The following is a 54668-nucleotide window of genomic DNA, read 5'->3' as shown; positions in this document are numbered from 1 at the left end:
TTCGACGGGCGAAGCCGGGTGGTGCCGCGCAAGTCCCGGCGGGCGTGCGGTGGCGCGCCGCTCCGGTGGGGCACGGGCGTAGGCCCTGGAGGACCACGAGGGAGGGCTGACCTCACCGGCCCCGGTTCGACCGACCCGGCCCAGTGGTCGAACCCAGGGAACGGGCAAGCCCTCCTCAGCCCTCCACGTGACCCGGCGCACGGAGCCCGACGCCCTCGCCGACCAGGCCGGAACGTGCGAGGGCGCGGGCCACGGCGGAGGGGTCCGGTTCGTCGCCGTCCGGGTTGCGCGCCCGCGCCGGCAGCGCGTCCACGTCCTGGAGCCGGCCGGCCTCCGCCTGGGCGAGGAGGGCGTCGGCATCGGGCCCACCGTCCACCGGCGCAAGGCGTTCGGCCAGGAGCTCCACCGCCTGCGCGCGGTCGGCCAGCGTTCCCATCCCGCAGTCCAAACCGTCGTCGTCGAGGCTGTCGGGATAGGGCGCGCGGGCCCAGGCCCCGTTCTCGTACCAGTAGACACAGCCGAGTTCGTTGCCGGACAGCCGGTCGCGCAGCTCGTCCCACGGCAACCACGAGGGGCCGCCCGCAAGCATGTCGACCGGCGGCTCGTGCCATTTCGCCATGCTGGACTCGTCCTCGCCGTACAGCACGTAACGGCCGTCGCCCATGCGGGACATCACCCACCAGGTGCAGCCGCAGTCGTCCCAGTGGAGCCCGTCGTCGTCGATCCAGTGGCCGGTGCGGTGCCCGCTCGGCCGACGCTCGTCCGCGGTGGTCGCCCCGAGGGCGGCGACCAGCGCCCAGCGGGCCCACAGGGTCTCGGCGGGCGGAAGGTCCTCGGGCAGTCCCGGGCGGTTGATCGTCATGACGGCAACCATACGGGCGCGGGCGCCCCGTACAGGTGGAGGGGGAGTGCCACCGGCTTCTGCGGAAACCCCGGCACAAGCCTGCCGGGGAGGTACCTCGCACATACCTGGACGGGGAGGACCGGCTCCGGGTGCTCGGTCTGGTCTTCCCGGGGAAGTCGAGCACGGGAACGGTCAACATGTCGACCGCGCCGACTTCCGTACCCTGATGACGCGCTTGAGCGCGCGCCGGCGTTCTTCGAGTTCGGCAGCGGTGCGCTCACCGAGGGCGCGGAGGCCTCCGACCGGGCTACGCGAAGTGTGGACCGGAGGTTCCGGTCGGCGGAGGCCCGACATCCATGATCACCGGAACCACCAGGGAGCCCGCAGCATGACCGGCACCACGGAAGCCCTTGGCGGGCCGACCGCGGTCGACGACGCGGTACGAAGTGTCACGCGCCCGTTCTATGCGTACGCCGTGCTCACCAACTCGCTGTTCCAGCGCGGCGTATTCGTCATCTTCCTTTATCAGCGCGGCTTCTCCGCCGCCCAAGTGGCCCTCCTGCAGACACTGCTCTACCTGGTCAGCGGACTCGCGGAGTTGCCGACGGGAGTCATCGCCGACCGGATCGGCAGGCGTGCCGCCATCGTGATCGGCCAGGTGCTGACAGCCGGATGCCTGCTCGGCCAGGTGGCGTTCTCCACCTACTGGGTGTTCCTGGCCCTGTTCATCGGGCAGGGCGTAGGCATGGCATGTGTGTCCGGTTCGGACACCGCCCTGCTGTACGACCTGCTCGTGCGTCGTGGTGCAACGGCCGGCTACGTCAAGATCAAGTCCCGGTTCACCATGCTCGGGACGGTCACCTCGGGAGCCGCCATCGTCCTCGGCGGCCAACTGCAGCAGATTTCCTGGGGAGTCGTCTACGTCGGTTCGGCGGCGTGCCTCGTCCTGGCTGTGGTGGTGCTGATGTCGGGGGTGCCCGAGATCCGCGGCGCGGACGCGGTGGACGAGCAGGAGGGAGCCGAGCAGGAGGAGGCCGAGGGGAAGCACGGCGACGTCACAGCATGGCGGGCGATGCTCCGGGTCGCCACGCCGGCGCTCGTGACGCTCGTCGTGGTGTCCGGACTGATGCATGCGACTTTGACGCCGTACATCATTTTCACGCAGAAGACCCTCTCCGATCAGGGAGCGGGCACCGCGCGGGTCAGCGTGGTCATATCGGCGGGATTCGTCGTCGGCGGGCTCGCTCCGCTGCTGTCGGACCGCGCGGATCGGCACATCGGTTATCGGATCATCGTCCCGGTGTCTCTCCTGACGCTCGCCGCGGCACTCGCCCTGAGCGGCCTCGGCCTCGTCCGGGTCACCATCGCCGCGTTCCTGGTCCTGGTGGGGATTCCCGAGATCACCGCCGTGATCGTGGACAACGTGTTCAACGAGGTCGTGCCGTCGCGCCACCGGGCGAGCCTGCTGTCGATGATCGCTTTCGTGGAGTCGGCGCTCATCGGCATCGGCTATCTCGTCCTCGGCGCGCTCATGGACGGGATGGGCTCCAGTGCGGGCATGGCCACCTACGCCGCGGTCCCCCTGCTGGCATGTCTCCTGTGGCTCCCGGTGCTCTTCCGAGGGGCACGGTGACCACCGGGATCAACCCCTCCTGATGCACGGCCGAGGTGGTGGCCAGGTCAAGGTGCACCCGGTTCCTCACGGTCTTGGGTTCCGGGCGGGCGACGATGTCGACGCAGACGGCCACGGGGTCGGGGCGGGTGGGATCCAGGGGTTCGAGGTCGATGGTGCCGGGCCTCCGCTGTCGACACCCCGACCGAGTGCCTCCGCCCAGAACCGACCGAGCGCGGAGTCGTCCTGGGCCTTCATGCTGATCTGCACGAGTCCCGTCGCCATGCCGCAGACCCTGGAACCCGCCTCCGGCCCAGGCCGCCCCTCACGCCGTAACCCCCCGTCCCGCTGCCCTCCGGCCGCCGAACACGCACGCACCTGCTGTCCGCCGGGGACAAGCCGCGGCTGACCGCTCCCTCCTTCGTATCCAGGCGTCCCGGGGCTCCCTTGCCGGCTCAGTGCTTGAAGGCGTCCTTGCCCCGCTCCTTCGCTTCACGGGCCTTGCCACGGGTCTCTAGTGCGGCGCCTTTCACCGTGACGCTCCGGTTGCCCACCGCGTGCGCTGCCTTCCTTATGGCCTTGCCGGCCAGTTGTTCGGCCTTGGCCTTCATCTTCTCGCTGGCGCTCATGACGGTTCCTCTTTCCGCCATGCCCCTACCCACACAGGGACGGAAAATGGGGCAGAGCCGCGGACTGTCCAGCGATCATGTGCCCGAGACCGTACGGGACGCGTGGTGCCGTGCGCCAGTGACGACGAGCGAGACGTTCTGCCCACCGAAGCCGAAGGAGTTGCTGAGCACCGCCTCCTGGGGGAGGTCCCGCCGCTCTGCGACGACGTCGAGACCGATGTCGGGCCCGAGACCGGCCGCGGCGAGGTTGCGCGTCGGCGGGATGACGCCGTGCTCCACACTGAGTACGGCGATGAGCGCCTCGATCGCACCGGCCGCACCGAAGAGATGGCCGAGCGCCGCCTTGGGGGCCGTCACGGTGGCGCGGCCGAAGACCTCCCTGATCGCGCGCGCCTCTGCGACGTCGCCGACCGGAGTTCCGGTGGCGTGGGCGTTGACGTGGCTGATCTGCTCGGGAGTCAAGCCGGCTTGCGCGAGGGCCTTCCGCATGGCCGAGATCTGGCCGGAGCCGTCGGCGGCGGGGGCCGTGATGTGGTGGGCGTCGGCGGCGATGCCGGCGCCCGCGAGTACCGCGTGGACGCGCGCGCCTCGGGCGTGGGCGTGCTCGGCGCTTTCGAGCACCACGACAGCGGCACCTTCGCCGAGAACGAACCCGCTGCGATCCGCGGCGAACGGCCGGGACGCCGAGGCGGGTTCGGCGGTGTACCGCGACAGTGCCTGTGCCTGAACGAAGCCGGCGACGGTGATCGGGGTGATCGCAGCCTCGGTGCCGCCCGCGATGACCACGTCCGCCTCGCCGGCACGGATGAGCCTGGCACCCAGGGCGATCGCCTCGGCACCGGAAGAGCATGCCGAGACAGGCGTGTAGACCCCGGCCCGTGCGCCGTATTCGATACTGATCAGCGCCGCCGCCGCATTGGGCATGAGCATCGGGACCGTGCGCGGCGAGACGCGCCGCATCCCGGCCGTCTCCAGTACGTCGTCCTGATCCAACAGCGTGTGCACACCCCCGATGCCCGTGCCGATCGCCGAGGCGAGCCGGTCCGGGTCCACCGCCGGGGCGCCGGCGTCGGCCCAGGCCTCGGCCGCCGCGGTGAAGGCCGCCTGCTGCGAGCGGTCGAGCCGCCTGGCCTGCGCCGGTGGCAGCGACGCCGCGGGGTCGATCGCCATCGTTCCCGCGACGACGTCGGGAAGGCCGGTCTCCTCCTGGCCTCGCAGGACGCCGCCACGGATGCCGGACTCACCGGCGAGCAGGGCTTCCCAGGTGGACTTCACGTCTCCACCCAGTGGGGTGATCGCGCCGAGTCCGGTCACGACGACCTCAGTCCCGTACGACATCTCCTTCAGCCTTTCTTGTATGCGATACAAGTCAACGAGGCCATGTTGTATCACATACAATTCGGCCGTGGAGAAGAAGCGAACCGGAGCTCGGTCGACATCGACATCGACATCGACATCGACATCGACGCCGACACCGACGCGATCGACACCGACTCGGTCACGTGACCGTGGTCGCGCGACGAGGCGCCGACTGATCGAGGCGACCGCGCGGCTCTGCAAGGAGCGGCCCGGCGCGGAGGTGAGCGTCGCGGAGATCGCGAACGCGGCAGGCGTCTTCCCCAATCAGGTCACCTACCACTTCGGCTCCAAGGACTCGCTCCTCGTGCACGCCGCCTTTCTCGGCCTGCTGCACGACGCCCGGCGGATCGAGCGCATCGGACGCCAGGCCCCCGACGCGGCGACGTTTCGGCGCAACATCGCCCGTGCCGTACTGGCCATGCCCTCGCTCCCGTCGGTCGCGCGCGCGCTCGCCGCCGCGATCTCCAAGCCCGAGCTCGCCCCCGTGGTCGACCGGCACCTCCAGTTGCTGTTCCGGCAGTCCGAGCGCTTCGCCGGCCGGATCGTCGACGGCCGCGGCTGGAAGGCCCGTCGACCGCTCGACGTGGAGACCCGGACGTTCTGGAGCACCGCGCTCGGCGCGGTCCTGCTCGTCCGTGCCGGCGCACACGGCACTGTCGCCGATCTCGACCTCGCCGGAGCGTTGACCATCCACGACGAAGCCGAGCCCGGCTAGACCAGGTCGCTTCGACGGGCCTTGTGGGCGCCCCTCCTGACGACGGTGGGGTGCCCGGTGTCCCGCGCGTCGGGCCGGGGCATGGGGAGCGCGAGCGCTGCAAGCTCCTTTCGCAGGCAACTCCTCTGGCCGTCAACGAGGTTGACGTGACTCGTCCATCCGTAGTGGTATGCGCGGGTCCCAGTTGCCGCACGCACCTCGCTCACGGAGAACGACCAAGGGGGAACCGACCATGAGGACACCACGCGCCAGGGGCGTGGGAAGCGCACGAGCATCCGGCGTGCTGCTCGCCGCCGTGGCCTTCGTCGCCGCTCTGCTCGTACCCGCGCAGAGCGCGGGCGCCGCCACCGTGACCACGGGACCGGTGTTCAACCGGCCCACCGGCACCACCGCCGACCAGCAGGCGATCCGCGCCCAGGTCCGCTCGGTCATCGCCGGTGCGGACAGCGGCTCCGTACTCCGCCTCGCGATGTACCACCTGTGGGACGACACGATCGCCTCCGACCTCGTCGCCGCGAAGAACCGCGGCGTCGTCGTCCGGATCGTCCTCGACCACACCACGCTGGAGTACCCGTCCTCCTACGACACCCTCAAGGCGGCGCTCGGCACGAGCACGGCGGCTTCGTCCTGGGTGACGCTCTGCGCCTCCGGGTCGTCCTGCCTCGGGCCGGCCGGCACCGGCATCAACCACAACAAGTTCCTCCTCGCGAGCAGCGTCGACGGGGGCACCCTCAAGAACGTGGTCGTCCAGCTCACGTCGAATCTGACGCCGTCCAACTACAGCCGCTACTGGAACAGTTCGCTCACCGTGGCCGGCAACAGCGATCTGTACGACGGTTACACCGCGTACTTCTCGCGCCTCGCCGCCCAGAACCGTTCGGACTGGACGTACACCTACGGCAACGCGGGCGACTACAAGTACTACTTCTTCCCGCGGGCGGGCGACGACGCGAGCACCGACACGGTCGTCAACGCCCTGGACAACGTCACCTGCCGCTGGAGCGACGCCGCCGGCAGCCACCGCACCACCGTCCACGCCGCCATGCTGAAGATCACCCGGCAGGCCGTCGCCGACAAGCTGCGCGAACTGGCCGGAGCGGGATGCCTGGTCGATCTCGTCTACAGCGAGACGGACGCCGGCACGTGGAGCGCCCTGCACGGCGTCTCCGGCCTCACCAACCGCTGCTACCAGCACGACGACGACGCGGACTCCACCACCCCGAGGCGGATCGTGCACTCCAAGAACTGGCTGATCAACGGCATGTACGCGGGCTCGGTGCAGAAGGTGATGTGGACCGGCAGCCACAACTGGAGCGGCCCGGCCCTGCGCAACAACGACGAGGCGATGCTCCGCGTCACCACCGCCTCGGTGTACGACGCCTTCGAGGCCGACTTCCAGGCCGTCCGCGCCGCCGCGGTGCCCGGTCTCCATGACGACGTCGCCGTCTGCAAGAGCGACGACGTCGACTGACAGCCCAGCCGGGACCGGCCGGTCGGCTCGAATCCGCCGACCGGCCGCAGGGCCGGTTCGCTACGCCGCCGACCGGCCGCGGGACCGGTTCGCTACGCCGCCGCCAGTGCCAGGGTCGGTGACTGGCGGGCGGCGCGGACCGCCGGGTACAGGCCCGCCACCGTGCCGATCGCGAGGGTCGCGACGAAACCGGCCCCGGCCGCCCAGGGCGGGACCACCCAGGGCAGTCCGCCCGCGGAGGCGTACACGGCCGTCGCCGCCGCCCCCAAGGTCACGCCGGCGATGCCGCCGAGGCCCGACAGCATCAGGGACTCCGTCACGAACTGGATCCGGATCTGGCCTCGCGTCGCGCCGAGCGAGCGGCGCAGCCCGATCTCGTGACGTCGCTCCAGGACCGAGATGATCATGGTGTTGGCGACGCCTACACCACCCACGAGCAGGGCGATCCCGCCGAGCCCGAGGAGCAGCGTGGAGAACGCGCCCTCCGTCGCGGCCTTCGCCTTGAGCACCTCGGAAGGATCGCTCACGGACACGTTCTGCGGATTCCGCGGGTCGATCGTCGGAGCGAGGAGCCGCTGGACCTGCCGTACGGAAGCGTCCGTGGACCGCTCGTACACCCTGCTCGGATGCCCGTCGAAGCCGAGCAGCCGCTGGGCGCTCTCCCAGCCGACCAGCGCCGAGCGCTCGATCTCGGGGGCGAGCGGCAGGGGGTCGAGGATGCCGACGACGGTGAAGTAGCGGTCGTCGATCCAGACCTGCCGGCCGGGCCGGTCGATGCCCAGCCGTTCCGCGGCGACGTGCCCGAGCACCACGGAGGGGTAGCGACCGTTGGCGGCGTTCAGCCAGGTGCCGGACGCCGTCGTGCCGCGCAGCACGTCGAGCAGTCCCACGGTCGCCGCCTTCACCGTGATGCCGCCGGTCTCCGCCTCCGGGATCATCTGCGAGCGGCGTACCGTGCGCCGGAGGTCCCCGCTCGCACCGGCCTTCTCGACGCCCTCGATGCGACCGACCATGCCGACGGCGTCCTTGGGCAGCTTCACCTCCTGTCCGCTGAACATCCCCTCTCCGGGCTCGGCGACCAGCATGTTCGTGCCGAGGGCGTCGAGCCGCCGGAGCAGTTGCGCCTGGCTGGAGGCCGAGATGCCCACCACCGCGATCATCGTCGCGATGCCGATGGCGATCCCGAGCGCCGACAGCACCACCCGCACGGGCCTGCTCCGCAGCCCGGCCGAACCGACGTGCAGGACGTCACGCGGGCCGAGCCGGCGGGCTCTGAGCACGACGACTCGCCGGCCGGCCGCCCTGGACGTCCTCCGCTCGCGCCTGCCGGGCATCAGACCACGTCCTTTCCCCGGGCCGAGTCCGCGACGACCCTGCCGTCGCGGATCCGGACCGTTCTCGGCAGGCGCTGCGCGATCTCGGTGTCGTGGGTGATGACCGCGATCGTCGCGCCCTCCTGGTTCAGGGCGTGCAGCAGTTCCATGACCGCCTCGCCGGACGCCGTGTCCAAAGCGCCGGTCGGCTCGTCGGCGAGCAGCAGGTCGGGCTGTCCCACGACCGCCCGGGCGATGGCGACGCGCTGCTTCTGACCGCCGGACAGCTCGTGCGGCCGGTGCCCCGTACGGTCGGCGAGGCCGACCCGGGCCAGTGCCTCGGCGGCCAGCCTGCGGCGGCGGGCCCGGGGCAGGCCGGAGTAGAGCAGTCCCTCGGCGACGTTGTCCACGGCGGTGACGCCCGGTGCCAGGTGGAAGGCCTGGAAGACGAAGCCGATGTGGCGGGCGCGCAGGGCGGAGAGCCGTCGGTCGGTGAGCGCGGCGACGTCATGACCGGCGATCGCGACCGTGCCGGCGGTCGGCCGGTCGAGAGTGCCGACGATGTGGAGCAGGGTCGACTTGCCGGAGCCCGAGGGGCCGACGATGCCGACGAGTTCGCCCTCGCCGACGGTGAGGTCGACGCCGTCGAGCGCGCGGACACCGCCCGCGTACTCCTTGACGACGTCCCTGAGCTCGACGACCGGCACCCGGACGGGGGCGGAGCCGTGGACCGGACCCGGGATCGGGCCGGGGCCTTCGACGTGTGGCACGGTGCGGGTCATCAGGACGGCACCCCGACCCTCATGCCCTCGCGCAGCCCTGCGCCGGTTATCTCGACCCTGCCCTGCGCGAACATGCCGAGTTCGACCCGGACGTCCCTCGCCGTGCCGTTCTCGACGACCTGGACGCCGAAGCCGCCGTCGGGGAGCGCGAGCAGGGCGTTGACGGGTACGGAGAGGACGTCCCGGCGGGTCTCGCCGGTCAGCTCGACGGTGACCGGGGACTGGTCGACGCCCTTGGCCCCGGCCGGGTCGTCGAAGGAGACCGTGACGTCGATCTTCGGGGTCTTGTCCTGCGGATCGTCACCCGCCTTCGCGGTCCTGCCGACCGCCGACACCTTCCCCGGCAGCCGGGTGCCGTCCGGGAGCGTGACCCGGACCCGCGTCCCCGGCTTCGCCGATCCGGCCTCCGCGGCCGGCACCTCGAAGCTCACGACCCGCTCGGAGCCGGTCACCGTGAGGACGGGGGAGCCGGGTGCGACGCGGTCGCCGGGAGCGATTTGCTCCCCGCCGCCCGAACCCGTACCGGAGCCGGCGCCCGCTTCCCTGACCCGTACCGCGCTGCCCGCGAAGGCGATCCGGTCCGGTCCGACGGTGCCGGTCCGCTTCAGGTCGTGGGACTTCTGCCAGCGCCCGACCGCCGCGGCGGTCTTCGCCGTGTACTCCTCGTCGACGTCGAAGCCGGTGTACCCGAGGGCGGCGAGGTTCTCCTCCAGCTGCCGTACGTCCCTGCCCGTGTCGCCGGTCTTCAGGGTCCGGTACATGGGCTCGTCCCCGTACATCAGCCGGACGGCCTCGCCGTCGATCTCGTAGAGCCGCTCGTCCCGCTTCACGACGGAGCCGGGCGGGGCGATCCAGGTGAGGGTGCCGCCGGGCCCGCCCGCGTTGATCTTCCGTTCCCCGAGGTGACCGAGCGTGCCGTCCCGCCGGGAGCTGTCGGCGAGGTCGCCCCGGGTGACGGGGGCCGTGGCGGGCGGCCGCCCCTTGGCGTCGGTACGGTCGGTCGAGGGCCTCTCCGGCGTCACCAGGGCGGTGACGGCGACCCCGCCGCCCGCGAGGGCGACGACCGTGAGGAGGGCGAACCCGAGTCGCCGCCGCCCCAGCGGCCGCCGCTCGCCCGCGCGCGGGTCTGCCATGTCGCCCGTGCGCGGGTGTGCCATGTCGCCCGTGTGCGGGTCTGCCGCGTCGTCCGTGTGCGGGCCCGCCGCGCCGCCGCTCATCGGGCCGCGCCTTCGCACGCCTTGGCGGCCTTCTCGAACTTCTCCTTCTGCGCGCCCTGCGGCATCGGCAGGGCCTGCTGCGCCCCGCCGTCGAACTTCGGGTCGGGCATGTCGAAGCCGTTCTCGCGCATGCACTTCGCGTACGCGAGCGCCTTGTCCTTGTCGGCCTGCGTCGGCTCCTTGCCGAGCCCGGCGCCGCCGGCCTTGCTCGCGCAGGCCTTGAACGCCTTCTCCATCTTCTCCTTCGACATGCCGTCGCCGCTGATGGTGAGCCCCACGCCGTTCTCGCCCGGCTTGGGCTCGGGAACGTCGAGGCCCTGTTCGCGCAGACACTTGCGGTGCTCGAAGGCCTGGTCGGCCTTCTTCCCCTCCTCGTTCGCGCCCCTGTCGTCCCCGCCCGCGGCGGAGCCCGAGCAGGCGGTGGCGAAGAGGGCGAGGGCGGCGGCCAGGGAGGGGGCGGCGGCCGTCCGGATGATCCGTCGAATCGTCATGGCGGTGAGGGTGCCGCGAGGGGATGTTTCGCTTCTCTCCACGGTTTCGTTTACATCGGCGAAAGGTCTCCTTCGGATAGACAGGGGTCATGCGCGTACTGGTGGTGGAGGACGAGGCGTTCCTCGCGGAGATGATCGCCGAGGGGCTGCGCCGGGCGGCACTCGCCGTGGACGTCGCGGCCGACGGCCTGGAGGCCCTGCGGAAGCTGGGACTCGGGGAGTACGACGTGCTCGTCCTGGACCGGGACCTGCCCGGGATGCACGGCGACGACGTGTGCCGCCGGGTGGTCGAGCAGCGGCTCATGACCCGGGTCCTGATGCTGACGGCGGCCGGGACCGTACGGGACCGGGTCGAGGGACTGGGGCTCGGCGCCGACGACTATCTGACCAAGCCCTTCGCGTACGACGAACTCCTCGCCCGGGTCCTGGCCCTCGGCCGGCGCGCCAGGCCCGCACTGCCGCCCGTCCTCGAACGGGGCGGGATCGTCCTGGACACCGCCCGCCGCCAGGCCGACCGCGACGGCCGGCACCTGCACCTGTCGCCCAAGGAGTTCGGCGTACTGGAGGCACTCCTGCGAGCCGAGGGAGCGGTGGTCAGCGGCGAGGACCTGATCGAACAGGTCTGGGAGGAGCACACCAGCTACCGTACGAACGCGGTACGGGTGACGCTCAGCAAGCTGCGGGCCAAACTCGGCGAGCCACCGGTGGTCGAGACGGTTCCCGGCGCCGGCTACCGGATCGCGTCGTGAACCGCGTACGGAAGCTCCTCGCGTGGCCGCACCACCCGCGCACACGGCCGTCGGCCCTCGGCGCACGGCCCGACCACATGCTGCCGTTCCGCAGCGAACGGGCCCGGCTGACGGCCCTCTACACCGGGCTGCTCGTGCTCGCCGGGGCCCTGCTCACGGGTGTCGTGTACGTGCTCGTCCAGGAAGGCATGTACTCGTCGATCAGCATGGCCGTCACCACCGCCGTACCGGCGCAGCGGCTGGAACGACTGCCCTCGCCCCGGCCGACCGCCCTCCCCACCGGAATGCCGAGCGCCGCACCCGCGAGCCCCGCACCGAGCGCGGGCACCGGCGTCGCCCCGCGCGAGGCCCTGGCGATCACGCGGACGCTGAGCGACGCGGCCGAGTCCGCCGCCCTCGACCGGCTCCTCACCGTCTCGGTGACCGTCCTCGCCTGCTACACCGTCCTTTCGGTCGCGCTCGCCTGGTGGACGGCGGGCCGGGTGCTCCGGCCGATCGCCGTCATCACCGACACCGCCCGCCGCCTCTCCGGGGAGAACCTCCACGAGAGGATCGCCCTCGACGCGCCGCCCGGCGAACTCAAGCGGCTCGCCGACACCTTCGACGGCATGCTCGACCGCATGGAACGGCTCGTCTCCGCCCAGCAGCGGTTCGCCTCGAACGCCGCGCACGAACTGCGCACCCCGCTCGCCGTCCAGCGGGCGGCCGCGGAGATCGGACTCGCCGACGACCCGTCCCCGCAGCGGGTGGCACGCATGCGGGCGAAGCTCATCGAGGTCGCGGACACGAGCGAGCGGATCATCGAGGGGCTGCTGCTCCTCGCCACCTCCGAACAGGGCCTCAAGGAACGCCGCCGGGTCGCGGTGGACGAACTCGCCGGGCGGGTCGCGGCCGCACTGGCCGAGGAAGCGGCGGAGCGGGGCGTACGCATCACCGTCCGGGCGCTCCCCCTGACCGTCGAGGGCGACCCGGTGCTCCTGGAGCGGCTCCTGCACAATCTGGTCGCGAACGCGGTGCGGCACAACGTCCCGCGGGGACGGGTCGAGGTGCGCACCGGCCCGGACATCGGCATCGAAGTGACCAACACCGGCCCGGCCGTGCCGTCCGACACGGTCCCGCTGCTCTTCGAGCCCTTCCGCCGACTGAACGAACGCACCCACGCGCCGGGGGAGGGGACGGGCCTCGGCCTGTCCATCGTCGACGCCGTCGCCCGGGCGCACGGGGCCAGGGCAACGGCATCGGCCAACCAGGAAGGGGGCGGCCTGACGGTGCGAGTGATGTTCCAGCCGACCTCCGGCACCGGCAGACACACCGAGCCGGACGCCCCCACCCGACCCCACTGACCGGACCGCGCGGCCCCGGGCCCCACCCGCCGGGCCCGGGCAGAAAGCCCGACACGCCCTGCGACGACCACCGCCCCTGTGGCGCGAGACCGCTGCTGGCCTGAGACACGTCTCGAGCGGGATCGGCCTGGTCAACAGCGCCGTCGGACACCTCGGCGCCACCACCGCCATGGCCGCCACCGACCCGCCGCTGCGCAACGGGAACAGAGCCGCACCATGGCACCCCCAAAGGACATCCGAGCCTGGGTACGAGGCCACGGCTACGGAGTCCCCGACCGCGGCCGCATACCCGCAGACATCCTCAGCAAGGGCACCCCGGGAGGCCTTCGTGATCGCACAACCCGACTACACGGCCCGACCGGCCCCGTACCGTCGAACGTGCTCGGGTTCGCCGCTCGCGATCAGTTGCTCCGCCGATACGTGCCGGGAGCGGTCCCGTGCATGCGTTTGAACGCGTGAGCGAAGGCGAACTCGGAGGTGTAGCCCACCTGGGCGGCGATGGATCTCAACGGCGCGTCCGATGTCCGCGGCAGACGCGCCGCCGTGGTCATCCGCCACCAGGTCACATAGCCGAGGGGAGGCTGGCCGACCAGCATGGCGAAGCGTTTGGCGAAAGGTGCCCGCGAGAGCCCGGCCTCCTCAGCGAGTTTCGCCACGGTCCAGGGTGCCGCCGGGTTTCGGTGGATGGCGTGGAGGGCGGCGGTGACCGGCGGGTCATTGAGCGCGGCGGCCCATCCGGTGGCATCCCCTCGGGCGAGCCGCTCGTTGAACCAGATGCGCAGGATGTACAGCAGCAGTGTGGCCAGGAGTGCCGGGACGACCGCGTCCGTGCCCAGACGCGGGTTCTCCGACTCGGCAGCCAGAAGGCGCACGGCTGAGCGCAACTCGGGATGGCGGTCCGAGCGCGCCGGCAAGTGGACCAGATCCGGGAGTGTCAGCAGGAGCGGGTGAGCGTGGGACGGGTCGAGCCGGTAGGCCCCACAGAGCACGACGGTGACCGCACCGCCAGCTCCGGTCCGGTCGACCCTGGCCGAGACGTAGGTGTCGTACGGCTCGTGGTCGTCGGGTGCACAGGCAGGCTCCGTCACCAGGCGTTCGGGGCTGTCGGCAAGAGTGTGCCCGCTGCCGTGGGGCAAGAACACCACGTCGCCCTCGAGCAGTCGGACAGGATCCGCGTCCGGAGGCAGGAGCCGGCAGGACCCCTGAAGGACCACCTGGAAGCCCGCCGAACCGGGGACGGAGGCGAACTCCTGGCCCCACGGGGCGTGTCATCGCACATGCGCCGACCGGGGGCGGCCGGTCCGCGTCACCGCGACCACGTCGCCGAGCACATCCATGCGCTGAGAATGCGAGCCGAAGACGCACGCGTATGAACTGGGCGGTCTGACGCATGGAACGTCTCCAAGCACGACCGTGGATTCGCGGCATGACGATGATGAAGACCGCGCGCATCCACGAGTACGGCGATACCTTCGTGATCCGCTACGAAGCCGTTCCCCGCCCACGACCCGCCTTCGGCGAAGTGCTCGTCCGTGTCGCCGCGACTTCGTTCAACCCCACCGAGGCCGCTCTGCGTGCCGGAATGCTGCAGGAGTTCCTCCCTGTGGACCTGCCCTACGCGCTCGGCTGGGACGTCGCCGGCACCGTGGCGGAGATCGGTGCGGGGGCGGAGGTGATCGCCATGGCCAGTCCTCGGAGCGCCGAGGCGGTCCTGCGGCAGGGGGCGGACCAAGTGATCGACTACGCGGAGATCCGGCGTTCGACAGCGCCCACGTGCACGATGGAGGTGTAGCGTCGCGATCATGGAACCGTTGAGCGGCGACATTACCGACCAGGCGCCGGCTGATCCGGCCGCCACGGACGACACGTTGGCCAGCCAGCCCATCGGCTACTGGACCGGCCTCGTCCACGAGGCGGTGACCCGGCGTCTGCGCGACGCCATGGCCAGGATCGATGTCACCCAGCCGCAGTACTGGGTGCTCAACCGGGTGTCCGGCGGCCCCACGGCACCCGACCGTGAAGAGGTGATCACCCAACTGACCCCCCTCGCCGGCGGCCGGCACGAGATCCCCCGGGTCATCGACCAACTGCTGCACCGCGGCTGGCTACGGATCGACGCCGACCAGAGCCTGCACCTCACCGATGCCGGCGAGGCCGCCAGGATCCGGCTGCGCGGGCTGGCCACGGAGCTGCGCACGGAGGTCCACAAGGGCATCAGTGACGAGGAGTACGTGGCCGCGCTCAAGGTGCTGCGCACGATGATCGCCAATGTCGGTGGAGACGGGAGTTCCTAGCCGCTTCGTTGCGGTTTCGTCAGTCGCAGGTCCAGACGAGGGTGGCGGCCTGGAAGACAAGCCCAAGTTCGTCCGCCCGCATGGCCAGGCCACGCCGCTCGGTGACCGCGTACGGCGGCTTCGACCGGCTTCCCACCGCTCGTGCACCTTGCCTTTCCCTCCCGACCGGTTCACCGAGGAGGGGCACCCATATCCGCGCGCAGCCCGGGGTCAGCCAGTGACGTCGAGGTGGGCGAAGACGACGAGGTTCTCCGTGTAGTCCCTCACGGTGCGGTCGTACGCGCCCGCACAAGTGATGAGCCGTACGAGGGCGGCAGAGGTGTCCCCGTAAACACGCTTCTCGGGAAAGTCGTTCTTCTCGAAGCTCTCCACGGAGTCGACGACGAAGACGGCCATGGTGCCGTCCGCGCGCGCGATCTCGAAGCTGTCTCCGGCCACGAGCTCGCTGAGGCGGGCGAAGACGGCCGGGGCGGTGGCGGTGTCGAGGTGGCCGGCGATGAGAGCGGTTCCCCGTTCGCCGGGGGAGGCGCCGGCGGCGTGCCAGCCGACCAGGTTCGTGTCATCGGCCGGCGGCGGGTCGAGGGCGCCGGAAGGCCCGATCTCCAGGTCGGTGAACGGCGCGTCCACCCCGATCTTGGGAATCATCAGGCGGGTGGGAGCCGACCTCGGCAAGGCAGGTCCAGCCGTCCCGGACGCGCTCGGTGACGACTGCGCGGAGCCCGGTACTGACGGCGCGGCGGGCTGCGGCGCGGCAGCCGGAGAGTTTCCGGCAGGGGAGGAGGCCGCGGGCAGGGGCTGTACGGTCGCGTTCCACGTGAGGATGCGCGGGCCGAAGAGGACCATGAGCACCACCAGCACCAGCGTCCAGAACACGGTGGGCACGACCCACCGCATGGCACGCCGGGGTGCTCCTGTGTCGACGGCCTCTCGTCGGGTCTTCACCACAAGTGCCTTTCGAAGTCGGACGGTGCTGCCCCCCAGGGCGAGCCGAAAGAAGGAGGCCGGGTGCGGAGGCCGCCGTCGGGAAGGCGGCCTCCGCACCCGGCCGGGGGTCACGCTGCCGCGTCAGCGGCCTTCTTGCGGCGGTAGAGGGCGAAGGCGGCCACCCCACCGGCCAGTACCAGGGCACCGGTCACGTTCGAGCCACCGCTCGCCAGACCGCCGCCACCGGTGTGCACGCCGCCCTTGGGCTTCTCGTGCTCCTTGCTCCAGTCCTTGTCGTGGTCCTTCTTCTCCTCGGACTTGGACGAGGAGTCGGACTCGGGCTTGGACCAGTCGTCCCCGTTCACCACCGTGAGAGCACCCCCACCGGTGTGGACACCGCCGTGCGGCTTGTCGTAGTCCTTCTCGTGCTCCCCACCCTTCTCGTGCTCCCCGTCCTTCTCGTGCTCCTTGCCCTTGTCGTGGTCCTTCTTGCCGCTCTCGTCCTTGTCGTGCTCCTTGGACCACTCGTCTCCGCTGAGGAGGGACAAGGCGCCGGAGCCGGTGTGCATGCCGCCGTGCGGCTTGTCGTGGTCCTTCTCCCAGCTGTGGGCGGAGTCGTCCTTGGACCACTCGTCGCCCGCGGTGAGCGCGTACGCGCCCGGGGCGGTCATGGCCAGGGCGGCGGCGGTGGCGGTGGCGGCGAAGAGAATGCGGGCAGAGCGCATCGATGCTTTCCTTCCGTCCGCTGCGCAGGCTGACCCGCTGTCAGCTTCCCGTACGCAGCGACATGGCCCACCGTCAGCCGCCGCCCGGCCGCGTGCCACTGGAGCTAGTGCATCCGGGAAGACGGCACGTCCCTGTACACCCGAAAGGGCGTCAGGCCCGCCTGCCTGGGACGCTCGGGTCTCGCCGGTTCGCGGCGCACGGCGAAGCCGCGATCAGTGCCGTGGGAGGCCTTGGAGCAGGTGCCGAACCCGGCCCGGGAGTCGGCGTGCGCCCCGAGGCGCGGTCCGAGGTGCGGCGGTCGACGGTGCGGCGGCCGGAGCGTCGGCACAGCAGGGTCGCCCGGCGTCGCTTGCGCGTCTTCGTCGGGGCCGGTCAGGTCAGACGTACCAGCTCGACCTCATGGGCCTGCCCCGCCACGGCGAGCAGGCGGCCGTCGGGGCTGCATGCCGGAGCCTTGAGCTGACCCAGGTCACATGGGATCGCCGACCCCCGGCTTCCTTCGCCGACGTCCCACGTCTCCACCGTTCCGGCCCTGCCCGCACTGACGACCACGGCTCGGTCGGGTACGAACGCCACCGCGTTCAGGCGGTCATGTGGGCTGGTCAGGACTTCGCCGGGAGCCGGTGGGCCCGTCGTCCACAGCCGGACGGTGCCGTTCCAGGCACCACTGGCCAGGAGGCCCAGCACGGGGGAGGAGGACAGTGAGGAAGCGGCGTGGCGGTGCCCGAGCAGTACGGCCCCGCTCTCCCGGGACCTCGGGTCCCGGAACCGCGTGGCCCCGGGAGAGGCGAAGGGCACGGCTTGTACCGCCCCCTTCGGACCGGTCAGTACGGCGGTCTCCCGGCCGGTCGCGACGTCCCCTGTCCGAGTTGGTGCCGTCCTGCCCCGCGGCAGCGAGGGTGCGTCCGTCGGGGCTGAAGTCCGGGGCGTACACCGCCGGGCGCCGGCCTCGATCCAGTCCTGCAGGCGCAGCCGGCACGTCGCCCCACTGCGACCGACCGTCTCGGCCGGCACGTCCGCCCAGGTCACACCCGTGCGCAGGAGGGAGACGATCCCGCGTAGAGCCGCATGGTCATCCTCCGGCAGCTGTCCCGGATACCGACGATGGCGAGGCGGGCGAGGCGGGAGCAGCAGGGCGACACGTTCGGGCCGAGGGCCTTGTCCCACAGTGAGCCGGTGGGAATCATGATCGCGTGCAACGCCGAAAGCAACTCCACGAACTGCTCCTCTGCGCCGGACTCACGGTCGTCGAGGACGTACGTCCGGGCAGCCTGTTGCCGCCAGAGGCCGGCCGGCGCATCGCGCGAGGGATCGCGGCGCCGGACGGAGCGGCCCGAGAAGCGCTCGACGCCTCGTGGTGGCGCCGCCTTGCAGGCGCCGACGGCGAGTTCCTGGTGGCCGTCCTCGGGCATCGGATCGGCGGCAACGACTCGTGGTGGACCCGGGTCCGCTGCACCGGCGGTGGTGTGCCGGGGCTGACCGGCGATCCCGGGTTCGTGGCGCTCTCCCTCGACGGGCAGGTGCTTCTGGCAGCGGTGCCCGGTGCGGACGGGCCTCGTGTGACAGCCCTCGACCGACTGCCGGAGCGGTTGGAGGAGGCTGCCACAGCCGCCGGGCGGGAGACGGAGGCCGAGCGCGCTGGGGTGTGGGCAACGGTGCCCGGCCGACACGCGTGGCCTCTGCACTGGGCGGAAGGAATCGGATCCAACCCGGCCGCACCGGACGAACTGCTGATCCGGCTGCTGGACGTGACGGAGGGTTTCCTGCACGGGTGCGACCGCCCCGCCGTCCTCGACGCCGCCGTTTCGCACCCCGATCCGCAGGTGAGATCGAGACCCGCCGACACCTTCCGGCCCAAGCTCACGTCCGATCAGTGGGCCCGTCTGGTCCGCGCCGAACCGTCGCCGAGACGGCGCGTGCTGTGGGCCGAGCGCGCCGGCATGTGGGGCGCCGAACTTCCCGAGGACCTGTACGACGACCTCCTCGCCGGCCCGTCCCGCGCCTTGGCCGCCGAACTCCCCGGGCTCCCCGCCCGCCATCTCCCGGGCCTCGCGGCCGATGCCGATCCCCGGGTGCGGGCGGCCGCCTGCGCCCGGTGGGAGCACCTTGCCGCGCCGCTGCGGGAGCGCCTGCTGACCGACACGGACGAGGGGGTGCGTACGGCGGCGCTGCTCGCCCACCACATCGGCACCCTCATGCCTCGTGAGGTCTTTGCCGTACTGCCCGAGCCCCGGCGCGCACTCGAAGAGTGCCGTCTCTCACCCGAGCTGGAAGCAGAACTGCTCCGGGACGGGGACGCGGAGACACGCCGAGCACTGGCCGCCAACCCGCGGCTCGGCGCACACGGCGTCGCCGTCCTGGCAGAGGACTCCTCCGAGGACATCCGCTCGACGGTGGCACTGCGGTCCGACCTCAGCGAGGAGCAGCGTGCCGCGGTGCGCTACGAATTCGACCCGACGTCGATGTCGCACACTCTGCCCTGGGTCGAGCGCCTGCACGGGGACGCAGACGCCATGCGCCGCCTCGCCGTGTCGTCCCACCCGCTCATCCGGCGAAGCGTGGCCCGCGCCCGGCACCTTCCACCGGACGTGGTGGAGCGTCTGGCGCGGGACGAAGACCGGACGGTCCGCCTGTTCCTCGCCGAATCGTGCGACGACGCGCCGGCCGAGACGCTGCTGGAGGTCTGGCGCTGGTGGGACGGCAGCTTCACCCACCCCGACCGCCCCCGCAAGCACCCCAACTTCCCCCGTACGGGCCTGCTGCGCCACGCCGACGACCCGAGCGGCCGGATGCGCCGCCTGACTCTGGACGATCCTGAGTCCACGTCTGCCGACGTCGCACGCCTCTCCCGCGACCCGGAAGCCGAGGTGCGCCGCCGCGCGGCCGAGGACCCCCGGCTGTCACCGGCCGACGCGGTGCGGCTGCTGAACGACCCGGCGGCCCATGTCCGCGGGACCGTGATGCGCAATCCGCGGCTGCCGGCCCGCGTACTCGCCGGGTTGCTGCACGATGCCGACACGGCACGCGCGGCGGTCGCCAATCCGGCGATCCCGGTCCCCGTCCTGCACCGCATCCTGGACGCAGCCGCGGCAGCCCGGCGCTGACACCGCCAACCCGTAGCACGGCCGTGACGCGCGCCCCGACCACCTGCGCCCCCTGTGAACGAAGTGACACGTGGGAGACGGCTGTGCGGCAAGGGTGCTCGGTGCCCCGGTCTCCGGGTGGCCGGCGCAGGGCAGGCCGGCCAACTGGGCGCTGGAGCGGTCCGACCCGTCGAAGCCGGCATCCCGCAGCCCGCCGCCGAGCAAGGAGAAGAACTCCACCGTGTGGGCGGGACGGATGGCGTCGGCGTCGCCGAAGACCAGCAGGGTCGGTGCGGTGATCGCGGGGATCTCGGCGCTCCAGTCGTAGTCCTGCTGTTTCAGCTCGGCCGTCTTGCCGACCGGTACAGGCCAGTCCTGGGGCCTGGGGGGGCGAGCCGGGAGCAGAGCTCGTGGACCGGGGGCTGCTTCATCATGTCTGTGGCCTCGGCACTCATCCGGTCCATCGCCGCGACGACCTCCGGGTGCCAGCCGCTCCGTCGACAGGGCGTGGAGACGACCACGAGCCCGCGCACCGCTTGCGGGTGCCGAACCGCGACCCGCAGCGCGACGTCCGGCCCTGTGGAACTGCCCAGCAGGTCGCCCTGCCCGACACCGAGGTACTTGAGCAGAGCAGCGGTGTCGGCCGCCGTCAGCTCCGGCCGCAGCGGACGGTCGATGTCCGCCGTGCGTCCATGACCCTGCAGATCGACCAGGATCACTGCGGGGGTAGACCGTAGCGGCCCGTGAAACTCATCGGTCACCCCTCGGCAACGGCCATGGACCGAAGAGACACGGGACAGCCCCCTGCTCCCTGCTCCCGCGGGGGATGGTCCCACAGGGGACCTCCATCAAGGTCCTCGTCGAGGCACAGTGGGCGGTGTGTTCCTTCGAGGGGGTGCGAGCGGGGGATCCTCACTCTGGAGGGGACGGCGACGGCGGAGGACGGCCCGGAAGGGCCGGTTCCTCCAGGTGGTGTACGTCGCCGCTGCCGAGCAGGACGCGGGCCCGGGCCCGCATCGGCTCGTCGCCGTGTCGGGAGAGCAGGACCAGCTCGTCGACCCGGGCGGTCATGGGACCGAGGAGGGCCTCCGCCTTGCGGGCGAGGGGGTGCGGGTCCGAGGCACGGCCGAGGGACAGGTGCGGGGTGAAGCCGTGGGAATGCGACCCGCACAGCGGGAAGCGGAGCTCCAGGGACTCCCGCAGCCGTGCCCAGGGCTCGTGGCCGGCGGCGGCCGGGTCGAGCCAGACGGTGGCGTCCTCGCGGTGGCCGAACCAGTGGACGCCCGCCAGGCGGGCGGTGAACGGCGGCGTCTCGGCGAGTGCCGCGGCGACCAGGGGCAGGGCCCGGGGGAACTCGGCCTCGGGGACGAAACCGAAGAGCACGTTGACGTGCGGCGGCCAGCGACGGATCTGCCGGTCGTGTTCGCGGCGAATGTGCTGGATCGGCGGCCACAGCTCCGCCGGGGGCAGCCAGGCGACGGCGGTGCGGTTCGTCGGCGGGACGGCGAGGACGTCGCCGGGTGCCGGGGCCGGCACGGGACCGACCTGCCCGGCGAGGGTCTCGTCGAGCCGGTCGACGCCGGAGGCACGGTCCCAGACGACCTGGCCGTCCGCCTCGAAGAACATCACCCGGTGCCAGGGAATCTCCCCACCCGGCACGAAGTCGCCGAGCAGGACACGCTTCGGCTGGGCCCCGCGCTCTGTGATCCCCATCACGAACCGTTCGGGGTCGAACCGCGGGTCCCAGAGCACACGGTGGTAGATCTCGTCGCTGGTGTGCACGTCAGCACCTGCCCTCGACTATCAGGGTGCCGCGCGCCCGGCCGGCGCTGCAAGCCGGTGTTTGGCCTGCCCACATTGCCGCAGTCCTGACGGGGGGCGAAGGCGTGGACGACATCGCGGACGTGGTCCTCACCAACCTGCATCAGCGCGGTGGTGTCCCTGACCGTCTGGCCCTGGGCGGACATCAGCACCACGATCGCCCGACGGAGTTTCACCGGGTCCTTCGCGGTCCGGCTGATCCGCTGCAGCCTCCGGCCATCCTCCATCGCTCACCGGCCGGACGAACACACTCGGCCGACGCCCCGCGACCACCTCCGAGATCAGGTCTTGGAGACAGTCTGCCGACAGACGAGCAGCAGGTCGCGCGACCGCTCTGAGCACTTCGGTTGGTGACCCGGCAGGACGCGGCAGTGTGCGAACGGGCACTGAATCACACCGTCGGCGGTTCCAGGTCGACCGCGTCACGGAACCGGAACCCCAGGGCGTGAACGAGCGCGAAGACCAGGTCCTCCGCCAGCGGATCACACTCAGCCACCAGGGCGGCTCTGAGTGCCAGCGGGTCCGGCTGAAGGCCGGCCCCTCGAGCCCAGGCCGCAGCTCGCTCACCTACTTCGGCCGCATCGCCGATCCACTCACCAGGGAGGCCGTAACCCCGGGCCATCTCCGGCGACAAAGCACATTGCCATGACAGGCCATCGGGACTCGCTGCCTGAACGGTCGCGAAGTCGCTGTCGACCACGTGACAGACCAGGACAGACGCGCGCGTCTCGCCGATGATCGAAGAATCCGGATCCGCGATGGGACACACTTCCAGGATCTGCCACTCGCCATCGCACGCCGACCACAACGGCACACAGTCCGCCGCCCGTACCGCCGCCAACTCCGTCAGCGGCCGGTCGGCTCGCGCCACGATGAAAGACCCCGAGAACCCCATGACCGGGAACCGTAGCCCCGATCACTGACACCGTTGATCACCCGGCCGTTGACCACCCGGCCAAGGCTGGGTGACGAGCCACTGGATCATGCGTATAAGCGCCTTTCATCGTCCCTCCGTCTTCCAGCTACGGAGGTTCCGGTGCCGAAGAGGCGTTCGCGAAGGTGCGTGAGGGCTGTACGTGCTTCCCCGTCCGCGCTCATCGCACAGCAGATCACCCGCCTTCAGAAGACCCAGGGTCAGGCCGTCTCGGCCCCGGGCCGAATCCGACCGACCGACCGAGGCAAGCTCAGATCGAGGACTCACGTCGTCCGTGACCGCAACGGGCTGCGTTCCGGCAGTGCCTCCGACCGAACGAGTGACGGTGGCCGGCCGATGGGGCCGAGGGGCTCAAAGGCGGCGGTCGCCGAGAAACCCTTCCCGTACGGCGATCGGACCGGGTGAACTCGTACGTCTCCAAGAGGACGCCACAACACTTGTACAAGGCGTCGTTCATACGGCGCAGGCTGGTTCCGGAGAGTTGGCGCCCAGGAGGAGCGATCGAACCTGCTCGCTTGCGTCCCCTACGGCGTCGTCCTGGTGGGCAAGGTGACAGAGTCGGCTCTCTTGGTGGCGGGCGGCTCACCTTTCCGGTTCCGATGCGTTCGGGCATCACATGTATCGCGCCAGGTAGGGAAGTTGCCGAGGCGCGGAGGTTTCCGCGATCCGGAGACGCGGCGATACAGTCCGGCGGGAACGGACCGGCGATCAGGGGGAGGGGCCGACGTGTTGGAGGTCGTGGCGCTCAGCGCGCTGACCACGTTTCTGCTGGGAGTGGGGAACGGGGCCGCCGGGGAGATCGGCAAGAACCTGTCCCTGTCGGCGGGGGCACTGGTGAGACGGACCCTCGGCCGGGAGACCCCGTTGCCGACCGGTGCGGAGGACCGCCGGGCACTGGCGGAGCGGGTGCACGCGCGGCTGGGCCGTGATCCGCGGCGGGCCGGCGAATGGGCGTTGATGCTGGAGGGCTCTCCGGACACGGCGGGCGAACCGTCCCGGGGCGTCATGCCCCCGGCCCCGTGGGCGTTCACGAACCAGGAGAAGGTGCTCAAGCAACTGCTGCGGGAGGCCGACCGCCCCTGGGAGGGCCGGCCACGAGTCGTACTGCTGTCCGGTCCCGCGGGCAGCGGTTCCACCTCGGTGGCGCTCCGCCTGGGGGCGGAGACGCGCGACCGGTTCCCCGACGGGCAGTACTACGTCGATCTGCGCGACACGTCCGGGGAGACCGGCCCGGATTCGGCGGCGGTTCTGCTGCGGCTGCTACGCGAGATGGACGTGGATCCCGACCGGATGCCGGCCACCGAGGCGGGCCGCGAACGGCTGTACCGACAGCTCACCGCGGAGCGAAGGGCCCTCGTGGTCATCGACCACACGACCTCGCTGGCGCAGGTCCGCTCCCTCGTACCGTCGACGCCCGACGTCCTGCTGGTGGTGGTCGTGTCCGGACCGCCGCTGCTGCTGGAGGCCGAGCGCATCGCCGTACCGCCGCTGTCCGACCGGCACGCGAAGCAGCTCGTGCGGAAGGTGGCCGGGCCGGAGCACGCCGCGCGGGTCAGGACGCACCTGCCCGGGGTGCTCGAACGCTGCCGGGGCAACGCGTTCGCCCTCCACGCGGAGGCGCGGCTGCTCACCCGCGACGAGCCCGAGTCCACACCCGCCGATCGGACCGGGGCGTGGCCGGACCATCCCGTACGGACCGCCGCGCACGTCGCGTCGCTCCGGCTCGGCCCGGAGGCGCTGCGCCTGTGCCGGCTCACGGCGCTCGGCGGCTGGCCGTCCATCAGCGCCACGATCGCGGCGGCCGCTGCCGACCTCCACGAGGCGACGGCCGCCCGGCTGCTCGACGAGGCGGCGGACGTCGGCCTCCTGGAAGCCCTGCCCGACCTGCGGTACCGCTTCCGGCCCGAGATCAGAAGGCAGCTGGCGGAGGCCGCCACCGCCGAGTACGGGATCGGGAAGTGCGCGGATGCCGTGGACCGGGTTCTCGAAGCGCTGCTCGCGCTGGTGCTGCCCGCTTCCCGCGCGGCCCTGCCGGAGAGCTGGCGGACCGAGGTGCCGGAGGAGTACCGGGCCGCTTCCCGATCCGTCACCGATGGCATCGCGGTCCTGGCCGCCGAGGTGACCAACGTGGCCCGGGCGGTCGTCGTGGCCGAGGAGCACCGGCGAACCGACACGGCCCTGTGGCTGGCCCGTTCCCTGTGGCCGTTGCAGTTGAAGGCGGGGTACTGGGACGAGGTGCTCCCGGCCCTCCGGGACGCGGCGAGACACGCGGAGGAGAGCCGCGCGGACGAGCGGATGGCGGCGGCGCTCCACTTCCAGCTGGCCCACTGCCTGGGGGAGACGGGCCGGTGGGAGCAGGCGAACCGGGCCGCCCGGGCGGCCGTCACGTACGAGCGTGCGGCCGGCCACCTTCGGGGCGAGGCGTCGGCCGTGGAACTGCTGGGCCTGCTGAACCTGAACCGCTGGGCGTACGAGGAGGCGTACGAGAGGTTCGCCGAGGCCGAGTCCGTCTACCGGAGGATCGGCCCGGGCGAGGAAGGCGTGGCCGACCTCCCGAGGGCCCTCGCTCTGATCGAGCGCCATCAAGGACGGGCCCTGCGCGGTATGGATCGGCTGGACGAGTCCCGACGGTGCCTGAACCGCGCCGTGGACTTCTTCGCGGGACGCACCGGAGCACCACCGGAGGCGTACAACCGAGCCCGTGCCCTCACGGATCTGGCGGAGACGCTCCACGACGCCGGCGACGACACGGCGGCACTGGCCGGGATCGCCGAAGCCGAGGCCCTGTTGCCTCCCTCCGCCGCCCCACACCGTGCCTACCTCGCCGGTCTGCGACGGCGGTGCGAGGCGGGCACCGCCCGGTAGCGGCGCCTCAGCCGCTCGCCTCCGCCCGGAACGGATGCACACCGGTGGCGGTGTGCATCCGGAGCACGATCCCCTGGGCGGGGACCGCCCCGCCGTACGCCAGCCAGACGTGGAAGGCGGAGGCGTACGCGGCCGGGTCCGCGTCCGCTCCGGCGCCGGTGTCGGCGGACAGCAGGAACGTGCCGTGCCGCCCCCGACTGCGTACGACGCAGGCGTGCGGGCCCGTCACGTACACGGCCGTCGAGCAGTGGGGATGCCGGCGCAGCACCTCGTCGGTCCACGCGGCGGGACCGCCCAGCCGGGGATCGTCCGCCTGCCCGTCGCGCGTGATCACGTCGGCCACGTCGAGGTCGCCGGGGCGCCGCGTCTCCTCGTGCACGGCGAGGTGCGCGTCGCCGGCGGCCCCGGCGGGATGCCCGGCGGACCGTTCGACGACGATGTCCGTCCCCTCCAACCGGGTCCGCACGGACAGCGGGGACGTCACCTTCCCCGGACGGTACGGAGGGAGAGGGAGCGGCTCCAGGGACGCGGTCGCGGTTGGCTCGGGAAGGTCCATCAGGGCGTAGAAGTGCCGCCGCAGCAGTTCAGCCGATCGCGTCGGCTCCGAGGTGACGGACCCGGCGAGTGAGGGATCAGGGCGATGCGCACTGATTCCGCGCTCCACCTGAAGACGGAGCGGGGCGCGGGGATCGACTCGGGGCGCACGCCGGACGAACTCCGCGAGCGGTGTCCCGGGATCGAGCACGCCCGCCCCGTCGGCGGCCAGTAGGACGGGCGTGCCCAGGGCGGCGGCGTAGTAGGAAACCGCCCCGAAGTCCCCGAGGACGAGGTCGGCGGCGAGCAGGGCCTGTCGCCAGTCGTGGACAGGGTCGATCAGTGTCAGCCCGTCGCGCTGGGCCCGGTCGAGCCACGCCCGGATCTGGCCCGGACCGTGCCCGTACCAGATGTTGGGGTGGAGGACGGCGGCCAGCCGGTGGTCGTCGGCCGGCAGCTCCGCGGCGAGCCGCGGCAGCAGCGACGGCAGGACGTCCTGTCCGCCCCCGCTGCCGAAGAACCCCTCGGGGTTCCAGGTGGAGTTCAGGACGACGAGCCGCTGCCCCCGGCGCACCCCCAACGCGCGCCGGAACCTGTCCCGGTACGGACGCGCCGCGAGCATGCGGTCGAAACAGGGGTCCCCGGCGAGTACGGCCGAGGGGACCGCCTCCGCGCAGACCCGCGCCAGGCGTTCCAGTTGCTCGGGGTGGGAGAGGACGAGCCCATCGACGAACGGCTGTCCGTCGGACAGGAGCCACTCCGGCGACAGCCCGAACGTCGGCTCCCGGCTTGCCCAACCTTTTAGTGTATCCAACTCCGTGCGAAAGTACCGCCAAGTTGCCGTGAATCAGATCGAGTTCGCCACCGAAGCTCGCTGAGATCGCCAGATCCACCGGAGTGGAAAGGGCCTGCTTCCAGGGCAGTTCGGGCAGTTGCAGATCGTGGAAGAGCTCGCGGATGCCCTCCTGGAACGCGGAGGAGCCCGTCGAAGTGACCAGGAGCTGGACACGGAAGTCGTCGTGGAACAGCGGCACCAGATCCAGCAGGCGGCCGGCCGAGGTGACGTTGTGGACCACCAGCAGGACTCGCCGCTGAGTCGTTCGGCTCGTCCACTGACCGGACCCTTCCCCGACCGGTACGCGAATAGCCGGGGGTTCTGGCCCCACTCGTAACCTCCTGAACGAGCATGGTGTCGTCGCGCGAACACCCTATCCGCAGTCGGAACGGTGCTGTTTGTCAGGTGGTAGGCCCCGATCGGAGCCGTCGCACGTCCTGTACGAGGGCGTACGAGGCACCCAGGAAGATCACGGCCCCAGCCCCGATCCAGAGGGGCGACGCCCCGGAGCGGTACTCACGAACGGCAAGGAGGAGCAACAACATGCCGGCAAGAAGACCGAAGGACGAGATCAAGACGCTGATGCGGTGAGTCACACGGACATCATCGACGACAACTTCGGCCGGTGGGAGTGATCCAAATGAATCGGCCTGGTGCGCCGTGCGGGGCGGAGGGAGAGTTCCGGGTCCTGCCGTTGCTGTCCGGTCGCGCCGGGGAAGCAGGAGCGGGGTGGCCAGGATGAGCGGACCCGTCGTCGTGAGCGCGGTGCGGGGGCTGCTCGCCGCGGCGAGCAGCCCGGCGAACGCGGTGCAGGGGGCGATGGAGGCCTGCCGGCCGATCGACCAGGCCGTGAGGATGCGGGCGACGAGGTGCTTGGGGGTGCGTTCGAGGTTGAACGCGATCTCGGCGGCGGCGACCACGGTCGAAGCCACGAGCAGCGGATAGCGCAGACAAGCGGGAACGGGGCAGCTCCAGAAGGCCGCAGCCGACCAGGACACCGCCGTCCCCATCCGCCCCACGTACGTCTTGGCGTCTCGTCACGGCGCCAGACGGTGACCGCGAAGGACTGAGCCAGGACTGCCTGTGGAGCTCCACGTCATGGGCTCTGACCGCGATCGTGCGAGGGTCGAACGTACGAGTGAAGGGAGGCGTGTCAGAGTGAGGGGCATGACCCGTTCCGAGTCTCGTGACGAGCTGGACCTACTCCTTCAGGAGGCCACTTCGGCGTCCTGGTCTGTTCGAGCGGCCACGGGCCGGCGTCTGGCGGCCTTCGCGGAGGTCCCCGAGGCGGCCGAGGTCCTGCAGCGGCTGTTGCTGGATGCTCGCGACACTTTCGTCACTCAAGAGACGGCGGAGGCTCTGCTCGAACGCTGGGACGCGCTTGGTCTGCGTAGGGTGCTGACCGCGTTCGCCGACGCGGATGACGACACTGCCGATCACCTTGATGCCGCGATCCCCAATGCCTGCGGTCGGTCCGAGGAGGACGGAGAACGGCTCGCGGCGCTTTGCTCGGCGTTGACATCGGATACGGACAGCGCGGTGAGCGGGGAGGCCCGCCGGATTCCCGAACCGCTGCGGCGACCTGACCGCTCCTCACCCTGAGTGGGAGCCCGGGCCGGAGGGGCGCGAAGGATGCCTGGCCGCACATCGCTCCGGTCTTGCGGTCGAGGTGGAGACGGCGGGTGGTGGCGCTGAGGGTCCAGCCGGTGGCGATGAGTTTCCGGATGTGTGCCTGGCGGTGCCGGATCCGTTCGATGATCTGCGTCCGCGGCAGCTCGTGGAACGGGTGCAGGCGGGGCCCGGTCTCGGATGATGATCTCGGCGCCGGGATGGTCGCGCAGCCAGGCGGCCGAGGTCTCGGCGGGACGGTCGGGCAGGACGTCCACACCTGGCCGACCTCCACGTCGACCGGGACGGTTCCGTAGGTGTGCCCCCGGGGACGCGAACTCGCCGATGATGTGGTTGTTGCGGCAGCATGCTCCCGGCCGGGACCGACAGGGCCACTGCGAGACCATTGGGCTCGAATTCGCGTTCTATCTATATATCCTCGCGGCGCAGCATGCAGAGGGGATTCCCCGGGGCTGGTCGGTCGTATGGCGCCATCGCTGAATCGGTAGGTCGGGCACGTCGATCAGGAAGCCGCCGATGCCATCCACCCAGAGGCGATGAACGCGGCGGCTTCCATCTGACTCCCTGCCCTTGTGCCGGTCTTGCCCGTGACCGGCCCTGTTCGAGGAGAGGGGTGTCTCACCGCGCTGAGGGTCGTTGCTCCGGCCTCGTTCGCAAGCCGGAGTCGACCATCAGCCGCACGCCGATGACGACCGCGGCGGTTGCGAGGGATGTCCAGGAAGGCCGGCCGGCCAGGTGGATGAGGCCGGCCGCCACGAGGAAGTCTGTCAGTACCGCCACGCTGGGCTGCACTCGGCGGAGCCGCATGCCGACGCACACTGCGCTGACCAGTCCGAACGCCGTGATCAGAACGGCGGCTTGTGTCATGAGCGCGGTCACGGAGCGGTTCCCGGAGTCTTCGGATCCACCTGCGGGGAGAGTCGCTCGATCTCCTCGCGTTCCTGTTCGATCTCCCGGCCGAGAAAGTAGTTCAGGCCGGTCCGGATCGCGGCGATCGCGGCCAGCTGCCCGATCTCGGTGAAGGAGGGCGCGATCGCCGTGCGCAGGATGTCTCCGGCCAGCTGGAACTCCAGGCCGAGTGCCAGGAAGCGACCGAGGGTCAGCCGGATCCGGTTGAATCCGAACGCGGCGCCCGTAAAACCCTTCCAGTTGCGTAGCCTGGCCGTGCCGTAGCCGACGAACTGGACGAACGCCCAGGCCGCGCCAATGAAGATGATCAGGGCACCGGCGAACTCGACGAGACGCACGGCCAGGTCGACGACATCGCGCAGCGTTGATTCCGGCAGCAGTTCCTCGGACATAGAGCCATTCTCAGCATACATATGCATTGCTTCGTGTTCGCCACCCCCAGGCGGGGGGGAAGGAGCCGGACTGGACGGTCACGCCATTGGCCGATCCCGTGGAGGCCTGACCGCCAAGATCCACCTCGCCTGCGACGGCCGCGGCCGGTCCCTGGCCATCCTGATCGCACCCGTCCAACGTCACGACGGTATCTGTGCCCAATCGCCGCTGAAACGCATCCGTGTTTCGCATCTCGGGCCAGGCCGCCCGCGTTGCCGCCCCGCCCACGTGATCGCAGACAAGGCATACAGCTCTCGGGGATTCCGCGCCTACCTGCGCAAACGCGGGGTCGTACACGTCTTCCCCGAGAAGGCCGACCGGCAATGACACCGACACAACCGCGGCCGCCAGGGCGGCCGTCCACCCGGCTTCGACCGCGAGACGCACCGTCGGCGCAACACCGTGGAACGGTGCTTCAACAGACTGAAGCACTTCCGAGGCATCGCCACCCGGTACGGCAAGACCGCCACTTCCTACGAAGAGGCGGTCATCCTGGTGCCGTTCCTGCTCTGGTCGAGATCCGTTTGAAGACCGAACCCAGTAGTCGTTGGCGGCTGCGATGGTGACGGACAGCTCGCCGCCCCCCGAGCGCCTGTGGCGGTGGGTGTCCCAGGCGGCCAGGACCGTCGCCGGGGAGCCGGGGAGCCGGGGAGCCGGGCGCTCGGCGCCACCGGTCGTGGTGAGCAGCCGCGAGGCGGCCAGGACGAAGGCGCGGTTCTCAAAGTCGTCCTCAGCCTGCATACTCCTTCTCCCACAAGAACGTCTGGTCCCCGGCATTGGAGACACTGAGCCCTTTCCAACCTGGCCGTGAGAGCGAGGGGTTCCGGTGACGGAACGACGAAGCCTCAGGTAGATGGGTTGTCGACTGACAACAACCTTCTCCGCCGAGTCCCCGAGTCATTGCCCACCCATCCGGGCTGCGTCTGTCCCCTTCAGCGCTGCGACTGCTGCGGCGGGAGCCGACCGCCCGACGACGACAGATCGGCACCCGGCGGCGGCTGACCTGCAGCCGGCAGGCGCTGACGACCCTGACCCACCTGCGCTGCAACCACGCCTTCGCCGAACTCGCAGCCGGATTCCGCGTGGGCCCGCCTCCAGTCGTAGCGCCGCGCGAAGTCAAAGACCAAGCTGCGGAGGAACGTCTGATCGCACGAGGTGGACTTGCGCGGCTGGTATACGGCCGGGCAGGTAGACGAATCCGTTGCCGTTGTCGAGGAGCGATCCCTCATCGATGCCGTCAACGGACCAGAGATCAACCGGCCCGCCGGTGTTGTTGATCTGAAGGAAGAAGCCTGTTTCCTCCTCGCCTCGACAGACGAAGATTCCCTCCACCTCCGGGCGGCGGCTGCCGGCGATTCCTGGCGCGGCGCCCATGCGGGTCCAATCCAGGCCATGCCGTGCGATCGACTGCCGGTTGAGTACGGACGAGACGTGGAAGAGGTTCGATGTGTCCAACACGCCAGGATTATAGGAGGCAGTGAGGTCTCCTCCTCAGGCTGAGGCGGCCAGTTCCAGGGTGAGGACGGCTTTGGCCAGGGCGGTGATGCGGGTGGTGCTGCGGCGGAGCTTCCGCAGCAGGCGCCAGGACTTGAGGGTGGCCATGGCCTGTTCGCCGCGTGCGCGAATCTTCGCGGGGGCGCGATTGACGGCCTTCTTCTCGGCGGAGAGCTTGTTCCAGCGGCCACGGAAGGGGACCCGGACAGCAGGGTCGTAGCCCTGGTACGCCTTGTCGGCCCAGCACCGGATGTGTCGGCCCAGCACCGGATGCCGCCGGTGTCGAGGGCGGCGAGCAGGCCGTGGGAGTGAGCTGCCCTGATGTCGTGGACCGCGCCCGCCAGGGCCGGCGAAGCCCGGACGAACTTCCCGAACGGGTCGGTGAGTACTTGAACGTTCATGCCGTGACTGCGGTGCTTGCCGGAGTGGAAGTGTGACCCCACACAGGTGGGCCAAGGCCATCAACAGGGTCCGGATAGCCTGCTTTCATGATTTCGGACGAGGGGGCCGAGGGCATCGGCGTGGACCTTGGCAATCAGGGCTGGAGTGCCACGCGCTCCTGGGTGGAGAAGGGACTGGCCGAGGGGGAGCGCATCGAAAAGGTTGTGGAGCTGCGCGGCGGCTGGACGTCGGAGATGCGCCGCCTGGACCTCTGTGGTCCGGGCGGTCGGCGCTCACTTGTCCTGCGGTCCTTCGTCAAGCCTTTCTTCGTTCGGCACGCGGAGGGCCTGCTGAACCGTGAGGCGGCGATCCTGCGCCTGCTCGGTGACACGGACGTGCCCGCGGCCACGCTGACGGCGCTGGACGCGACGGCGCAGCACTGCGACCGCCCCTCCTTGCTGATGTCCCTGCTGCCGGGCACCGTGCGCCTGGGCGACCAGGGCGCTGACGACCGCGCCGAACTGCTGGCCCGGCAACTGGTGCGTATCCATCAGCTGCCGGTGACCGTGCAGCAACGGCCTCGCACCTACCAGGCCTGGGCCTCTCCCGAGCGAGTGACTCTGCCGACGGCGACCGAGCGGCCCGAGCTCTGGCGGCGGGCTGTCGACGTCATCCGCAGGGAGCCCCCGGCCTATCATGGGTGCTTCCTGCACCGGGACTTCCATCCCGGCAATGTCCTCTTCACCGGTGCCGACGGTGACCTTCGGATCAGTGGAGTCGTCGACTGGGTGGAGACTTCCTGGGGGCCGGCTGACCTGGACGTGGCCCATTGCTCGACGGCCCTTGCCCTGCTGCACGGGGTTCCCGCGGGTATGCGCTTTGCCGATCGCTACGTCGCCGCGGGAGGAACCTTGGCTGAAGACAGCACTGCCCATCTCTACTGGCGGCTGCTGGACGCGCTGGGATTCGCCCCGGACGCGGAGAAGGTCGCTGTCCCCTGGCGTGAGCTGGGTCGTGTCGATCTGACAGCCGGTGTCCTGACTCGAAGGCTGGAGGGATACATCGAATCCCTTTTCGGTCGTTATGCATGAACCGGCATCGCTGGGATGGACGCCTACGCGCAGGGGCCCCGCGCTGGCTGCACGCGGGCGAGTCGGTCATCCTCTCCAGACCGGTCGGCGTCGGTAAGTCGTACACCGTCCAAGCCCCCGGCCGCCGTCGACCGCCAGGAGAGAGCCGGTGGCCCACCGAAGCGGGGGTGGCACAGGGGCACGGCCGTGACCCGTTCGCTCCCATCCCCGGTGCTGAAAGAGCTCCTTGCGACACTCCGTCGCGGTGAAGAACGTTCGGGGGCACCTCTATCGAGGCCTTCGGTGTGTTCGTCGATCTCGATGGCGCCCCGAATCTTCGGTGGGCTTCATTCCGCCGCCGTCACCGCCCGCTCCAACCGCCCGTCCGGCCGCTCGCTGTGGGCGGTCCGGGCGGTTGGAGCGGACGTACGGCCGCTGAACCGAGGTCGCCGGCGACCGGCTGCTGCCCCGGGGCCTGGCCTCCCGGGGCGGTCCACGACGCCGGCTGCGGGATCGCCGACCGCACCGTGGCCGGCAACAGCGTTCGCATCGCCGTGCTGGGTCCTCTGCAGGGTGTGTCTGGAGGACCGGCCGCAGAGATCGTCGTCAACACGCCCTTCGTGAGCGGGCGGGTGGGTCTCTCGTTGTGGCGGTCGCGATTGACGTCGTGGGGCGAGGCTCTCGCTCGACTTGAGTCCGGGGAAGACATCGCCCGGCTGCACGTCCAGCGCGGACCGTCTGTCTCCATCCACCTGAACGGCGAGCGCGACTGTCCCGAGGTGGTCGTTGAAGACGACCTCGTCGTCGGCCCGGCCCCGCTTGCCGCGCACTGGCGGAACCGCCTCCGGCAGCGGGGTGAGCTGGGTGACGGCGTTGCGGTTGCCGCCGGTGAGCGTGACGGCGCGCGAGATCCCGGTGGCGTCCGTGATCAGGTGATGCTTACTGCCCGTCCTGCCTGATCAACAGGGCTTCGCCTCGTCTTGCCGCCCCCCTTCGGGGCTCTGACGCGGGAGGAGCCCACTGCTGCGCGGGTGAAGTCCAGGACGTCTGCCGTGCGGAGTCGAGCTGCCAAGAGGCCCTGCCCTCCTGCACGACAGCCGCAACAGTTCCCGATCGACTGACTTCTTGTGCTCGGAACACCGACGGTCGAACCGCTTCTCATAATCACTGGGTCGGGCGAGGCCGCATTGCCATACTGGTGCGATGTGCTTCCGAGGAGGGACTCCGAACCGGCATTACGTGTGCTTGCCCTGTCGTTCTTCGTTCAAGAAGCGCGGCACGCGGGCCGGCCGATGCCCGCGCTGCGGTGGAGCGCTGATCGACGCCGGCCAGGATCTCGCTGTGCCGAAGCGGAGTGACTCCGCCGGGTGGCGGACTTTGACCGTTCTGCTGAATGCGGGGGTCACGTTCCACTCCGGCTGCTGTGACGGGCCCGGCTGGCGGCCTCGAACACCGCGTGAGGTACGCGAGCGGCTGGCCGCCGCGGCCGGCACCGGCGTACCGCTGAGCGTGGCACTGACGACGGTCGACGTTGACGAGCTCCGTTCCGGGCAGCTCTCACGCTGACCCGCCGGCCCGGCACGTCCCGTACCGGCAGGCACGGTCCCCGCGCATGCGGGGGTGGACCCTGGCGGCCCGCCGCCAAGGAGCCCGCCCTCCGGCCTGTCCGGCGGATCTTGAGTGAGCGGTTCGTGGCGGTCCACCCGTCGGCTGCGCTGCCGGCTCCGTTCGTTAAGGTCTGCAGCCATGACCGAGAGCGAGACCGAAGCCTGGCCGGAACCTCCCCTCGCCGGCACCGAGGCCGCAGCCGTCCTCGGCGCCCTCGAACGGCAGCGGGCCACCCTTGCCTGGAAGTGCTCCGGCCTGGACGCCGCGGGCCTTCGCGCCACGCTCGGCACGTCCGCCATCACTTTGGGCGGCCTCCTCAAACACCTGGCGCACGTGGAGGACAGCCACTTCGCCCGGTTGTGGCTCGGCTCGCCCGTCGGTGCTCCCTGGGACACCGTCGACTGGGACAGCAACCCCGACTGGGACTACCGCTCCGCCGCCGAGGACACCCCCGAGCAGCTGCGCGTTCTCTGGCAGGAATCGGTCGCCCGTTCACGCGCCATCGTCGACGAGGCGCTCAGTACGGGCGGGCTGGACCAACTCGGTGCCCACGCCACCCGTAGCGGCGAACGCCCCAACCTCCGCCGCATTCTCCTCGACCTCATCGAGGAGTACGCCCGCCATGCCGGTCACGCCGACCTCATCCGTGAATCCGTCGACGGGCTCACGGGCGAGGACCCGCCGAGGTGATGCGATCCCTGCCCCCGCCTCAGCCCCGGACGCGCAGCTGCTGTTCGTCGCTCACAACGCCCAGCCTCTCTGTCTCCGGCGATGCGCCGACCGCCCCCCCCGGTGGCGACGGCCGCATCTGCCCGGGTACGGCGGCATCCGCGCCGCCGGGCCGGCTCGGGGCGGCCCTGCCCGCCCGGGCGACCCGGCTCCGCGTCACGGGGGCCAGGCTCCCGTAGGCTCCGCTCCATCACGTGATCATCGCTGGTTGATCCGCACCGGCCGGGGTAACGGAGGGCCATGGCATCCGACGACACTTCTGCCGCACCGAGCGGCTACGCACCTCCCGTGATCGACGTCGAAGCCCTGGCGGCCCTTCTCGACGGCGAGTACGCAGGGATCCGGGACCTCGTCCGGACCAATCTGGCGGCCCACTCCTCTGTGCTGGAGGAAGCCGAACGACTCGGCACGGACGAGTTCCGCGAGCGGGTGCGCGACATCGTGGTCGAGATGGCCGGGACCGGCCAGACCGGTATGGGCTTCCCAGCAGCGTACGGCGGCGCCGACGACGTCGGCGCCTCTGTCGCCGCCTTCGAGACCCTCGCTTTCGGGGATCTGTCGGTGCTGGTCAAGGTCGGTGTGCAGTTCGGGCTGTTCGGCGGCGCGATCTTGCACCTGGGCACCGGACGCCACCACGACGCCTACTTGCCGGACCTGGTCGCCGGGCGGCTTCTGGGCTGCTTCGCGATGACCGAGACCGGACACGGCTCCAACGTCCAGGCGCTCGGCACGGTGGCCCGGTACGACGCCGAGGCCCAGGAGTTCGTCGTCACCACCGAAGGTGACGCCGCCCGCAAGGACTACATCGGGAACGCGGCCCGCCACGCCGAGCTGGCGGTTGTCTTCGCCCAGCTGGAGGTGGGCGGGGAGTCCCGCGGCGTGCACGCCCTCGTCGTGCCGGTCCGGTCCGGGGGAAAGGTCCTGCCGGGCATCGAGATCGAGGACGACGGCCGCAAAATGGGCCTCAACGGCGTCGACAACGGCCGGATCCGCTTCGACGGGGTCCGTGTGCCGCGTGAGGCGCTGCTCAATCGCTTTGCCGACGTCACGCCCGAGGGCGCGTACGTCAGCTCCATCGACAATCCCGACCGCCGTTTCTTCACCATGCTCGGCACGCTCGTCCAGGGCCGGGTCTGCGTCGGCGGTGCCGGGGTGAGCGTCGCCAAGGTCGCCCTCACGCTCGCCGTCAAGTACGGCGTGCGGCGGCGTCAGTTCGAGGCCTCGCCGGGTGCCGGGGAGCAGCTCCTGCTGGACTACGGGCTGCACCAGCGCCGGCTGCTGCCGCTGCTCGCCCGCACGTACGCACTGCATTTCGCGCAGGACGTCGTCCGCGGGCAGCTGCACGAGGTCTTCTCCGGTCACGAGGACGACCCGCAGGCGCGGCGGCGGTTGGAGTCGCGGGCCGCCGGCACCAAGGCGCTCGGCACCTGGCACGCCACCCGTACGGTGCAGGAGTGCCGCGAGGCATGCGGGGGCGCCGGCTATCTCGCGGTGAACCGCTTCGCCGCGCTCAAGGCCGACAGTGACGTCTTCACCACCTTCGAGGGCGACAACCACGTGCTGCTCCAGCTCGTGGCGAAGGGCCTGCTCACCGACCACGCCAGCGAGTTCGAGGACCTGGACCAGCTCGGCGTGGTCCGCTACGTCACCGGCCTCGCCGTCGAGACCGTCATCGAGAAGGCGTCCGTCCACAAGCTCCTGGAACGGGTCCGCGACCTGCTGCCCGGCGGCGACGAATGGGACCGGGAGGCCGGGCTGCTCGACTCGGAGTACCACCTGGCCATGCTGCGCTATCGCGAGGAGCACATGCTCGCCGGGCTGGCCCGTCGGCTCAAGCGCGGAGTCGACCGGAAAGGTGATCCCGGCACCGTCTTCTCGCAGGTGCAGGACCATGTGATCGCGCTCGCCCACGCGCACGTCGAGCGACTGGTGCTGGAGGCGTTCGTCGACGCGTTCCGGGCCCTGCCCGACGGCGGCAACAAGGTCGCGCTGGAGCTGCTCTGCGACCTGTTCGCGCTGTCGACGATCGAAGCGGACCGAGCCTGGTTCATGGAGCACGGCCGGCTGACCGTCCAGCGCTCCAAGGCGATCAGCCGCGAGGTGAACGACCTCTGCCGCAAGGTCCGGCCACTGGCCGTCGACCTGGTCGACGCCTGGGGCATCCCGTCCGAGATGCTGCGGGCGCCGGACCTGCTGGGCTGAGAGCGGGACGGCTCGCGCGGACAGGCTCCTCGCGCGCGGCACAAGGGCGGATGGATGCCCCGGACCCGGTGGCGGCGATCCGGGGGAGGGTGTCGGCGCCGTTCTCGGTCATCCAGCCGGTCAGCCGGTCCTCGCCCTCTGCGTTGTCACGGGGGAGCGGAAGTACACCCGTTTCGGCGACGCGTTTCCCGGCGTCGTAGGGTCGAGTGGCTTCTGACCGTGCCGCGCAAGTCCCTGCCCCGCTGCACGGCGCGGGTACCCGGCACCTTCCAGGTCATCGACAAGCACGCGCACGGTGTCACGGGGTAGGAGAGCGGCATGGACAGTACCTTCTGGCTCGTCGTGGCCGTAGTTCTCGTGCTCGTGGTGGCAGGCATCGCGGCCGTTCTGCTCGTGCGTGTGTTCCGTGCGCGCAGGATGCTCCTGGACGCAGGTGTCCCGTTGCAGTCCAAGGCCCTGTTCTGGGCGGCGGTGATCTACACGATCTCGCCGGTCGACCTCGTACCGGATCCGGTCTACCTGGACGACATCGGCGTACTCCTGGTCGCCTTGCGGGTCCTGCACGCGGCAGCGGCCAAGAACGGGACGCGTCTCGAGAACAGGAACGGGACGCGTCTCGAAAAGCGGACCGCGGCACCGGGAGAAACCCCGGGCAACGGGCCGCTGAGGGTACCGCCGTCGTAGTGAGACCGGTCCCGCGTCATCGGGAGCCGGGCCGGCCCACCGGCTCCGGGGAGTCCGTCACGATCTCGGGCTCCAGGCCCTCGGCGGGGGTGGTGCGGGAACGGCCGATGTCGCCGCGCCACGCCTCGAAGGCGAGCGTGGTCGCGGTCACCACCGCCAGTCCCAGCAGCCAGCCCCCGACCACGTCGCTCACCCAGTGCACCCCGAGCGCGACCCGCGTGTAGCCCACGCCGAGCACCGCCGTCGCCGCCAGGACCCACGGCAGCGGCCGCCAGGCACGCGGGACCAGGGGAAGCAGGACCAGCAGCAGGACGGCGCAGGAGGTGAAGGCCGTCATGGCGTGCCCGGAGGGGAAGGAGAAGCCGGGCGCGTGGGCGACGGGATCCGGCAGGTGCGGCCGGGCACGCTCGACCACGTTCTTGACCAGCAGCCCCGCCAGCCCGCCGGCCGTCGCGGTGACGGCCGCCCAGGCGGCGAGACGGAACGCCCGCCGCCACAGGAGCCACACCACCACACCGGCCACCAGCAGCCGCATGGTCAGCGGCCCCCATGCGACGTGCGTGAGGAAGTCGAGCACGCGTACCCAGTCCGGACTGCCGAGGGCGGAACGGTGCAGCCGCTCGGCCACGTCCCGGTCGAGACGGTGCAGCGGGGCCCAGTGCGACTCCACCAGCACCAGGGCGAGGGAGAACGGGACGGCCGCCAGGGAGGTGAGGGCCGCGCCCACCGCCAACCGTACGCCGAACCGGGTGTCGGCCCGGCCGTGGCCGGTCACGAGCCGTGCCAGACGGTGCCGCCGAGGCTGGGTGGGACGCTCGGTCATGGTCGGTACGGTTCCTTTCCGTCGGGGAGTTCGGGGAGTTCGGGGAGTTCGGGCAGTTCGGGGGTTCGGGGGTTCGGGGAGGCCGGTCGGCTCAGACCCCGGGGTCCTCGGTGACCGGCGTCGCCACCCCCGCCCGTACGGCCTCCAGCTGGGCGGCGAAGGAAAGGCCCAGGAACAGCGCGAGCGAGGTGAGGTACGACCACAGCAGCAGCGCCACGAACGCGCTCAGCGGCCCGTACACGGTGGTGAAGGAGCCCCCGGAGCCGACGTACAGGCTCAGTGCCCACGTCGCGCCCAGCCACAGCAGCAGATGGACGGTGGCACCGAAGGCGAGCCAGGTGTAGCCCGGTTGGGCGCGCCGGGGCGAGCGGCGGAAGACGGCACTGGTGGCGATCACCGCCAACAGGATCCCCACGGGCCAGCGCAGCACGTCCCACGCGCGGGACGTGGCCGGGGCCAGGTGGTAGACCTCGATCAGGGCCCGGTTCAGGTCGGATCCGAGGACGGTGACGCAGAAGCTCAGTCCGAGGGGCACCCCGGCCAGCACGGACATCACCAGCCCACGGGCGTACTTGTGGAGGAACGGCCGGTCGCGCTCCACGCCGTATATGCGGTTCGCGCCGCGTTCCACCTGGCACATGCCCGTGGTGACGTTCGCGAGGGAGAACAGCAGACCGAGCCAGAGGGCCGCCACGCCGCCCTCCCCGGCGTGCCGCCGGCTCTCCCGCAGGGCGTCGTCCACCACGTCCTGGCTCGGGCCGCTGATCCGGCGGATCGTCAGCTCGGCGACCCGCCCGATGTCCTCGGTGTGCAGCACTCCGGACAGCCCGATGACGGCGATGGCCAGGGGGAGGATCGCCAGGACGGTCTGCAGGGCGAGGGCCCGGGAGTGACTGAACCCGTCGGCGTAGCGGAACCGTACGAAGGAGTCCCGTACGAGGGCCCAGCCTCCGTAGTGGCGGAGCGCGGCCCAGGCCTCCTCGCCCGACAGGGAGTCTCCCCGCAGACGCAGTTCGGCCTCCACGGCCTCGACCTCACTGCGCTGCGGTACGCGCGTCGCGGTGCCCATGGAGTCCTCCTTCCTCTCCGGTTCCTTCCTCTCCGGTCCGCACCGGGACATCCGATCCCGCCGGGACGTCCGATCCCGCCGGGGCGCCTGCCTCCCTCAGAGCTCCTGCCTCCGCCGGGGCGCCTGCCCGGGTCGGGCTCTCTTCCCGGGGCGGGCCTCCTTCCCGCGCCGGGACGTCCGCTTCAGCCAGGGCGCCCGCTCGGGTGGGGGCGCCTGCTCCCGCCGGGGCACCCGCCCGGGCCGGGGCCGGCAGGCACACCCGTAGCGCCCCCGGCTCGACTTCCGCGGTCAACCACGTACCCGCGGGAAAGACGTCGCCGTCGAGCTCGCGCGGCTGGGGCCGGGCGAAGCGGAGGTCGATCCGAGCCGCGCCGAAGTACTCCAGTGCGCCGTGCGCGAGGGACCGTTCCCGCGTGCCGGACGCGCGCTGCCGCCGCCCGCCCGGTGCGCGCGAGGCGAGGTACCCGGCGGCGGCGAGCCAGCCGGTCACCCCGCGCGGGTCGAGCAGGACGACCTCCAGCCTGCCGCTGTCGGGCCGGGCCTCCGGCAGCAGCGGCAGCCCGCCCTGGAGGGTCCCCACGTTGCCGATGACGACCATGCGGGCCCGCCGCTCCAACGGGGCGCCCCCGTCCAGCCGGATCGACAGCCGCATCCGGGCGTCCCCCAGATGCCGTACGGCCGAGACCACGTAAGCGGCCCAGCCCAGGCTCTCCTTGAGCCGCGCCGAGGCGTCCCGGACCATCGCGGCGTCGAACCCGGCGCCCGCCATGACCGCGAACCGGGTCGGCGCGAACCCGTCGCCCCGTATCCGTCCCACGTCGAGGCCGACGGCCTGCCCGCGGAGGGCCTCCCCCAGAGCGGCCACGGGCTCGGTCGGCAGCCGAAGATTACGGGCGAGGAGGTTCCCGGTGCCGCAGGGGACGATCGCCAGGGGGATCCCGGTCCCGGCCACCACGTCCGCGCAGGCGCGTACGGTGCCGTCCCCGCCGCAGACGACGACCAGGTCCGTGTCCGTCCCGCCGAGGCACGCGGCCAGGCCACCGGACGGATCCCCGGCCGTCGTCTCCGTCCAGCGCTGCTCCGCGTAACCGTGGTCGCGCAGCAGGGCCCGTACCCGGGCGGCGGTCCCGTCGCCGCACGCGCGTGGGTGGCGCACCACCACGGCCCGCCGCGCACCGTGGGCGGACGGGCCCGGGGCGGGCGCCGCCGCCTCCGCCCGGAGGCGCGGCAGCAGGGCGGCCGCCACGAGGGCCAGTGTGCAGGCGCCGTTCAGCAGCCCCGCCACCGCGTCGGAGGGGTGGTGCATGCCGCGGTACACCCGGGAGACCGCCACGAACAGCGGGATCACGAGGAGCAGCCCCACCACGAGGTGCCGCCGAACGCCGTGCAGACGTCGGGACGCGAGGACGGCCAGCCCACCGAAGAGGGCGACGGAGGCCCCGACATGGCCGGAGGGAAAGCTCGACGTCGGCGGCGCCGGGTCCAGATGGGGCACGTCGGGACGTTCGCGGTCGACGACGAGGGTGACCAGCAGGAAGACCGCGGACTGTGCGGCCACCGCCACGGCGAGGAACGCCGCTTCCCGCCATCGGGGCGCGTGGGGCACCAGGAGCAGGGCGGCCGTGCACACGAGGGTGAGGGCGATCACGCTCTCCGTGCCGGCCAGCAGGGAGGCCCCGTCGGTGAGCGCGGTGGCGAGAGGGGTCCGGCGGGCGGCGAGGGCGCGGTTGACGCCGTCCTCCGCCGACAGCGGCCAGTGGTGCGCGAGGGGCCCGGTCACCAGCAGTCCCGCCGCGGCGACCACGGCCGTCTGCACGGGCAGCAGCAGGAGGGGGAGGCCCGGCCTGGCTCCCGCCTCGTGTGAGTTCGTCATTGCGGCCGTATTACCTGCCGGGCGCGGGTCATGCGCCCGCCGGGCCGTCCCGCCCGTGACCAGGGCTCCACGTCGCCGTGGACGAGGCCACAACGGCGGCCGCTCCCACGGGCGTCCGACCGCCGCGGCTGCCCCCACCGGGGTCCGACCGCCGCGGCCGTTCCCACGGGCATCCGGCCGTCGCGGCCGTTCCTACGGGCGTCCGACCGTCGCGGCTGCTCCCTCTCGACGTCCGTCGGATCGGCGGTTCTCCTCGACGCCCTTCGACGCCCGGCCCGAGCGGGCCTCACGGTCGGCCGGGCAGGTCCTCATCGGCCTGCTCCCGGTGTGCCGTAGGGAGCGGAGGATGGGAGCGGTGACGCCGGGCAGGAGGGCATCGTGACGTCGAACTCTCTCCGCGCGCGCCGGAGCACTCCGGGACACTGGGCCGTCGAGCTGCTGGGACGCGCGTGCTCACGCCTGCGGAGCACCGCCGTACGCCTCTGGGACGACAACATCGCGGACTACGCGGCGGCCCTCACCTACTACGCGGTGCTGGCGCTCGTGCCCGCCCTCCTCGTCCCGGTCTCCCTGGTGGGACTGGTCGGGACCGGCACCCGCGAGCGCCTGATCCGCGACCTCACCTCCTACGCCCCTCCCCAGTCGGCTCAAGTGCTCCGAGAGGCCCTGGAAGGCCTCACCTCGGCACCGTCCTCCCTGTGGGTGCTGCTCGTCAGCAGCGTCCTGAGCGCACTGTGGTCGGCCTCCAGCTACTTGGCGGTCTTCCGCCGTGCCCTGCACACGATGTACCGGCTGCCCGACACGCGGCCGCCGCTGCGTGCGGCGCACGTCCTCGTCCTCACCGCCGGCGTGCTGCTGACCCTGCTCGTCGTGGGCGCCGCGAGCCTCGTCGCGACCGGCCCCGTGGCCCGTCGGCTCGCGGCGACCGCCGGCCATTCGGGCACGGACGCCATGGCCGTCCTGCGGTGGCCGGTGCTCCTGGTGGTCGTCACGGCGCTGATCCTCATCCTCTACCGGACCGGCCCCGTCCAGGCACGCGGCACGCGCCGGGGGTTTCCGGGCGGTGCCCTGGCCGCCTTCCTGTGGCTCGGCGCTTCGGCGCTCTTCACCCTCTACACGCGGTTCGGGACCTACAGCCGTCTCTACGGTTCGCTGGCGGGAGTTGTCGTCTTCCTGGTGTGGCTGTGGTTCGGCAACTTGGCCCTGCTCGCCGGCGCGCAGTTCAACGCGGTGCTCGCACGGCCCGGGGAACGAACCGGCGAGGCGCCGGCGGACGCGGAGACCGCCTCGCGCAAATAACCCTCCCTCAAATAGCCCTCCCGCAAATAGTGGCGGACGGGGAGCGGCGTACGAGGTGGTTCCGTTCGTCTGCCGGACCGCTGTCGGCGGTCGCAGTCGTTGTACCGCCGAGAGGTGGCTCTCCGTCGGACGTACCGGCGTTCCTCGATGCTCCAGGCCAGGTCTATGCGCGCGAGGTCGGCGATCGGCACCCAGGGACCCCGCCCCCGCCCCCGCCCGAATCGATCGGAACCGGGGCGGGGCCTGAGCCGGTGCGAACCGAAGCCGACCGCTGACGGGTGATCTTCTCCGCGGACTCCCGGCCACGACCGGCGTGACCGATCCGGGAGCCCATCCGAACGAAACGGCCCAGCCGTGCCGTACCCAGCGGCCCTCACTGCCCTTCTCGTGCAGCGGGAGCGTGGAAGTCGATGTCCGCTACGGGCCGGATCTCCGCGCCCATGTTGATCTCCATCATCCGCAGGGCGGCCCGGGCGAGGTCCGGGTGAATGTGGGCGACGGCGTCGCGGGCGACGGTGACGTCGAGGTGGCGGATGTGCGCGTCGAGCGCCGAGTAGAGGATGCACTGCTCGGTGACCTGACCGCACAGCACCAGGCGTCCCACTCCCAGTGTGCCGAGCAGGTAGGCGAGGGGGGTCTCGTAGAAGATGGAGTGACGGGCCTTCAACACGAACAGGGCGTGCTCGTCGGGCTTGATCGGTTCGACCAGGTCCCCGTGCGGGCCGGCGAGCGCGGATTCGAGGAGTTCTCCGTGGTGCGAGCGCCACTGGCCGAAGTTGTCGTTGACGTAGACGACCGGCACGTCGGCCTGCCTGGCGCGTTCCAGGGCGGTGCGGATCCCGGGCAGCGCCTCCCGGACGGACGGCAGGAGGAGTTCCGCCTCAGGGTGCTCGTAGAGGCTGAGCATGTCGACGACGACCAGGGCGCTCTTCGCCACGTCTACTGCTCGGCGCTGGGAACGGTCAGCGGATCGCGGGGCGCGGTCGCTTTGGCGGCCTCCATCTCCTCGCCCAGCTCCTTGAGCCGGTTGCGCCCCATCGCCTTGCGGACCTCGGGAAACCACTCCTTCTCCTCTTCTTCCACGTGGTGGCGCACGTTCTCCATCAGCACGCTCATCTTCGCGTCGAACCGCTCGTCGGCGGGGTCCATGCCCTTCAGCTCGGACAGCATCCACAGCACCACGTGATGCTCCTCGACGCTCTCCAGGACGTGGTCCTTGCTGTCGGGGGAGGCCTCCCGCGCCGCCGGGTAGAAGATCTTCTCCTCGATCCAGGTGTGGGTGGTCAGCTCCTCGATCACCTGGTCCGCGAGTTTCCGCTTCTCCGCCAGGGCGCCCTCGCCGGCCTTCTCGAACTGTTTGAAGAGCTTCTCCACCGTCTTGTGGTCGTCCTTGAGAAGCACGATGCCGTCCATGTCCGTCCCTCCGTCAGCGGCCTCTGCCCGGCCGTCAGTGATCACGTCGTCCTCCACGCATTACCCGACCGTGCCCCCGTACTTCCCCCCGGCGCCGCCAGATGCCCCGACCGGACCAGTGCGCACGCACCACCGGGGGGCACCGTCGACGAGCCCGACTGCCGTCCCCGGCGCCGACCCGCCGCCCTCCGGAACCCCGGAGAGCGGGCGACAGCTCGGCACGCGCGCCGGCTCGTGGCTGACGCGTGCCCTGTCGCTCCACGGACATCCCAGGGGGAGGGAAGGAGCGAGAGCGCCTGCCTGGGCGAGCCAGGAAGGGACGGAGCCAGGGCGCAGAGCCGGGAAGACACGCTCCGACCGCGCCTGAGGGCGGCATGGTCCCCGGAGACCCGGGTACGCGGACGCTGTCCGACCCGTAGGGGAGGGAGCAACCATGGGCCCGGGACTGTTCATCATCATGATCGCCGCCGGCGCCGTCCTCACCTTCGCCTCCGACTGGGAGGCCGAAGCGGTCGACCTCGATCTGGTCGGCCTGATCCTGATGGCGGTCGGCTTCCTCGGAACCGCCGTCTGCACGAGCGTTCTTCGCCGCCGCCGGACGGTGGTCCCGCCCGTGGCGCCCACGGTCACCGACGACCGGCGTGGCCTGCTCTGAGGCGGCACGCACGTTCAGTGCCGCGACGTACACGACGCACAAGAGACAGAGGAGTGACAGCGATGACCGACCGTCTCTGGTCCTACAGCACGGAGTCCGGCCACCTGGCGGGCACCGACCTCACCGGATGGCGGGTCGAGGCGTCCGACGGACACATCGGCAAGGTGGACAAGCATTCCGACGAGGTGGACGACGCCTATCTGGTCGTGGACACGGGCGTCTGGATCTTCGGCAAGGAGGTGCTGATCCCGGCGAGCACGGTGACCCGCGTCGACCTGGAGGAGCACACGGTCCACCTCGCCCTGACGAAGGAACAGGTCAAGGACGCACCCGAGTTCGTCTCCGAGAAGCACCTCGCCGACCGGCAGTACCGCGAGGAGATCGGCCAGTACTACCGCACCGGCGGGCCCTTCTCGGGCGGCACGGGTGCCCTCTGACGAGCCGGGGCCCAGGCGCCTCGAACGACACGGGACACGTCCTGCGGCTGCCGGGAAGGTGTGAGCTCTGCGGGACGGGTCAGGTGAATCACGGCGATCCATCCCCCATGGGAGGGAAGCCCCGTCTACGAGAAAGGTGTTGACATGTCGAAGGTGGAAGAGTCCGTAGAGGTCGAGGTTCCGGTCCGCGCCGCGTACGACCAGTGGACCCAGTTCGAGACGTTTCCGCGCTTCATGGACGGCGTGGAGCGGATCGAGCAGCGTACGGACACGCTCACCCACTGGATCACGGAGATCGGCGGTGTGCGGCGTGAGTTCGACGCCGTCATCACCGAGCAGATCCCGGACGAACGCGTCGCCTGGACGACGGTCGAGGGCGAGGTGCGACAGGCCGGCGTCGTCACGTTCCACCGCCTCGACGAGACCCGGACGAAGGTCATGCTCCAGATGGACTTCGCCCCCGAGGGGCTGACGGAGCAGGTCGGCGACAAGCTCGGGTTCGTCAAGCGGAAGATGACCGGCGACCTCAAGCGGTTCAAGTCGTTCATCGAGGAGCGGGGCGGCCAGGAGACGGGCGCCTGGCGCGGATCGGTCTGAGGGACCGACGCAGGTGCGACGCCTATGCGTCGCACCTGCGTCACCGACGTTCGGAGACCGGCGCTCCCTACTTCAGTTCGATCTCGACGAAGGCCAGCGGAGCCGTGCCGGCGTTGACGACTTCGTGTTCGCCGCCGGCCGGGCGGGCGTAGGACTCGCCCGCCCTGAGCTCCGAGACGGTGGCCGTCCCGTCGGGGCTGATCACACGGGTCCGCCCGTCGGTGACGGGGACGACGACGTAGTCGTACGCGTGGACGTGGCGGCCGGTGGACTGACCGGGTTCGAAGTCCCAGCGGGTGACGCGGACCCGGTCGTCCTCGTGCTGCGTGTTCATGCGGGCCGTGGTGGTCATGATCGCTCTTTCGCCGTCGTCGGTTCCGGGCACTGCGGCAGGCCGTGCAGCACCCCGAGCGGCAGGCTAGCCGCCCGCCTCCCCACGACGAGGGAGGACCCGGCCCCGGCCGGCCGCCCTTCCGCCCACCGGACGGAGCGCATACATCGAGACGCCCCCCCCGCGACGGCGACGGGGGATGGCTTCCTGTCACTGGGGCACAGGGACCGGCGGGCCCGCTCCTGCCCCACTTCTGAGGAGGATCTTCATGGACGGACGAAACGGCGGTGCCACGCCGAAGGGCGAGCAGGGAGAGGCGCGGCGCGGGGAGAACGCCGGGAAGCCGGGCACCGTCGCGGACGGGAGGGGCGAGACCGAGGAAGAGCGTGCGGACCGGCGCTGGCAGGAGCTCCTCCAGGAGATACGGGTCGCCCAGACCGGAGTCCAGATCCTTCTCGGCTTCCTCCTCACCGTCGTGTTCACTCCGCTCTTCCACGAGCTGGAGCAGACCGACAAGACGATCTACCTGGTCACCGTCGTCCTCGGCTCACTGGCGACGGGTGCCCTGATCGGCCCTGTCTCCGTCCACCGGATCGTGTCCGGACGAAGGATCAAGCCCCAGGCCGTCGTCTGGGCCTCCCGGCTCACCTTCACCGGCATCCTGCTCCTTCTCGCGACGTTGACGGCCGCGCTGTTCCTCATCCTGAGGGTGGCGACGCACGACCCGTACGTGCCCTGGCTGGTCTCCGGAGTCCTCGTCTGGTACCTGATCTGCTGGTTCGCCCTGCCCCTGTGGGTCCGCACGCGTCACACGAGCGGAAACTGACCCCACGCTCGCACGAACCGAGGCCGGCCCCCGCGCACAGCAGCGGAGGCCGGCCTCGCACGCGTGCGGCTCATAGGCCCGAGGAAGGCGCCTGTGGAAGGCGTCCGTACCGACTCTTCCCGTTCGGCCCTGCCTCTTCCCGTTCCGGCTCTTCCCGTTCCGGCTCTTCCCGTTCCGGCCCGGCGAAAGGACGCGGACCCGGTCTCGGCCGGTCGCCGGCCGTCACCGAGACCCCCTCCGCACCCCGCCGCGAACAGGCGCGACGCTCCACCACGCCATCGCCACCCCGACACCGAGCACCATGACCAGCACGACCGGCACGACGGAACCCCTCCGAGTCCAGGACCACGTTCGAGGATCCGACTGACCGCGAACACGACGCCGAAACGCGTCCCTCCGCCATGAATCCGGAGGGGCGGCGTACGGGGAAGGGACGGTGAAGTCGGAGCTGCTTTTCACGCCCGCGCCTGCTCCTCACTCCGGCGACGTCCGTGCAGGAGCCGCCTCCGAGGCGGCAAAAAGGTGCCTCCGAGGCGGCAAAGGTGCCTCCGGGGCGGAAAAGGTGCCTCCGGGGCGTCTCCTGCGCTGATCGGCGCGTTTCCAGAGCGTGACCCGCGCGGATCCCGCTCATGCGTAGGTGACCGTCACCCTTTCGAAGCCGAGGCCGCGCAGGAGTTTCTGAAGCATCTCGGTCGTGTTCCGCTCCGCGCGGGACGTCAGGCCCGACTCGCGGGCGGCGTCGCTGATCCGCCGGGCGGCGAGGACGTTGACGGCCTGCTCGCTCGCGGGGTTGTCCGAGAAGAGGTCGCCCAGCCGGTCGAGCAGACCGCGCTGCTTGGACACAGCGTACGAGCGCTCGGGATCGAGCGCGGGAGCACCCGGCCTGGCGTGCGGCAGGCGCAGGGTGGCCTCGGTCCGATCCGCGTCGACAGCCACGGCGTCGTCCCCGAGGCGGCCCAGTTCGACGTAGGCGCTGACGCTGCCGGTCGCCACGTAGAGGGTGCGGGTGCCGCGGATCGAGTCCGGCAGGAACCGCGCGTCGTGCTCCAGGTCGACCACCACCTGGTAGGTCCCCGCCGCGCCCTCGTACCGGCTCAGGTCCTGGACGGACTTCAGGACGGCGGGGCCGGAGCGGTCCTTCACCTGCGTCCCGAAGACGTCCAGGCCGGGGACCCCGAGGAACTGGCCGATCAGCATGAGGGCGACGGCGAGCACGAGCAGGGTGACGGTGAGGAGGCGCCACCTCCTTCCGGAGCGACTCCCTGTCCGGTGGGGCGGCGAGGGCCTGTTCTCGGTGTCTTCTCCCATGGTCGCCTGGTGCCCGCCTCGGCGCTCTCCATTCCCAACTCGCTTGAGAAAGATACGAGTTGATGCTCCTGATGGGGGCGTGACAGGCGGGGTTTCCCCGAGGGACCGCACGGCATGCAACCGCCTGGTCGAGGGTACGCGGGGCCCGTCCGCACACGATCGTCCGGAGGAGGAAGAGGCGCATGATCGGCTGGAGAACGTCGAGGAGACGGGCCGGTGGGGCGGGAGGCAGAACGGGGGCGGCGCCCGCCGGGACGGAGCCGGCCGGGACCGGGACGGGGGGAGAGGAGGGAGCGACACCGGGCCGGTCGGGACCGGGCGGGGCGGAGCCGAGGACGAGGGTGCCGGAGACGAAGGCGGCGGCCCCGGTCCGACGAGGCCCGGGGCGGTTCGTACGGGTGCTGGTCACCCTGACGGCCTTCGCGGGCATGGTGGCGTTCGCCGTGGTCCTGGCCGGACTCACCCTGGAGGCATCACCGGCGTCCGTACCCCTGACCCACAGCAACCTGACACCGGGCCGGTCGATCGAGCACTATCTCAACCAACCGGGCTTCGTGGAGACCGTCAAGCAACTCGGGGGAAACATCGCCCTCGGCGTCCCCCTCGGAATCCTGCTGCCGCTGCTGTCCCGCAAGACACGCGGACTCCTCCGGGTCGCGCTCGTCACCGCCACCACCATGCTGCTCGTGGAACTGGTCCAGGGCGCGCTCATCACGGGACGCGCCTTCGACATCGACGACGTCCTCCTCAACACGACGGGAGCGCTCCTCGGCTACCTGCTCATCGGCCGGCGGCTTGGGCGCGCCGTCCGCCCTCGCACCCGCCCCCACTGGTGGAAGCGGCGCCCAGGCGACCCGCCCGCCTGACGCCGCCGTACCGGGCGAGCCCGAACGCGGGGCGCCCCCATGGATTTCGTCAAGCGACGAGGGTCATCCGTGACGATTGACCTTGAGCCGGGAACGCCTGGGACTTGACCGGCGGATCATGCCGGGCGGCCCACAGGCGCTGAACGGCTGTAGCGACTCGCCGGACAAGGAGCTGAGCGGCGCAGGTCGGGCCCGTCGTAAATGCCTCGACATCGGTCGGGGTGATCGGTGATGCTTCGCGCGATGACCAGAATCGACGACACGCCGCCCGCGTGGGACGAGCGCACCCAGCTCACCACGTTCCTCGACTACGCCCGTGACACCGCCCGCGCCAAGTGCGAGGGCGTCTCCGCGGAGAACGCGCGCAAGGCGCTCCTGCCGGGCTCGCCGCTGATGACCATGAGCGGAGTGGTCAACCACCTCCGCTGGGTCGAGTACTACTGGTTCCAGGTGGTCTTCCTCGGCGAGGAGGACCAGGGCCCCTGGACGGAGGAGGACCCCGACCGCGAGATGCGCATCGCCGTCGACTTCCCGCTCACGCAGCTGCTCGACGAGTACGCCGAACAGAGCGCCCGCTACCGGGAACTGGTCGCCGGGAACGACCTGGACAGGCGGGCCGAGGGAACCGTCCGCAACGGCCTCCACGTCGACCTGCGCTGGATCCTCCTCCACCTCACCGAGGAGACGGCCCGCCACAACGGCCACCTGGACATCCTGCGCGAGCTGCTCGACGGCACGACCGGCTCCTAGTCTTCTGAGTCAGGAGTTCTGTTCAGATGTATAGGCTTGGTCTGTGGCGCGTACTGGGCGGCCGAAGGCCGAGTTGATCCTGTCCGATGAGGAGCGGGCCGCGCTTGAGGGGTGGGTGCGGCGCCGCTCCACGCCGCAGGCATGGGCTCTGAGATGCCAGATCATCCTGGCCTGCGCCGAAGGTGCCTCGAACAAGGACGTCGCGGCCCGGCTCGGCTCGACGCCGCATGCGGTGGGCCGCTGGCGGGCGCGTTTCGTCGAGCACCGGATCGCCGGCCTGGGTGACATGCCCCGCCCGGGCGGTCCCCGGCCGGTGACCGACGAGCAGGTGGCCGCACTGGTCACCAGGACCCTGCAGTCCACACCGAAGAACGCGACGCACTGGTCGACACGGTCGATGGCGAAGGAACTGGGCCTGTCGCAATCGACCGTGTCCCGGGTCTGGCGGGCGTTCGGCCTGCAGCCGCACCGCTCACAGACGTTCAAGCTTTCGACGGATCCGTACTTCGTCGACAAGGTCCACGACGTCGTCGGTCTCTATCTGGATCCGCCGGAGCGGGCCCTGGTGTTCTGCGTCGACGAGAAGTCGCAGATCCAGGCCCTGGACCGCTCGCAGCCGGTGCTGCCGATGATGCCCGGAGTGCCACAACGCCTTACGCACGACTACGTCCGGGCCGGCACCACCACTTTGTTCGCCGCTCTGGAGGTCGCCACCGGCAAGGTGATCGGTTCCCTGCACCGGCGTCACCGGGCCGAGGAGTTCAAGAAGTTCCTCGTCAAGCTCGACAAGGAAGTCCCAGCCGGCCTCGAGGTCCATCTGGTGCTGGACAACTACGCCACCCACAAGACACCGGCGATCAAGACCTGGCTGCTGGCGCATCCCCGGTTCCACCTGCACTTCACGCCGACCGGGTCGTCCTGGCTCAACCTGGTCGAGCGATGGTTCGCCGAGCTGACGAACAAGCGGATACGGCGAGGCGTCCATAAGACCGTCCAGGCCCTGGAGCAGGACATCCGGACCTGGATCGCCGCCTGGAACACCGACCCCAGGCCCTACATCTGGACCAAGACCGCAGACGAGATCCTCGAACGCCTCGCCTCTTATCTGAATAGAATTCCTGACTCAGAAGACTAGTGCCGCATCAAGCAACCTTTGCCCTGCCTGTACGGTCAGGGCATGGATGTCAGCAGCCAGCCAACTCTTGATCAGATCGAGGATCGCTTTGTTGAGCTTGTCGCGGGTCGGCTGTCCCGGGACGAGGCCGATCGCTGGGCGGCGAGGTGGGTGCTGGAGGACGGGCTCGTCTGGGACGACCTGTCCTGGTGGGCGCTGAACCGTCTCTACGGAATCGATCTGCCCGCTGCCGAGAGCGATGGCTACCTGCACGATGACGAGCAGGTGCGGGTGTGGCTTGCTGAGCTGAGGAAACGCCGAGCGATGTGAAGCGGCCACAGCGCCGTCCCGGTCGTTGCCAGGATGCGGGCATGGCCGAACGGGTGCAGGTACGGGAGATCGATGACGACCAGGGCCGAAGACTCCTGGGGATCATCCGCAGGGGCAGCGGAGCGGTAGTGACCTGGCGGCGTGCCCCGATGGTGCTGCTGTCCGCCCAGGGCATGTCCGTGGCGAAGATCGCCGAGGTGACGTTCACCAGCGCGGACCGGGTCCGGGACGTGATCCACAACTTCAACGCCGACGGCTTCGACTCGCTCTATCCGAAGTACTTCGGCGGCGTCCGAAGACGTTCACGCTACCCGAGCGCCGCGAGATCAAGAAGATCGCCAAGTCCAAGCCGACCGAGCACGACCTGCCGTTTTCCACCTGGTCCCTGGCCAAACTGGCGGACTTCCTGGTCGCCGAGGGGGGGTGACGACATCAGCCACGAGGGTCTGCGCATCTTGCTCCGCAAGGAAGGCATCTCCTTTCAACGCCTGAAGACCTGGAAGACCTCCCGTGACCCCGACTACGCGGCCAAGAAGGCAAGGGTCGAGCACCTCTACGCGATCGCCGACGGCGAGGTCGTACCCGAGGACGGCGAGCCCGAAGTCGTCTTCTGCATGAACGAGTTCGGGTCGCTCAACCTCCAGCCCCACCCCGGCCGGCAGTGGGCCGAGCGCGGCGGCTGGCACAAGGCCCCCGACCGGGAACCGCGCCGCAGGCGGCGGGCGACCCACAACCGCCCGCACGGCGTCCGACACCTGTTCGCCGCCTACGACCTGGGCAAGGACCAGCTCTACGGCCACATCAAGAAGACCAAGAGCCGGTCCAAGTTCCTGGAGTTCTGCCGCTACCTGCGCTCGCTGCACCCGATGGACTTACGCATCGCGATCATCTGCGACAACTACTCACCCCACCTGACCACCAAGCGGTGCCAGCGGGGCGGCACGTGGGCTGCGGCGAACAACGTCGAGATCGCCTACACCCCGACCAACAGCTCCTGGCTGAACCGGATCGAGGCCCAGTTCACCGCCCTGCGCTACTTCGCCCTCGACGGCACCGGCCACCCTAGCCACAAGGCCCAAGGCAGCATGATCCGCCGCTACATCATCTGGCGGAACAGACACGCCGCAGATGAACGCCTCCGCAGGGTCGTGGCCAGAGCCAACGTCGCCTGACCGGCCGCTACCCGAACCAGCCGTCGGATCGACCGGCGAAGCTCTCGCAGCCGTCGTGCTCGAACCGCACCCGCCCGTCGAATGACGAGCCAGGGTTGCTGCACGCCCCGTAGTCCCGGCCGAGCCGGCCGCTCAACGCGATCCAGAAGCGGCATGCTCCGCACTGGACGTCATACCACTCGTCCCGGTAGCCGGACTGGGCCGTCGAGCGGTTCAATGACACTCGCCACCGCGCATGACACCGATCATTGTGATCTTGATCGTCACCCGTCCAAGGCTCATCCTCGGCCACTGTCGATGTCTCCCCGCCCGTTCGATCCGAGACCGTCAGTCCCGGCGCTTGCCAGGGATCCTCTCACCGGGAAACAGGGCGAAGGTTCTCTGATGCGGCTGCGGCACTAGACCCGGCGGAGATCAGGGGCGGAGCCAGAGTCGGATCGAGGCGACGGTGACGGTGCCGTGGAAGATGTAGCCGCGCTTGTCGAACCTCGTGGCTGCGGCCCGTGAGCCCTTCAACGCGTTGAACGTTCGCTGCTCGAGCGGGGAACAGCGCGTCGCGCCCGCTTGCGCCCCGGATCTCCTCATTGCCGTGGGGTCAGGGGTCAGGCGAGGTCGCGGTGGCGGCCCACCTTGGTGGAGAAGAGGTAGAGCGGGGGCAGGAGGGCGGCGGCGCAGACGGCCCAGAGGGCGGTGTGAGCGCCGGTGTACGTGGCGAGGAGGCCGGCGGTGAGTGCGCCGAGCGGCAGCGCGCCCCAGGAGACGAAGCGGACCGTGGCCATCACGCGGGACAGCAGCTCCGGCGGCGACTGGGTCTGCCGGTAGGTGCGGGTGGTGATCGATCCGATGACGGTACCGAAGGCGAAGCCGGCGTTGCCCAGCGCGAACCAGTACGCGTTCCCTGCCGACGTGGTCAGCGGGGCGAGCAGGAGCAGCGCGCCGCCGGTCAGGTCGGCCACGATGACGCCCCACGCGGTGCCGAGGCGCGTGGTCACGCGGACCGCGACGGCGGCGCCGGCGAAGGCGCCGACTCCGTCCATGGCCAGGACGAGACCGAGCTGTACGGAGTCGAGGCCGGCCTCGCGGACCAGGTAGAGGGGGGTGAGGGCGACGAGGGCCGCGTTGAGGAAGTTGGCGGCGGTGGCCCAGATCATGCACGGCCGCATGACGGGGTGCCTGGTGACGTACCGCAAGCCCTCACGCATCAGCCGCAGTGCGCTCTCGCCGGTGCGGGGCGCGGGGCGGCTCTCGGGGAGGGTGCGCAGGAGCACGGCGGAGGCGAGGTAGCTGGCAGCGTCCACGAGGAGCGCGCCGACCGGGCCGGTGAGGCCGATCAGGACGCCGCCGAGGGAGGGGCCGCCGGTGTCGGTGACGGCGTGCGTGCCCGACATGACGCTGTTGCGGGCGGCCAGCTGCCGGGCCGGGACGACGGCGGGCAGGAAGGTCGAGTTGCCGATGTCGAACAGCACCGTCGCCGCGCCGGTGACGAGCGCCGCGAACAGCAGGTGCGGGTACGTGAGCGTGCCGAGCCACCAGGCGAGCGGCAGCGATCCGAGCGCCGCGAACCGTACGAGGTCGAGCGTGACCTGGAGGCGACGCAGTGGTACGCGCTGCGCGACGACGCCCGCCGGGAGGCTGAGGAGCAGCCACGAGACCTGCCCGGCGGCGGCGAGCGCGGCGAGCTCGAATGCGGTGGCGTCGAGGACGGTGAGGGCGACGAGCGGCAGGGCGAGGGCCGTGACGGCGGTGCCCGCGCCGCTGACGGTGGCGGCGGCCCAGAAGCGCCAGAAGACGCCCGGCGGGGAACTCTCCTGGTCGTCGCCTCGGTCGTGCTTCGGGATCGCTCGTGTCCCGCTCATACGGCGCCCACCCCCTGGATCTAGTTAGTCTCTATTGGGAACTCACTCGTTCCGGGTGCGTTTCTATCGGGAACTGACCTCATGGCGCAAGATGGTTCCGACGAGCGGACGCCGTGTGCGCAGAAGTGGAGACGCAGTGATGAGGTCGGTTCCCGAGCGGGACGCGGGGGGGGGGGGGGCGCCCCCCGCCGCCGGGGGGGGGGGCGGGGGGGGGGGGGGCCCCCCACCCGCGGCCCCCCCCGCGGCCCCCAACCAGCTCCTCCCCCCCCA

53 protein-coding genes and 5 pseudogenes are annotated in these 54668 nt (G+C 70.9%); 27 read left to right on the top strand and 31 right to left on the bottom strand.

Annotation, left to right across the window (positions count from 1 at the left end; translation table 11 throughout):
• Nucleotides 1-175: 175 nt before the first annotated feature.
• Nucleotides 176-862 carry a hypothetical protein gene (locus tag ACIGW4_RS35450; protein ID WP_399585654.1) on the bottom strand — a complete coding sequence of 229 codons (687 nt, stop codon included), beginning with the start codon at nucleotides 860-862 and terminating at the stop codon, nucleotides 176-178.
• A gap of 370 nt (nucleotides 863-1232) precedes the next feature.
• Between ACIGW4_RS35450 and ACIGW4_RS35445 the strand changes: the two genes are divergently transcribed.
• Nucleotides 1233-2477, top strand: coding sequence for an MFS transporter (locus tag ACIGW4_RS35445; protein WP_399585652.1), 1245 nt, complete (start codon nucleotides 1233-1235; stop codon nucleotides 2475-2477).
• Nucleotides 2478-2911: 434 nt separating this feature from the next.
• On the opposite strand, the gene ACIGW4_RS35440 is transcribed toward ACIGW4_RS35445, so the two are convergent.
• A complete protein-coding gene (locus ACIGW4_RS35440; protein ID WP_185094958.1) occupies nucleotides 2912-3085 on the bottom strand; it encodes a hypothetical protein in 174 nt (57 codons plus the stop codon).
• 75 nt (nucleotides 3086-3160) lie between these two features.
• Nucleotides 3161-4423 carry a beta-ketoacyl-[acyl-carrier-protein] synthase family protein gene (locus ACIGW4_RS35435; RefSeq protein WP_399585670.1) on the bottom strand — a complete coding sequence of 421 codons (1263 nt, stop codon included), beginning with the start codon at nucleotides 4421-4423 and terminating at the stop codon, nucleotides 3161-3163.
• Between the two features lie 241 nt (nucleotides 4424-4664).
• Between ACIGW4_RS35435 and ACIGW4_RS35430 the strand changes: the two genes are divergently transcribed.
• Nucleotides 4665-5159 carry a TetR/AcrR family transcriptional regulator C-terminal domain-containing protein gene (locus ACIGW4_RS35430; RefSeq protein ID WP_399585650.1) on the top strand — a complete coding sequence of 165 codons (495 nt, stop codon included), beginning with the start codon at nucleotides 4665-4667 and terminating at the stop codon, nucleotides 5157-5159.
• A 232-nt stretch (nucleotides 5160-5391) separates the two neighbouring features.
• Nucleotides 5392-6630 (top strand): phosphatidylserine/phosphatidylglycerophosphate/cardiolipin synthase family protein, encoded by a 1239-nt coding sequence (locus ACIGW4_RS35425; protein WP_399585647.1) that lies wholly within the window; start codon nucleotides 5392-5394, stop codon nucleotides 6628-6630.
• 92 nt (nucleotides 6631-6722) lie between these two features.
• Here ACIGW4_RS35425 and ACIGW4_RS35420 read toward each other — a convergent pair whose 3' ends face one another.
• Genes ACIGW4_RS35420 through ACIGW4_RS35405 form a run of 4 tightly spaced genes read right to left on the bottom strand, consistent with a single transcriptional unit; the run spans nucleotide 6723 to nucleotide 10433 of the window.
• Nucleotides 6723-7964, bottom strand: coding sequence for an ABC transporter permease (locus ACIGW4_RS35420; protein WP_399585644.1), 1242 nt, complete (start codon nucleotides 7962-7964; stop codon nucleotides 6723-6725).
• Nucleotides 7964-8725 (bottom strand): ABC transporter ATP-binding protein, encoded by a 762-nt coding sequence (locus tag ACIGW4_RS35415; protein ID WP_359588087.1) that lies wholly within the window; start codon nucleotides 8723-8725, stop codon nucleotides 7964-7966. The genes ACIGW4_RS35420 and ACIGW4_RS35415 overlap by 1 nt, the downstream gene beginning before the upstream one ends.
• Nucleotides 8725-9942, bottom strand: a complete 1218-nt coding sequence (locus ACIGW4_RS35410) for a peptidoglycan-binding protein (RefSeq protein WP_399585642.1) — start codon at nucleotides 9940-9942, stop codon at nucleotides 8725-8727. Before ACIGW4_RS35410 ends, ACIGW4_RS35415 begins: the two co-directional genes overlap by 1 nt.
• The gene (locus ACIGW4_RS35405; protein ID WP_123459324.1) at nucleotides 9939-10433 is read right to left on the bottom strand and encodes a hypothetical protein; all 495 of its coding nucleotides are present in this window, start codon (nucleotides 10431-10433) and stop codon (nucleotides 9939-9941) included. The genes ACIGW4_RS35410 and ACIGW4_RS35405 overlap by 4 nt, the downstream gene beginning before the upstream one ends.
• 89 nt (nucleotides 10434-10522) lie before the next feature.
• Between ACIGW4_RS35405 and ACIGW4_RS35400 the strand changes: the two genes are divergently transcribed.
• From ACIGW4_RS35400 to ACIGW4_RS35390, 3 genes are all read left to right on the top strand, one after another.
• Complete coding sequence (locus ACIGW4_RS35400) at nucleotides 10523-11182, top strand: response regulator transcription factor (RefSeq protein WP_123459325.1); 660 nt, start codon at nucleotides 10523-10525, stop codon at nucleotides 11180-11182.
• A 77-nt stretch (nucleotides 11183-11259) separates the two neighbouring features.
• The gene (locus ACIGW4_RS35395; protein WP_398707104.1) at nucleotides 11260-12525 is read left to right on the top strand and encodes an ATP-binding protein; all 1266 of its coding nucleotides are present in this window, start codon (nucleotides 11260-11262) and stop codon (nucleotides 12523-12525) included.
• 78 nt (nucleotides 12526-12603) lie between these two features.
• Entirely contained in the window at nucleotides 12604-12984 is a 381-nt protein-coding gene (locus tag ACIGW4_RS35390; RefSeq protein ID WP_399585639.1) for a histone-like nucleoid-structuring protein Lsr2, read from the top strand.
• On the opposite strand, the pseudogene ACIGW4_RS35385 reads toward ACIGW4_RS35390, so the two are convergent.
• Nucleotides 12927-13862, bottom strand: a pseudogene (locus tag ACIGW4_RS35385) (AraC family transcriptional regulator). The gene ACIGW4_RS35390 and the pseudogene ACIGW4_RS35385 sit on opposite strands and share 58 nt — an antisense overlap.
• A gap of 89 nt (nucleotides 13863-13951) precedes the next feature.
• Here ACIGW4_RS35385 and ACIGW4_RS35380 point away from each other — a divergent pair.
• Together ACIGW4_RS35380 and ACIGW4_RS35375 are read left to right on the top strand one after the other, a co-directional pair.
• On the top strand, nucleotides 13952-14317 hold the full coding sequence (locus ACIGW4_RS35380; RefSeq protein WP_399585637.1) for an alcohol dehydrogenase catalytic domain-containing protein: 366 nt from the start codon (nucleotides 13952-13954) through the stop codon (nucleotides 14315-14317).
• 10 nt (nucleotides 14318-14327) lie between these two features.
• A complete protein-coding gene (locus ACIGW4_RS35375; RefSeq protein WP_359588077.1) occupies nucleotides 14328-14819 on the top strand; it encodes a MarR family winged helix-turn-helix transcriptional regulator in 492 nt (163 codons plus the stop codon).
• Nucleotides 14820-15029: 210 nt separating this feature from the next.
• Here the strand turns inward: ACIGW4_RS35375 and ACIGW4_RS35370 are convergent, their stop codons facing one another.
• From ACIGW4_RS35370 to ACIGW4_RS35360, 3 genes are all read right to left on the bottom strand, one after another.
• Nucleotides 15030-15662 (bottom strand): class F sortase, encoded by a 633-nt coding sequence (locus tag ACIGW4_RS35370; RefSeq protein ID WP_123459470.1) that lies wholly within the window; start codon nucleotides 15660-15662, stop codon nucleotides 15030-15032.
• 209 nt (nucleotides 15663-15871) lie between these two features.
• Nucleotides 15872-16468 (bottom strand): hypothetical protein, encoded by a 597-nt coding sequence (locus ACIGW4_RS35365; RefSeq protein WP_399585632.1) that lies wholly within the window; start codon nucleotides 16466-16468, stop codon nucleotides 15872-15874.
• Nucleotides 16469-16841: 373 nt separating this feature from the next.
• Nucleotides 16842-17636 carry a WD40 repeat domain-containing protein gene (locus tag ACIGW4_RS35360; protein WP_399585631.1) on the bottom strand — a complete coding sequence of 265 codons (795 nt, stop codon included), beginning with the start codon at nucleotides 17634-17636 and terminating at the stop codon, nucleotides 16842-16844.
• 26 nt (nucleotides 17637-17662) lie between these two features.
• Here ACIGW4_RS35360 and ACIGW4_RS35355 point away from each other — a divergent pair, with 26 nt between their 5' ends.
• Nucleotides 17663-19573: a hypothetical protein gene (locus ACIGW4_RS35355; RefSeq protein ID WP_399585630.1), complete on the top strand. Its 1911-nt coding sequence runs from the start codon at nucleotides 17663-17665 to the stop codon at nucleotides 19571-19573.
• Nucleotides 19574-19890: 317 nt separating this feature from the next.
• Here ACIGW4_RS35355 and ACIGW4_RS35350 read toward each other — a convergent pair whose 3' ends face one another.
• The 3 genes from ACIGW4_RS35350 to ACIGW4_RS35340 all read right to left on the bottom strand — a co-directional run bounded on the left by ACIGW4_RS35350 (nucleotide 19891) and on the right by ACIGW4_RS35340 (nucleotide 22268).
• Complete coding sequence (locus tag ACIGW4_RS35350) at nucleotides 19891-20271, bottom strand: alpha/beta fold hydrolase (RefSeq protein WP_399585629.1); 381 nt, start codon at nucleotides 20269-20271, stop codon at nucleotides 19891-19893.
• 193 nt (nucleotides 20272-20464) lie between these two features.
• Nucleotides 20465-21334, bottom strand: coding sequence for an RNA repair domain-containing protein (locus tag ACIGW4_RS35345; protein WP_399585626.1), 870 nt, complete (start codon nucleotides 21332-21334; stop codon nucleotides 20465-20467).
• Nucleotides 21335-21764: 430 nt separating this feature from the next.
• Nucleotides 21765-22268: a hypothetical protein gene (locus tag ACIGW4_RS35340; RefSeq protein ID WP_399585623.1), complete on the bottom strand. Its 504-nt coding sequence runs from the start codon at nucleotides 22266-22268 to the stop codon at nucleotides 21765-21767.
• Nucleotides 22269-23033: 765 nt separating this feature from the next.
• Between ACIGW4_RS35340 and ACIGW4_RS35335 the strand changes: the two genes are divergently transcribed.
• A complete protein-coding gene (locus tag ACIGW4_RS35335) occupies nucleotides 23034-25172 on the top strand; it encodes an ATP-binding protein (RefSeq protein ID WP_399585621.1) in 2139 nt (712 codons plus the stop codon).
• Between the two features lie 7 nt (nucleotides 25173-25179).
• Here ACIGW4_RS35335 and ACIGW4_RS35330 read toward each other — a convergent pair whose 3' ends face one another.
• Together ACIGW4_RS35330 and ACIGW4_RS35325 are read right to left on the bottom strand one after the other, a co-directional pair.
• On the bottom strand, nucleotides 25180-26520 hold the full coding sequence (locus ACIGW4_RS35330; protein WP_399585619.1) for a hypothetical protein: 1341 nt from the start codon (nucleotides 26518-26520) through the stop codon (nucleotides 25180-25182).
• Between the two features lie 422 nt (nucleotides 26521-26942).
• On the bottom strand, nucleotides 26943-27473 hold the full coding sequence (locus ACIGW4_RS35325; RefSeq protein ID WP_399585617.1) for a hypothetical protein: 531 nt from the start codon (nucleotides 27471-27473) through the stop codon (nucleotides 26943-26945).
• A gap of 235 nt (nucleotides 27474-27708) precedes the next feature.
• On the opposite strand from ACIGW4_RS35325, the gene ACIGW4_RS35320 reads away from it, so the two are divergent.
• Nucleotides 27709-28143 carry a hypothetical protein gene (locus tag ACIGW4_RS35320; RefSeq protein ID WP_399585614.1) on the top strand — a complete coding sequence of 145 codons (435 nt, stop codon included), beginning with the start codon at nucleotides 27709-27711 and terminating at the stop codon, nucleotides 28141-28143.
• Between the two features lie 645 nt (nucleotides 28144-28788).
• On the opposite strand, the gene ACIGW4_RS35315 is transcribed toward ACIGW4_RS35320, so the two are convergent.
• A complete protein-coding gene (locus ACIGW4_RS35315; RefSeq protein WP_359588066.1) occupies nucleotides 28789-29049 on the bottom strand; it encodes a hypothetical protein in 261 nt (86 codons plus the stop codon).
• Nucleotides 29046-29471, bottom strand: coding sequence for a DUF1622 domain-containing protein (locus tag ACIGW4_RS35310; RefSeq protein ID WP_399585611.1), 426 nt, complete (start codon nucleotides 29469-29471; stop codon nucleotides 29046-29048). The genes ACIGW4_RS35315 and ACIGW4_RS35310 overlap by 4 nt, the downstream gene beginning before the upstream one ends.
• Between ACIGW4_RS35310 and ACIGW4_RS35305 the strand changes: the two genes are divergently transcribed.
• Nucleotides 29377-29838 (top strand): transposase, encoded by a 462-nt coding sequence (locus ACIGW4_RS35305; protein WP_399585608.1) that lies wholly within the window; start codon nucleotides 29377-29379, stop codon nucleotides 29836-29838. The two genes, ACIGW4_RS35310 and ACIGW4_RS35305, sit on opposite strands and share 95 nt — an antisense overlap.
• Nucleotides 29839-30627: 789 nt before the next feature.
• Here ACIGW4_RS35305 and ACIGW4_RS35300 read toward each other — a convergent pair.
• On the bottom strand, nucleotides 30628-30969 hold the full coding sequence (locus ACIGW4_RS35300) for a hypothetical protein (RefSeq protein ID WP_398706957.1): 342 nt from the start codon (nucleotides 30967-30969) through the stop codon (nucleotides 30628-30630).
• Between the two features lie 33 nt (nucleotides 30970-31002).
• A pseudogene (locus ACIGW4_RS35295) lies at nucleotides 31003-31436 on the bottom strand (transposase family protein); the annotation flags it as partial.
• A gap of 57 nt (nucleotides 31437-31493) precedes the next feature.
• Here ACIGW4_RS35295 and ACIGW4_RS35290 point away from each other — a divergent pair.
• Both ACIGW4_RS35290 and ACIGW4_RS35285 read left to right on the top strand, forming a co-directional pair.
• Nucleotides 31494-32477, top strand: coding sequence for a phosphotransferase family protein (locus ACIGW4_RS35290; protein ID WP_399585604.1), 984 nt, complete (start codon nucleotides 31494-31496; stop codon nucleotides 32475-32477).
• Nucleotides 32478-32761: 284 nt separating this feature from the next.
• Nucleotides 32762-33247 (top strand): annotated as a pseudogene (locus ACIGW4_RS35285) (DUF5959 family protein); the annotation flags it as partial.
• A gap of 18 nt (nucleotides 33248-33265) precedes the next feature.
• Here ACIGW4_RS35285 and ACIGW4_RS35280 read toward each other — a convergent pair.
• Nucleotides 33266-33531 (bottom strand): annotated as a pseudogene (locus ACIGW4_RS35280) (IS5/IS1182 family transposase); the annotation flags it as partial.
• 671 nt (nucleotides 33532-34202) lie between these two features.
• Here ACIGW4_RS35280 and ACIGW4_RS35275 point away from each other — a divergent pair.
• The 3 genes from ACIGW4_RS35275 to ACIGW4_RS35265 all read left to right on the top strand — a co-directional run bounded on the left by ACIGW4_RS35275 (nucleotide 34203) and on the right by ACIGW4_RS35265 (nucleotide 37679).
• Complete coding sequence (locus ACIGW4_RS35275; protein WP_359588059.1) at nucleotides 34203-34754, top strand: DinB family protein; 552 nt, start codon at nucleotides 34203-34205, stop codon at nucleotides 34752-34754.
• 279 nt (nucleotides 34755-35033) lie between these two features.
• Nucleotides 35034-36995, top strand: coding sequence for an acyl-CoA dehydrogenase (locus tag ACIGW4_RS35270; protein WP_399585601.1), 1962 nt, complete (start codon nucleotides 35034-35036; stop codon nucleotides 36993-36995).
• 318 nt (nucleotides 36996-37313) lie between these two features.
• Nucleotides 37314-37679 (top strand): YkvA family protein, encoded by a 366-nt coding sequence (locus ACIGW4_RS35265; protein WP_399585598.1) that lies wholly within the window; start codon nucleotides 37314-37316, stop codon nucleotides 37677-37679.
• Between the two features lie 16 nt (nucleotides 37680-37695).
• Here ACIGW4_RS35265 and ACIGW4_RS35260 read toward each other — a convergent pair whose 3' ends face one another.
• The 3 genes from ACIGW4_RS35260 to ACIGW4_RS35250 all read right to left on the bottom strand — a co-directional run bounded on the left by ACIGW4_RS35260 (nucleotide 37696) and on the right by ACIGW4_RS35250 (nucleotide 41444).
• The gene (locus ACIGW4_RS35260) at nucleotides 37696-38502 is read right to left on the bottom strand and encodes a phosphatase PAP2 family protein (RefSeq protein WP_123459350.1); all 807 of its coding nucleotides are present in this window, start codon (nucleotides 38500-38502) and stop codon (nucleotides 37696-37698) included.
• A 91-nt stretch (nucleotides 38503-38593) separates the two neighbouring features.
• Nucleotides 38594-39571 carry a YihY/virulence factor BrkB family protein gene (locus ACIGW4_RS35255; RefSeq protein WP_399585595.1) on the bottom strand — a complete coding sequence of 326 codons (978 nt, stop codon included), beginning with the start codon at nucleotides 39569-39571 and terminating at the stop codon, nucleotides 38594-38596.
• Nucleotides 39537-41444: a diacylglycerol kinase family protein gene (locus ACIGW4_RS35250; protein WP_399585593.1), complete on the bottom strand. Its 1908-nt coding sequence runs from the start codon at nucleotides 41442-41444 to the stop codon at nucleotides 39537-39539. Before ACIGW4_RS35250 ends, ACIGW4_RS35255 begins: the two co-directional genes overlap by 35 nt.
• Nucleotides 41445-41822: 378 nt before the next feature.
• Between ACIGW4_RS35250 and ACIGW4_RS35245 the strand changes: the two genes are divergently transcribed.
• Nucleotides 41823-42743, top strand: coding sequence for a YihY/virulence factor BrkB family protein (locus ACIGW4_RS35245; RefSeq protein WP_399585590.1), 921 nt, complete (start codon nucleotides 41823-41825; stop codon nucleotides 42741-42743).
• A gap of 373 nt (nucleotides 42744-43116) precedes the next feature.
• Here the strand turns inward: ACIGW4_RS35245 and ACIGW4_RS35240 are convergent, their stop codons facing one another.
• Together ACIGW4_RS35240 and ACIGW4_RS35235 are read right to left on the bottom strand one after the other, a co-directional pair.
• Complete coding sequence (locus tag ACIGW4_RS35240; protein WP_359588054.1) at nucleotides 43117-43680, bottom strand: isochorismatase family cysteine hydrolase; 564 nt, start codon at nucleotides 43678-43680, stop codon at nucleotides 43117-43119.
• Between the two features lie 2 nt (nucleotides 43681-43682).
• Complete coding sequence (locus ACIGW4_RS35235) at nucleotides 43683-44156, bottom strand: hemerythrin domain-containing protein (RefSeq protein ID WP_123459355.1); 474 nt, start codon at nucleotides 44154-44156, stop codon at nucleotides 43683-43685.
• A 433-nt stretch (nucleotides 44157-44589) separates the two neighbouring features.
• On the opposite strand from ACIGW4_RS35235, the gene ACIGW4_RS35230 reads away from it, so the two are divergent.
• The 3 genes from ACIGW4_RS35230 (at nucleotide 44590) to ACIGW4_RS35220 (ending at nucleotide 45845) form a co-directional block, all read left to right on the top strand.
• Nucleotides 44590-44811, top strand: a complete 222-nt coding sequence (locus ACIGW4_RS35230; protein WP_123459356.1) for a DUF6458 family protein — start codon at nucleotides 44590-44592, stop codon at nucleotides 44809-44811.
• A gap of 62 nt (nucleotides 44812-44873) precedes the next feature.
• On the top strand, nucleotides 44874-45248 hold the full coding sequence (locus ACIGW4_RS35225; RefSeq protein ID WP_398706967.1) for a PRC-barrel domain-containing protein: 375 nt from the start codon (nucleotides 44874-44876) through the stop codon (nucleotides 45246-45248).
• A gap of 144 nt (nucleotides 45249-45392) precedes the next feature.
• The gene (locus ACIGW4_RS35220; protein ID WP_398706969.1) at nucleotides 45393-45845 is read left to right on the top strand and encodes an SRPBCC family protein; all 453 of its coding nucleotides are present in this window, start codon (nucleotides 45393-45395) and stop codon (nucleotides 45843-45845) included.
• Between the two features lie 67 nt (nucleotides 45846-45912).
• Here ACIGW4_RS35220 and ACIGW4_RS35215 read toward each other — a convergent pair whose 3' ends face one another.
• Nucleotides 45913-46197, bottom strand: a complete 285-nt coding sequence (locus ACIGW4_RS35215) for a cupin domain-containing protein (protein ID WP_123459359.1) — start codon at nucleotides 46195-46197, stop codon at nucleotides 45913-45915.
• Nucleotides 46198-46444: 247 nt separating this feature from the next.
• On the opposite strand from ACIGW4_RS35215, the gene ACIGW4_RS35210 reads away from it, so the two are divergent.
• Complete coding sequence (locus tag ACIGW4_RS35210; protein ID WP_399585586.1) at nucleotides 46445-47002, top strand: DUF6328 family protein; 558 nt, start codon at nucleotides 46445-46447, stop codon at nucleotides 47000-47002.
• A gap of 627 nt (nucleotides 47003-47629) precedes the next feature.
• On the opposite strand, the gene ACIGW4_RS35205 is transcribed toward ACIGW4_RS35210, so the two are convergent.
• Entirely contained in the window at nucleotides 47630-48310 is a 681-nt protein-coding gene (locus ACIGW4_RS35205) for a DUF4230 domain-containing protein (RefSeq protein ID WP_123459360.1), read from the bottom strand.
• A 341-nt stretch (nucleotides 48311-48651) separates the two neighbouring features.
• On the opposite strand from ACIGW4_RS35205, the gene ACIGW4_RS35200 reads away from it, so the two are divergent.
• From ACIGW4_RS35200 to ACIGW4_RS35180, 5 genes are all read left to right on the top strand, one after another.
• Complete coding sequence (locus ACIGW4_RS35200; RefSeq protein WP_399585581.1) at nucleotides 48652-49176, top strand: VanZ family protein; 525 nt, start codon at nucleotides 48652-48654, stop codon at nucleotides 49174-49176.
• A 243-nt stretch (nucleotides 49177-49419) separates the two neighbouring features.
• A complete protein-coding gene (locus tag ACIGW4_RS35195; protein ID WP_399585579.1) occupies nucleotides 49420-49926 on the top strand; it encodes a DinB family protein in 507 nt (168 codons plus the stop codon).
• A 43-nt stretch (nucleotides 49927-49969) separates the two neighbouring features.
• Nucleotides 49970-51061 carry an IS630 family transposase gene (locus ACIGW4_RS35190; protein WP_399585576.1) on the top strand — a complete coding sequence of 364 codons (1092 nt, stop codon included), beginning with the start codon at nucleotides 49970-49972 and terminating at the stop codon, nucleotides 51059-51061.
• A 42-nt stretch (nucleotides 51062-51103) separates the two neighbouring features.
• Nucleotides 51104-51370: a hypothetical protein gene (locus tag ACIGW4_RS35185; protein WP_399585574.1), complete on the top strand. Its 267-nt coding sequence runs from the start codon at nucleotides 51104-51106 to the stop codon at nucleotides 51368-51370.
• 41 nt (nucleotides 51371-51411) lie between these two features.
• On the top strand, nucleotides 51412-52542 hold the full coding sequence (locus ACIGW4_RS35180; RefSeq protein ID WP_399585572.1) for an IS630 family transposase: 1131 nt from the start codon (nucleotides 51412-51414) through the stop codon (nucleotides 52540-52542).
• A gap of 7 nt (nucleotides 52543-52549) precedes the next feature.
• On the opposite strand, the gene ACIGW4_RS35175 is transcribed toward ACIGW4_RS35180, so the two are convergent.
• From ACIGW4_RS35175 to ACIGW4_RS35165, 3 genes and pseudogenes are all read right to left on the bottom strand, one after another.
• Complete coding sequence (locus tag ACIGW4_RS35175; RefSeq protein ID WP_399585569.1) at nucleotides 52550-52834, bottom strand: DUF3027 domain-containing protein; 285 nt, start codon at nucleotides 52832-52834, stop codon at nucleotides 52550-52552.
• Nucleotides 52835-52956: 122 nt separating this feature from the next.
• Nucleotides 52957-53076, bottom strand: a pseudogene (locus ACIGW4_RS35170) (IS5/IS1182 family transposase); the annotation flags it as partial.
• Nucleotides 53077-53144: 68 nt separating this feature from the next.
• A complete protein-coding gene (locus tag ACIGW4_RS35165; protein WP_399585568.1) occupies nucleotides 53145-54398 on the bottom strand; it encodes an MFS transporter in 1254 nt (417 codons plus the stop codon).
• Nucleotides 54399-54668 lie beyond the last annotated feature (270 nt).

The organism is Streptomyces sp. NPDC053513 (assembly GCF_044544765.1).
GTDB lineage: Bacteria > Actinomycetota > Actinomycetes > Streptomycetales > Streptomycetaceae > Streptomyces > Streptomyces litmocidini.
The sequence above is the reverse complement of the archived record's forward strand: the minus strand, read 5'-3'. Positions and strand labels throughout refer to the sequence as shown.

What these genes read in the sequence shown, in the direction of transcription:
- ACIGW4_RS35450 (WP_399585654.1), bottom strand. Translation starts at nt 862, where the DNA reads ATGACGATCAACCGCCCGGGACTGCCCGAGGACCTTCCGCCCGCCGAG.
- ACIGW4_RS35445 (WP_399585652.1), top strand. Translation starts at nt 1,233, where the DNA reads ATGACCGGCACCACGGAAGCCCTTGGCGGGCCGACCGCGGTCGACGAC.
- ACIGW4_RS35440 (WP_185094958.1), bottom strand. Translation starts at nt 3,085, where the DNA reads ATGAGCGCCAGCGAGAAGATGAAGGCCAAGGCCGAACAACTGGCCGGC.
- ACIGW4_RS35435 (WP_399585670.1), bottom strand. Translation starts at nt 4,423, where the DNA reads ATGTCGTACGGGACTGAGGTCGTCGTGACCGGACTCGGCGCGATCACC.
- ACIGW4_RS35425 (WP_399585647.1), top strand. Translation starts at nt 5,392, where the DNA reads ATGAGGACACCACGCGCCAGGGGCGTGGGAAGCGCACGAGCATCCGGC.
- ACIGW4_RS35420 (WP_399585644.1), bottom strand. Translation starts at nt 7,964, where the DNA reads ATGCCCGGCAGGCGCGAGCGGAGGACGTCCAGGGCGGCCGGCCGGCGA.
- ACIGW4_RS35415 (WP_359588087.1), bottom strand. Translation starts at nt 8,725, where the DNA reads ATGACCCGCACCGTGCCACACGTCGAAGGCCCCGGCCCGATCCCGGGT.
- ACIGW4_RS35410 (WP_399585642.1), bottom strand. Translation starts at nt 9,942, where the DNA reads ATGAGCGGCGGCGCGGCGGGCCCGCACACGGACGACGCGGCAGACCCG.
- ACIGW4_RS35405 (WP_123459324.1), bottom strand. Translation starts at nt 10,433, where the DNA reads ATGACGATTCGACGGATCATCCGGACGGCCGCCGCCCCCTCCCTGGCC.
- ACIGW4_RS35400 (WP_123459325.1), top strand. Translation starts at nt 10,523, where the DNA reads ATGCGCGTACTGGTGGTGGAGGACGAGGCGTTCCTCGCGGAGATGATC.
- ACIGW4_RS35395 (WP_398707104.1), top strand. Translation starts at nt 11,260, where the DNA reads ATGCTGCCGTTCCGCAGCGAACGGGCCCGGCTGACGGCCCTCTACACC.
- ACIGW4_RS35380 (WP_399585637.1), top strand. Translation starts at nt 13,952, where the DNA reads ATGACGATGATGAAGACCGCGCGCATCCACGAGTACGGCGATACCTTC.
- ACIGW4_RS35375 (WP_359588077.1), top strand. Translation starts at nt 14,328, where the DNA reads ATGGAACCGTTGAGCGGCGACATTACCGACCAGGCGCCGGCTGATCCG.
- ACIGW4_RS35370 (WP_123459470.1), bottom strand. Translation starts at nt 15,662, where the DNA reads ATGGTCCTCTTCGGCCCGCGCATCCTCACGTGGAACGCGACCGTACAG.
- ACIGW4_RS35365 (WP_399585632.1), bottom strand. Translation starts at nt 16,468, where the DNA reads ATGCGCTCTGCCCGCATTCTCTTCGCCGCCACCGCCACCGCCGCCGCC.
- ACIGW4_RS35340 (WP_399585623.1), bottom strand. Translation starts at nt 22,268, where the DNA reads ATGGGGTTCTCGGGGTCTTTCATCGTGGCGCGAGCCGACCGGCCGCTG.
- ACIGW4_RS35320 (WP_399585614.1), top strand. Translation starts at nt 27,709, where the DNA reads ATGACCCGTTCCGAGTCTCGTGACGAGCTGGACCTACTCCTTCAGGAG.
- ACIGW4_RS35305 (WP_399585608.1), top strand. Translation starts at nt 29,377, where the DNA reads ATGAAGATGATCAGGGCACCGGCGAACTCGACGAGACGCACGGCCAGG.
- ACIGW4_RS35310 (WP_399585611.1), bottom strand. Translation starts at nt 29,471, where the DNA reads ATGTCCGAGGAACTGCTGCCGGAATCAACGCTGCGCGATGTCGTCGAC.
- ACIGW4_RS35290 (WP_399585604.1), top strand. Translation starts at nt 31,494, where the DNA reads ATGATTTCGGACGAGGGGGCCGAGGGCATCGGCGTGGACCTTGGCAAT.
- ACIGW4_RS35275 (WP_359588059.1), top strand. Translation starts at nt 34,203, where the DNA reads ATGACCGAGAGCGAGACCGAAGCCTGGCCGGAACCTCCCCTCGCCGGC.
- ACIGW4_RS35270 (WP_399585601.1), top strand. Translation starts at nt 35,034, where the DNA reads ATGGCATCCGACGACACTTCTGCCGCACCGAGCGGCTACGCACCTCCC.
- ACIGW4_RS35265 (WP_399585598.1), top strand. Translation starts at nt 37,314, where the DNA reads ATGGACAGTACCTTCTGGCTCGTCGTGGCCGTAGTTCTCGTGCTCGTG.
- ACIGW4_RS35260 (WP_123459350.1), bottom strand. Translation starts at nt 38,502, where the DNA reads ATGACCGAGCGTCCCACCCAGCCTCGGCGGCACCGTCTGGCACGGCTC.
- ACIGW4_RS35255 (WP_399585595.1), bottom strand. Translation starts at nt 39,571, where the DNA reads ATGGGCACCGCGACGCGCGTACCGCAGCGCAGTGAGGTCGAGGCCGTG.
- ACIGW4_RS35250 (WP_399585593.1), bottom strand. Translation starts at nt 41,444, where the DNA reads ATGACGAACTCACACGAGGCGGGAGCCAGGCCGGGCCTCCCCCTCCTG.
- ACIGW4_RS35235 (WP_123459355.1), bottom strand. Translation starts at nt 44,156, where the DNA reads ATGGACGGCATCGTGCTTCTCAAGGACGACCACAAGACGGTGGAGAAG.
- ACIGW4_RS35230 (WP_123459356.1), top strand. Translation starts at nt 44,590, where the DNA reads ATGGGCCCGGGACTGTTCATCATCATGATCGCCGCCGGCGCCGTCCTC.
- ACIGW4_RS35225 (WP_398706967.1), top strand. Translation starts at nt 44,874, where the DNA reads ATGACCGACCGTCTCTGGTCCTACAGCACGGAGTCCGGCCACCTGGCG.
- ACIGW4_RS35220 (WP_398706969.1), top strand. Translation starts at nt 45,393, where the DNA reads ATGTCGAAGGTGGAAGAGTCCGTAGAGGTCGAGGTTCCGGTCCGCGCC.
- ACIGW4_RS35215 (WP_123459359.1), bottom strand. Translation starts at nt 46,197, where the DNA reads ATGACCACCACGGCCCGCATGAACACGCAGCACGAGGACGACCGGGTC.
- ACIGW4_RS35210 (WP_399585586.1), top strand. Translation starts at nt 46,445, where the DNA reads ATGGACGGACGAAACGGCGGTGCCACGCCGAAGGGCGAGCAGGGAGAG.
- ACIGW4_RS35205 (WP_123459360.1), bottom strand. Translation starts at nt 48,310, where the DNA reads ATGGGAGAAGACACCGAGAACAGGCCCTCGCCGCCCCACCGGACAGGG.
- ACIGW4_RS35195 (WP_399585579.1), top strand. Translation starts at nt 49,420, where the DNA reads ATGACCAGAATCGACGACACGCCGCCCGCGTGGGACGAGCGCACCCAG.
- ACIGW4_RS35185 (WP_399585574.1), top strand. Translation starts at nt 51,104, where the DNA reads ATGGATGTCAGCAGCCAGCCAACTCTTGATCAGATCGAGGATCGCTTT.
- ACIGW4_RS35180 (WP_399585572.1), top strand. Translation starts at nt 51,412, where the DNA reads ATGGCCGAACGGGTGCAGGTACGGGAGATCGATGACGACCAGGGCCGA.
- ACIGW4_RS35165 (WP_399585568.1), bottom strand. Translation starts at nt 54,398, where the DNA reads ATGAGCGGGACACGAGCGATCCCGAAGCACGACCGAGGCGACGACCAG.